We start from the raw sequence: 56,913 nt of genomic DNA, 5'->3' as shown, positions 1-56,913 counted from the left end.
TGGTGGCTACTACGGGAATCGAACCTGTGACCCCAGCATTATGAGTGCTGTGCTCTAACCAGCTGAGCTAAGTAGCCATCTTTTTTCGCGTAACCTTCTGCGGCGTTGCGGGGCGCATTATGCGGAGTTGGCCTAAAAGCGTCAACAAGTTTTTTCCCGTTTTTTGTCACAATCGTGTTGTTTGACTGCCTTGTGACCAGGATGACGATAAAATCAACGAATTCTGAAGCTAACAGACGCAACCGCTAATTAAAAACGGGCCGCAGGGGCCCGTTTGTGTTGAATAACAACAAACAATTAGTAAGCGGACTGGTGTACGCCGACGGCACGGCCTGAAGGATCGTCCATGTTTTTGAAGGCTTCGTCCCATTCTATTGCCTTAGCGGATGAACAGGCCACGGATGGACCGCCAGGGACGCATTCTGCCGCGCTTGGCAGAGGGAACAGCTCTTCAAAGATTTCGCGATACAGATAGCCTTCTTTTGAGGTCGGCGTGTTGTAAGCGAAACGGAAGTGCGCGGTTTGCAGCTGCTGGTCGCTGATCTGAGCGGCAGCCACTTCTTTCAGGGTGTCGATCCAGCTATAGCCTACCCCATCAGAGAACTGCTCTTTCTGACGCCATGCAACACTCGCCGGCAGGTAAGACTCAAAACACTCGCGCAGGATGTGTTTTTCCATTTTCCCGTTGCTGCCACACATTTTGTCCTGCGGGTTGATGCGCATTGCCACGTCCAGGAATTTCTTATCCAGGAACGGCACTCGCGCTTCCACACCCCAGGCCGACATCGCTTTGTTGGCACGCGCACAGTCGAACATATGCAGAGCATGAAGTTTGCGTACGTTCTCTTCATGGAATTCGCGGGCGTTTGGTGCCTTATGGAAGTAAAGATAACCGCCAAAGACTTCATCTGCGCCTTCACCGGACAACACCATTTTGATCCCCATTGCCTTGATTTTACGCGACATCAGGTACATTGGCGTCGAGGCGCGGATGGTGGTCACATCATAGGTTTCAATGTGGTAAATCACATCACGGATGGCATCCAGGCCTTCCTGCACGGTGAAATGGATCTCGTGGTGGACGGTGCCCAGGTGTTCTGCCACGGCTTTCGCGGCAGTCAGGTCAGGAGACCCTTCCAGGCCGACGGCGAAGGAGTGCAGCTGTGGCCACCAGGCCTCGCTCTTATCCTGGTCTTCTACGCGCTTGGCCGCAAAACGTTTGGTCACCGCAGAGATAATGGAAGAGTCCAGACCGCCGGACAGCAATACACCGTAAGGGACGTCTGACATCAGGTGACTTTTTACCGACTCTTCCAGTGCGTTTTTCAACGCAGCTGCGTCAGTGGTGTTGTGTTCGACAGCTTCATAGTCAAACCAGTCTCGCTGCCAGTAGCGACGGATCTCACCGTCGGTGCTGGACAGATAGCTGCCTGGTGGGAACTCTTTCATGCTGCGGCAGACTGGTACCAGCGCTTTCATTTCAGAAGCCACATACAGGTTACCGTGCTCGTCGTTACCCATATAAAGCGGGATGATCCCGATGTGGTCACGGCCGATCAGGTAGGTGTTTTTCACGCTGTCATAAAGGATAAAGGCGAACATGCCCTGCAGGTCATCAAGGAAGTCGATCCCTTTTTCCTGATACAGCGCGAGGATCACTTCACAGTCAGACTCGGTCTGGAACGCATAGCGATCGCTCAGTTCAGCGCGCAGAGCCTGATGGTTATAGATTTCACCGTTTACCGCAAGGACGTGTGTATGGTCTGCATTGTACAGCGGCTGTGCGCCATTGTTGACGTCGACAATCGACAGACGCTCATGAACAAGGATCGCATTGTCATTCGCATAAACACCTGACCAGTCCGGGCCACGGTGACGCATCAGACGTGAAAGCTCCAGGGCTTTCTTGCGCAGTTCAGCAGGATCGCTTTTCAGATCGAGTACACCAAAGATAGAACACATATACAGCTCCCTAACGACTTACCTTGCGGTGATGATATTGGTTTAAAGCGACAGTTATCGCGTCATGACTATGAAAATGCGCTAAGCCGTCAGGTGATGCAAGTATTTTAGTCATTAGGTGAAAAATAGGCCGTTGACTCTGCTTTATTCTTAGCGAATATTCATTTTTTCAGTGTTTTTATTGATGAATGTGCAATGAATGGCAAAAAGCGGATAAAAAACGGCCAGCAGGAGGAGCCATTGCCCGGCAGGCCGGGCAGGGGGGAAACTAGATAATGTCGATATCGGCAACCGAAGGGTAAATCCAGGTGGGGCGGAACGGCATGGCATCAACGTCACTGAGCGTGGAGACACCTGACAGCACCAGAATGGTTTCCAGCCCGGCCTGGAAACCGGCCAGAATATCCGTGCGCAGGTTGTCACCCACGATCACCGTCTCTTCTGAGTGTGCCTGCATTTTGTTCAGCGCGGCACGCATGATCCACGGGCTGGGTTTCCCGACGTAAAACGGCTGGCGACCCGATATTTTTTCGATCCCGGCGCACAACGCACCGCAGGCCGGTGAAAAACCGTGGCCGTGACTGTCCGGGTTAGTGGCAATAAAACGTGCGCCGTTCGCAACGAACCAGGCGGCCTTATGCATCATGTCCCAGTTAAACGAGCGGGTCTCACCCACGATCACAAAATCGGGGTTGATGTCCGTGATAGTGAAGCCAGCTTTGTATAGCTCATGGATCAGTGCCCCTTCGCCGACGACATAGGCTTTCTTTCCTTCCTGTCGTTTCAGAAAATCGGCGGTGGCCATCGCTGAGGTATAGAAGACGCTGTCCGGCAGTTCAATGCCGGCGGAGGCAAAGCGGTTTGACAGATCCATGGCGGTTTGCGAAGGATAGTTAGTCAGCACCACCAGAGGCATATTATTGCCGACGATACGCTGTAAAAACTCGCGAGCGCCGGGTACGGCCGTATTGTCGTGCATCAGCACGCCATCGATATCGCAGATAACGTTCTTTATCGTCATGCGTTCAGATTCCATCATTTAATTAACTTCCAGCAGTCGTTGCAGCAAAATTCCATTGAGCATCGCCCGTTTTGCCAGGGCGAAAGCGCCAATCGCCGAACGGTGATCGATCGCCGAGCGCACCACCGGCAAATTTTTACGGAATGCCTTCAGCGCCTGCGTATTGATGCAGCCCTCAATGGCGGGGAGTAGCACTTTATCGGCTTCCATAATTTCACCCGCGATGACAATTTTTTGCGGATTGAACAGGTTAATGGCGATGGCGATGGCTTTACCAAGATGGCGTCCTACGTGCTCGATCACTTCCGTCGCCAGTGCATCACCCCGGTTAGCGGCAAGACAAATAGGCTGAATCTGACATTCGTCCAACGTCAGACTGCTTGGATAGCCCTGGGTCAGAAGGTGTCGCACACGGTTTTCAATCGCGCTGTTGGCGGCAATGGTTTCCAGACAGCCAAAGTTGCCGCAGTGGCAGCGTTCGCCCAGTGGATCCACCTGGATATGTCCCAGCTCCCCAACGTTACCGTTACTGCCGAGAAAGATATGCCCGTTGGCAATAATACCGGCACCCGTACCGCGGTGAACACGCACCAGAATGGAGTCTGCGCAGTCACGTGATGCGCCAAAATAGTGCTCTGCCAGTGCCAGGCTACGAATATCGTGGCCAACAAAACTGGTGACATTGAACCGTTTTTCCAGGCTGGCCACCAGCGGCCAGTGGCTGACATTAATATGTGGCATATAACGGATGATGCCGTTAGTCGGGTCGACCAGTCCGGGCAGGATCACGGAAATAGCGATTAGCTCACGTAGCTTACGCTGATGAAGTTCAGTGAAGTCGGCAATGGCCTTGAACAGTGCATTTTCCAGGGTTTCCTGCGTACGCTCAGGCAGGGAATAGTGCTCCTCAGCCAGCGATTTCCCGCTCAGATCGAACAGCGTGACGGTAGCATCGTGACGGCCAAGCCTGACACCTATCGTGTTAAATCCCCGGGTTTCGGTGATGATGGAGATCGCACGACGGCCTCCGGTAGAGGCCTGCTGATCGACTTCTTTGATCAGACCACGGTCAATAAGCTGACGCGTGATCTTGGTGACGCTGGCGGGGGCGAGCTGACTGTGCTCGGCAATCTGGATTCGAGAAATAGGGCCCTGCTGATCGATCAGCCGGTAGACGGCCGCACTATTAAGTTGTTTAACAAGATCAACATTTCCGATTTGTGCCTGGCCGCCGGTGGTCATTAAATATCTACTCGCTTAAGACCTCGTTACCATTAACGATGGTCCGGGTGATTTTGTAATCGCGGGTGAACACGGTCAGATTGGCCACTTTACCGGCCTCAATTGTCCCTAAACGTGCCTCTACCCCCATTGCGCGGGCTGGGTAAAGCGTGGCCATACGAATCGCTTCATCAAGGGCGATGCCCACATGTTCGACGCTGTTAGCTACAGCTTCAATCATAGTCAGAGCCGATCCGCTGAGCGTGCCATTCTCGTCAACACACAGTCCGTTGCGATAGTATATTGTTTTGCCAGCAAAAATGAACTGATCAATAGCTGCGCCCGCCGGGGCCGTGGCATCGGTGACCAGGATCAGCTTGTCACCTTTGATCCGTTTAGCGTTGCGAATGTTTGCGTAATGGACGTGCAGACCATCGGCAATAATGCCGCACCAGACGTCTGAAGCATCAAACAGCGCACCGATCAGACCCGGTTCGCGGCCGCTGGTGGTCGGCATGGCATTATAAAGATGTGTGGCAAAGGAAACCCCGGCATCAATCCCGGCAAGGGCTTCGTCATATGTGCCGTGTGAGTGACCTGCAGAAATCACAATACCGGCATCACGCAACTGACGGATCACTGCAGCATCGACTTTTTCCGGTGCCAGCGTAATTTTGCCAATCACATCGGCGTTGGCACACAGGAAATCGACCAGCGCCTGGTCAGGTGCCCGGATAAGCGCGGGATTGTGCGTGCCTTTTTTCAGCGGATTGAGCCACGGTCCTTCAAGATGCAGGCCGAGCGCCTGATTGCTGTTCTGAGCCAGCCAGGCACGCATCACCTCGACGGCACGCTTCATCAGTTCATCGGTGCTGGTGATTAGCGTTGGCAAAAAACTGGTGCATCCCGATTTTTCGTTAGCTTTTTGCATAATTTGCAGCGTTTCTACGCTGATAGCGGCAATATCATCATTAAACTGCACGCCACCACAGCCGTTGAGCTGCAGATCAATAAAGCCAGGGGAAATAATCGCGCCATCTACCTGACGGGTTTCAATGCCTGCGGGCAGATCCTCCAGCGGGCAGACGCGTTCAATCAGGCCATTGGCGATCACAACCGCATGGCGATCGAGGATTTTGTGGCCTGTGTAAATGCGGCCCTGGGTTAATGCGTACATAACTGTTCTCCTGACTTTCCTGATATTGCCTGTCCTGCCGTCGGGGATTTCCTTTCGGCAGGCACCAATCTGTCATGACGACGCCCGTCAGGGACGATCACAGATCTTTAATATTTCCAGCTTCCATCTCGCGGAAATACTTCACGGTTTTCATTTTCAGCTCCATGGTGGCCGGTTCGTCACACACGACCACGGCTTTCGAATGGAGTTGCAGACAGCTGATGGTCCACATATGGTTCACGTTGCCCTCAACGGCGGCCTGAAGCGCCTGCGCTTTGAGATGACCGGTAACCAGAATCATAACTTCTTCTGCATCCAGCAGCGTGCCCACGCCCACGGTCAGCGCATACTTTGGCACCTGATCAACGTCACCGCCAAAGAAGCGTGAGTTAGCGATACGGGTCTCGTGCGTGAGGGTTTTGATACGGGTACGCGAAGCCAGTGATGATGCCGGCTCGTTAAACGCGATATGGCCGTCATTGCCTACGCCGCCCATAAACAAATGAATTTTGCCGTAAGCACGGATCTTCTCTTCATACTGGCGACATTCTGCGTCAATATCTGGAGCATTACCATTGAGGAGATTGATATTTTCAGTTGGAATATCAACGTGATCGAAAAAGTTACGGTACATAAAGCTGTGATAGCTTTCCGGGTGCTCTTTCGGCAGGCCGACATATTCGTCCATATTGAACGTTACCACGTGTTTGAAGCTAACCTGGCCTGCTTTATGCATCTCAATCAGGTGCTTGTAGGCTTCCAGCGGCGTGCCGCCGGTAGGCAGACCTAGCACGAAAGGACGGTCAGCCGTCGGTTTGAACGCATTAATGCGGTTAACGATATGGCGTGCTGCCCATTTTCCGACCTGGGCTGGCATTGCCAGAGGAATCAGTCTCATCTTGCACCTCGTAGTAGCAGAGTGGGAATAGAGTAAAACGGTGCTCTGTCTGAACGTTGACTAAGCGTAACCCGATTAGCACAGCCTGACAGTGGGTTTTGTCCGTTTTGATTTTTCGGATCATAAAATAAGTTTGTGCCGTTAGCCAGTCGCATGCTAACAATAATGCGTTTTTAAGTGATTTTTATCACATAAATGCGGGTTTAATTTGCGAAGCGAATTAATTTTTTTTTACACTTCGCTTCGTGGTGTGTAGTGTCGAACAGACAAAAAAAAGCCGTGAAAAAAAACAGACGGTTTTTGCCGCCCTAACCGGGCTCACAGGGGGAAATGGTGAATATTCTAGGATTCTTTCAAAGATTAGGGCGGTCGTTACAGCTGCCTATCGCAGTGCTGCCTGTTGCCGCACTGATGCTGCGCTTCGGCCAGCCTGATTTACTTAATATGCCGTTTATTGCGCAGGCGGGCGGGGCTATCTTTGACAACCTCGCACTCATCTTCGCTATCGGTGTGGCCTCAACCTGGTCGAAAGACAACGCCGGTGCGGCAGCCCTTGCCGGTGCAGTGGGGTATTTTATCCTGACTAAGGCGATGGTCACCATTAACCCGACGGTTAATATGGGTGTGCTGGCGGGGATCATTACCGGTCTGGTTGCCGGTATGGCTTACAACCGCTGGTCTGACATTAAGCTGCCAGACTTCCTGAGTTTCTTTGGTGGCAAACGCTTTGTTCCTATTGCGACCGGTTTCTTCTGTCTGGTGCTGGCGGCAGTGTTTGGTTACGTCTGGCCACCTGTACAGGCCGGTATCCATGCTGGCGGAGAGTGGATCGTTTCTGAAGGAGCCTTCGGGGCCGGGATCTTCGGTTTTGTTAACCGTCTTCTGATCCCAACCGGCCTGCATCAGGTGCTGAATACCATTGCCTGGTTCCAGATTGGTGAGTTCACCAACGCGGCTGGTGCGGTCTTCCACGGTGATATCAACCGTTTCTATGCGGGTGATGGCACGGCGGGGATGTTTATGTCGGGCTTCTTCCCGATCATGATGTTCGGCCTGCCTGGTGCCGCGTTGGCAATGTACCTGGCAGCACCGAAGGCGCGTCGTCCGATGGTGGGCGGGATGCTGCTGTCGGTTGCGGTTACCGCATTCCTGACTGGCGTGACTGAGCCGCTGGAATTCCTGTTCATGTTCCTGGCACCGATGCTGTATCTGATCCACGCCATCCTGACCGGGATCAGCCTGTTTGTTGCTACCTCTCTGGGCATCCATGCCGGCTTCTCCTTCTCTGCGGGTGCCATCGACTATGCCTTAATGTACAAACTGCCTGCTGCCAGCCATAACGTCTGGTTACTGCTGGTGATGGGTCTGGTGGCCTTTGTGGTTTACTTCGTGCTGTTCAGCGCGGTTATCCGCATGCTGAACCTGAAAACACCGGGCCGTGAAGATGATGGCGACCTGCTGCTCAAGGATGAAGCCAACAGCAATACCGAAGAGGGACTGGCCGATCTTTCCCGCCAGTACATTGGTGCGATTGGTGGGTCAGATAACCTGAAGGGGATTGATGCCTGTATTACCCGTCTGCGCCTGTCGGTAAAAGATGCCTCGCTGGTCAATGATGCCCAGTGCAAACGTCTTGGTGCGTCCGGCGTGGTGAAACTGAATAAGCAAACCATTCAGGTCATTGTGGGGGCGAAAGCCGAATCCATCGCTGAAGAGATGAAAAAACAGATCGCCAAAGGTCCGGTTGCGGCAGCGGCAGCAGTGAGTGCCGCAGCGGTTGTACCGGTTGCTGCGCCAAAGGCAGTTCCTGATGAGGCCAAAGGGGTCATAGATACGCTGGTGGCACCGGTCAGCGGCACGGTAGTCGCCATTGAGCAGGTGCCGGATGAAGCCTTCGCCAGTAAAGCTGTCGGTGACGGTCTGGCGATTAAGCCCACTGGCAGTACAGTGGTGGCACCGGCTTCCGGTACGCTGGTTAAGATCTTTAACACCAACCATGCCTTCTGCCTTGAAACTGAAAAGGGTATCGAAATCGTTGTTCATATGGGACTCGATACGGTGGCGCTGGAAGGTAAAGGGTTCACGCGTCTTGTCGAAGAGGGCGCGACGGTAGCAGCCGGTCAACCGGTGCTGGAGATGGACCTGGCGTTCCTTAACGCCAATGCCCGATCGATGATCAGCCCTGTCGTGGTCAGCAACATCGAAGATTTCGCCGGGATCACCCTGCTGGCCGGTGAAACGGTGGTGGCGGGCGAAACGCGGATATACGAAATTAAAGGCTAACAGCGGCAAAGAGTGCGACTGTGGCAGGGCGGGAAGCGATTCCCGCCCTTTTTTTATGTGATTCCAGCAACAAACGGTTGTTTCCCCTGTCAGCTTTGTGGATCATACTCCGTTATTTCATAGCTAAATTATACTCGTCATTCTTCCGGTAGCCGCCCGGCGACAGCCTGAATGATTGAGAGCCAATGCCCAGCATTAATTGAGGAAATTGAGATGAGTGAGGCTGAAGCCCGCCCAACTAACTTTATTCGTCAGATTATCGACGAAGATTTGGCGAACGGTAAGCACAGTTCAGTGCACACCCGCTTCCCGCCTGAGCCGAATGGCTATCTGCATATTGGCCATGCGAAATCAATCTGCCTGAACTTTGGCATCGCCCAGGACTATCAGGGGCAGTGCAACCTGCGTTTTGATGACACTAACCCGGTGAAAGAAGATCTGGAGTTTGTTGAATCAATCAAGCGTGATGTGCAATGGCTGGGTTTCGAGTGGAGCGGCGACGTTCGCTACTCATCTGACTATTTCGAGCAACTGTACAATTATGCTGTTGAACTGATTACTAAAGGGCTGGCTTACGTTGATGAACTGTCACCCGAGCAAATCCGTGAATACCGTGGCAGTCTGACCTCAGCGGGTAAAAACAGCCCCTTCCGCGATCGCAGCGTGGAAGAGAACCTTGAGCTTTTTGCTAAAATGCGCGCGGGCGGTTTTGCCGAGGGCACCGCGTGTCTGCGTGCCAAAATCGATATGGCCTCCAACTTTATCGTTCTGCGTGACCCAGTGATCTACCGCATTAAATTTGCTGAACATCACCAGACCGGCAATAAGTGGTGCATTTACCCGATGTATGACTTCACCCACTGCATTTCCGATGCGCTGGAAGGCATTACTCACTCATTATGCACGCTGGAATTCCAGGATAACCGTCGCCTGTACGACTGGGTGCTGGATAACATCACCATTCCGGTGCATCCGCGTCAGTATGAATTCTCTCGACTGAATCTTGAATACGCCATTATGTCCAAGCGTAAGCTGAGCCAGCTGGTGACTGAAAACGTGGTGGAAGGCTGGGATGATCCGCGCATGCTGACCGTATCGGGTCTGCGCCGCCGTGGCTACACTGCGGAATCCATCCGCGAATTCTGCCGCCGCATTGGGGTGACCAAGCAGGACAATATTGTTGAAATGGCTGCGCTGGAGTCCTGTATCCGTGACGATCTCAATGAGAACGCCCCGCGTGCTATGGCGGTGATGGATCCGGTAAAAGTGGTGATTGAAAATCTGCCTGCACATCATGATGAAGTGATCACCATGCCGAATCATCCGAGCAAACCAGAAATGGGTACCCGCGAAGTCCCGTTCAGCCGTGAGATTTACATCGATCGTGCTGACTTCCGTGAGGAAGCAAACAAGCAGTACAAGCGTCTGGTGCTGGGTAAAGAAGTGCGTCTGCGTAATGCCTACGTGATCAAAGCTGAGCGCGTGGCGAAGGACGAGGAAGGCAACATTACCTGCCTGTTCTGTACCTGTGATGTGGACACCCTGAGCAAAGATCCGGCCGACGGACGTAAAGTGAAGGGCGTGATCCACTGGGTGTCAGCGGTCCATGCCGTTCCGGCAGAGTTCCGCTTGTACGATCGTCTGTTCAGCGTACCGAATCCTGGGGCAGCAGAGGACTTCCTGGCCAGCATCAACCCGGAGTCTCTGGTGATCCGTCAGGGCTTCGTGGAACCCGGGATGCAGCAGGCGGAAGCGTCAGCCCCGTATCAGTTTGAGCGTGAAGGCTACTTCTGCGCCGACAGCGTCTACTCCAGTGCCAGCAATCTGGTGTTCAACCGCACCGTTGGCCTGCGTGACACCTGGGCGAAAGTCGGCGAGTAAGCCGCTACTCCGAAGAAAAGGGCGTTGATTCGCCCTTTTTTTTGATCTTTATAATTCCGCAGACAAATAATCAATAAGCAGACGCGTTTTACGCGGCAGTGCGGCACCGGCGGCAAAAACGGCGCTGACCGGCTGTACCGGGAGCTGCCAGTCGCTAAACAGGACCTGTAATAATCCACCCGCCACATCCTCTGACACCAGCCATTCAGGCAGTACCGCTACGCCCAGCCCTTCCAGCGCCATCTGACGCATAATCTGAGCAGAATTGGTGCTGTAGCTTGCCTCACTTTTAATCTCGTCGTGTTCTTTACCCTGACTGAAACGCCAGCGGCCGGGATGGGACAAATTGCTGTTATGTATCCAGGGTAACGCGGCTACCTCAGCGAGCTGTCGCAGCGGATGTCGGGCGACAAGGTGGGGAGAGGCCACCAACAGTATCCGGTACTCGCCCAACTTTCGGCTCCTGAGTGAAGAGTCCCGCAGCGTGCCAAGACGGATAGCGACATCCAGCTTGTGACTGACCAGGTCGTCCAGCGATGCACCGACGTTATAGCTGAGGGTCAGACCGGGGTGTTGTCGACAGAAGCGGGCAATGTAAGGCATCAGACAGTGCTGACCATATTCCCAGGTTGAGGTAAGACGCAACTCGCCGGAGAGAGGCTGGCTGTCATCCGTGACGCGGCTGACCGCCTGCTCAATATGGGCAAATATCGTTCTGAACTCGTCATAAAGCTGGCTTCCGCTTTCCGTCAGCGCCAGATTGCGCGTGTTGCGCGCCAGCAGGGTGACGCCGAGAACCTGTTCCAGTGTTTTGATATGCAGGCTGACCATCGCCTTACTCAGGCCGAGATTATCAGCCGCCCGGGTAAAGCTGCCGCCGTCGACGACGGCAAAGAAAGTGTGGATCTTATCGAGATGTGTGTACACGAGATTGTTCACTTTTATCAAACAATGTTTTCAATTTATGCCAGTCGATTCAGCTAGTCAATCACCGCTATGCTGCGCCCGGAGGTATGACTATGTGCTATCGTTACCGTGTTGCCGTCATCTTTTTGCTCGGCTTTTTTATTGATTGTATTAATATTTTTATGTCAGCTATTGCTCTGCCGGAGATAGCCGGGCAGCTGGCGATTGCCAGCGGGTCCCTCAGCTGGGTGGCGAACAGTTATATCCTGGGTCTGACGGTGATTATCCCGGTCAGTGGCTGGCTGGCAGGCCGCTTTGGTGCCCGCCCGGTACTGGTGATATCCATGCTGCTGTTCAGCCTGGCGGCATGGGGCTGTGGTAGCTCCGAATCGTTTGCCTCACTGGTGCTGTGGCGTTTTTTACAGGGTATGGCCGGGGGGCTGCTGATACCGGTAGGACAGGCGTTGACGTTCAACCTGTTCAGGGGCAGGGAGCGGGCAGGCATTTCTACGTTGATTATGTGCGTGGCGCTGATTGCTCCCGCACTTTCCCCGCTGTTCGGGGGAATGATTGTCGACACACTCTCGTGGCGCTGGATTTTCTGGTGCAACATTCCGTTTAGTCTGGCTGCCGCTGTGCTGGCGGCACTGTGGATAAAACCTGAAACGCTGAGGGCTACCCGGCCTGATATCCGCGGCATCCTGCTGGTCTGTCTGGCGCTGGCCGCCGTGCTGCTCGGCCTGTCGCGTCTGGGGGAAGCGGGTTCCGCGATCGCGGCCTCGCTCTGGCTGCTGGCGGGGCTGGTACTGGCATTCGCTTATCTGAAACATTACCAACGCCAGCCGCAGGCCGTGATCGACCTGAGTCTGCTGCGCAATCCCCGGCTTCAGCTTGCCGTGATGGTGTATTACGCAGTACCGGGCCTGTTTACCGGGGTGAACCTGCTGAATATATTTTATCTGCAACAGTGCCTGCACTTTTCTGCCGAACGCAGCGGGGCCTTTATGCTGCTTTATGGCGGCGGGGCACTGGTGGCGATGTTGCTGTGCGGGCGTCTCTATCATCGTCTGGGAGCCACCATTCTGTTCAGCACGGGCTTAGTGCTTCATGCTGCCGGGATCGCCCTGCTGGCGCTGGTACAGCGACCGGAACAGTTGCTGTTGTTAAGCCTGGCCTACCTGCTGATGGGCATGGGCGGCGGAATAAGCGCCAACACGGCACAAACCAGCGCCCTCAGTGACTTTGACGATCGGCAGATGACCCGCGCCAGCGTGATATGGAATATTAACCGTCAGCTGTCATTCAGCCTGGGGGCGGCCCTGCTCACTGTATTATTTAGTTTACTCAATCACTTTTACTCTGCCGCGCAGTCATATCATCAGGTGTTTATCGCCGCTGCCGTTACCGGTCTGCTGCCCCTGTGGATGATTTACCGCATCAACTGTCAGAAGGATACTCTGTGTCGACATTAAACGAAAAAGCGCGTGAAAGCGTACTGGTATTACATGAGCTGATTGCCGCCGTATTTAACGGTGATGAAAGCCAGTTAACGCCGCTACTTTCACATTTTGACCCCGATTTTGTAATGGTCACGCCCACCGGAAAAAGTCTGGCTATGCCCGAGGTGGCTACACTGTTTGCCCGGCTGGTCGGCGGGCGTCAGGGGCTGAAAATTACCATTGAGCAGTGCCAGACAGTGGCCCTGTTTGGTCAGGAGGTGGCGATTCAGTATCACGAACGGCAGCAGCAGGGAGAAAATCAGACTCACCGAATTTCACTGGCGGTGATTAACTGCGCTACTACGCCACCGCGCTGGCGATATTTACAGGAAACGATGGTGACTTACTGATTACTGTACTAGTTCACGGGTGTGAAAGTGTGTAGACTATGCGGCATTACTGCCGTTTAGCCAGTGGATTATCCCGGCAAAGGGCATGTTTTTTACTGCTTTCGCTAAGGGATTGTTATGGCTCTACCGGCTTCTGCTGTTCGCTTACCGTCGACACTGTGGGGAACACTGATTATCAGCGGCACCATCATCGGTGCCGGCATGTTTTCTCTTCCCGTGGTGATGTCCGGGGCCTGGTTTCTCTGGTCCTCGGCTCTGCTGATCGCCACATGGTTTTGTATGCTGCTTTCCGGGCTGCTGTACCTTGAGGCCAGTCTTCATTATCCCGCCGGGGCCAGTTTCGATACGGTCACCCGTGACCTGCTGGGGCGTGGCTGGAATCTGATTAATGGCCTGTCGGTGGTCTTTGTGCTGGGTATCCTGACCTACGCCTATATTTCTGCCAGCGGCGCGATCATTCAGCGCAGCCTGGGGCAGTTAGATATCGACATGTCGGCCCGGGTGGCTGGTCTGCTGTTTACACTGCTGGTGGCGCTGTTTATCTGGCTTGGAACAGCGGTGGTCAGCCGCATGACGCTGATTTTTCTTGGCGCTAAGGTCATCACATTTCTGATGATTTTCGGCGGGCTGCTGTGGCATATCCAGCCGGTCAATCTGCTCGACAGTCAGGGCACGGACAGAGAGTATCTGCGCTATCTGTGGGCCGTCGTGCCTTTCTGTCTGGCTTCTTTCGGCTACCACGGGAATATTGCCGGGCTCATCAGCTATTACCATAAAAATGCGGGACGCGTCAGTCGCTGTCTGATCTTTGGCACGTTACTGGCCCTGGCGATCTATTTTATCTGGATCATTGGCACCATGGGCAATATTCCGCGTAGCGAATTCAAAGCGATTGCGGCGCAGGGGGGAAATATCGATGTGCTGGTGGGGGCGCTATCGGGCGTACTGCACAACCGCTATCTGAACCTGATGTTGGATATCTTCTCTAACTTTGCAGTTGCCTGCTCGTTTCTTGGCGTTAGTCTGGGCTTTTTTGATTACCTGGCCGATCTGTTCAAACTGGATAATTCTGCAACCGGACGACTGAAAACTACCCTCCTGACGTTCAGCCTGCCGTTAACGGCCGCGCTTATCTGGCCCAACGGTTTTCTGCTGGCCATTGGCTACGCGGGTCTGGCTGCGACCGTCTGGGCGGTAGTGACACCGGCCCTGCTGGCCAGACAATCCCGGCGGCGTTTTGCCACAGCAGGTTGGCGGGTCAGGGGAGGGCATGCTCCGATTGTACTGGTGCTGCTGTTTGGCTCGCTCAATGCGCTGGTTTGTCTGCTCTCCTATGGTGGATGGTTGCCACTCTATACTGGCTAAATCATATAATATGAAAATACCATTAGTAGAAATACGAAAGTGGTATTTTTATTTCCCGTGAGTTTGTGGTGGCGATCATGTTTTCATCATCCTGTCTTATTTTTAATTGATAATTCGCGACGCGAAAAATAATATGAATGCACAAGTGGCGTAGAGCGAAGATTAATTCATTCCTTTAAGGAGGTCGCTTTTCGTCTGAAAAGAATAGGGATTATTCTATGCCTCATATTACCTCTGTGCAGAACAGACTATGCGTGACGCTATCGCTAAGCCTGTTCTTACCCGCTTTTTTTTATCCAATGCCATTAATGGCCCACGGATTTATTGCTGATTCTTCACTGAAAGGCAGTGTTTATTACTGGCAGCGACAGCGCGACCGTAAAGACCTGACGCCGGGCAGCGATAAATACGGGCATTATCAACAGAATTTACATCACTCAACGTTTAACGGCAGCCTCGATTTTTCGTCAGGATACGCGGCTGAAGTGATTGGGTTTGATCTGGCCGTGTTTGGTGCTCTCGATATGGCAAACAGTGGCCCTGCTGCACCCAATGAAATCGGCTTCAGTGATGCAAAAACCCGCTGGGATGAGCACTGGAGTGGCGATCGAAACGGAACCAGCCTTTATAAAGCCGCAGTAAAAGTTAATTATGATGATATCTGGCTAAAAGCGGGATATTTACAGCCCACCGGACAAACTCTGATGGCACCGCACTGGAGTTTTTTACCCGGAACTTATCTTGGCGCTGAAAGTGGCATTCGCAAGGAATGGGGAGATGCAGGGGCGTTATCATTTTCATATATGTGGAGTAATCGTTATAAAGCGCCCTGGTATGAACATATGTATAACTTCCGTAAGGCAGATGGCATAACGGGAATATCTTATCTGCATTCAGTCGGCATGAAATATGAATTGACGGATAAAGCCGTTATTGAAGGTGCCTTTGGCCAGGCGGCCGGTTATATGGATCAATATTTTTTCAAAGGTTCCTATGCTTTTCCGCTGCAGGGAAACGACCTGCGCACCAGCTGGCAATTTTATGGGGCCAGGGACAAAGAAAAAGGGGGGGCTGGTAACGTCAATGATGTTTATGACGGACTGGCCTGGCTTCAGGCGCTGACGCTGGGATATACCGCGGGGCCCGTTGATTTACGTCTGGAGGGGACCTGGGTAAAAGCTGCGGGCAACCAGGGGTATTTTTTACAGCGCATGACGCCGGGCTACGCCTCTTCCAACGGTCGTCTTGACGTCTGGTGGGATGCCCGCTCTGACTGGAATGCCAATGGTGAAAAAGCCCTGTTTGCCGGCGTGATGTACGATCTTGCCCGCTGGGAGTTACCTGGATGGGGCATTGGAACATCCTATGCCTTTGGCTGGGGGGCGAAGCCCGCCAGCCACCCGGCGAACGACCCACACAGGCGTCTGAAAGAGTCCGCGTGGAACCTTGATTTGCTTTATACGATTCAGAGCGGCGTGGCGGAAGGGACGCTCTTTAAGCTGCACTTCACCCGCTATGACAATCACAGTTCGATCCCCAGCTACGGCGGCGGCTATAACAATATATTCCAGGATGAAAAGGACGTTAAGTTTATTGTTATCGCGCCTTTTACCCTGTTTTGATTGTGCAGATCTGTAAGGAGCAGATGATGAAACAAGGAATCACACTGTGCTTCGCGCTGCTGCTCGGCGGCTGCGGGCTGGTAAAGGATAGCACGGAGTCATCCGGGCGGCAGGCCTGGAAATCCTGTATTCAGCAGTCCAACGGAGAGGGACAAAAGGTGAAGGCCTGCCAGCCGCTGCTCGACACGCTGCAGCAGCAGCAGCAGCACCGTGTATTTGCCCGTCGGGAAACAGTGCGTGTGCTCGACTATCAACGCTGTCTGGATGCGGAAAAAATGGGGGGCGGTGAGGGCGTCAGTGACCGTTGTGGTCAGCTGTGGCAGGAAATTAAGCACGCGAATCAATAGCCGACAAGGAAGGAGATAACGATGAATCCGAGAAAAATCAGCCTGTTAGCAATGGCTTTGATGGCCGTTTTAGGCAGCAGCGCCGTCCCCGCCAGCCAGAAGCTGGTGAATCAGATCAGTCAGTTTGGTGTGCGTTATCAGGTGACCGATAACCATGCGGCACTCCACGGCGTGGACTGTGCCGCGCTCGGCGCCGACTGGGCGGCCTGCAACCGTGCGACCATTACCTTAACGAATCACGGACCGGCCATCACCCGTAAAGACTGGGCAATCTACATGAGCAATGTCCATAAAACCCTGGCCGTTGAAAGCGACCAGTTTCGTATGGTCCATATTGTCGGAGATCTGACCCGACTGGAGCCGACTGAAAAGTTTGCGGGGATTGCCGCCGGGGCTTCTGTCACTATCCCTGTCGTCAACGAGTACTGGCAGCTGTTTATGACCGATGTCATGCCGCGCTGGTATGTGACCTCCGGGGATGCCAAACCAAAAATTATTGAGGCGACAGATACCGAAGACCTTTCCCGCTTTGTTGCCCCCTTTGGCGATAGGTGGAAGCGCACGCCTGACGACAGGAATATCCTGATGCAGGCCGACAGCCGTTACGAGAAAAACAGCGATATCAAACGCCTGGCCACCGACGAGTTGCGTGGTCAAATCGTTCCCACTCCGCTGACCGTTAAAGTGACAGATGCAGACGCGGATCTCAGCCGCGGCGTCAGCCTCGACCTGGCCTCGCTGCCAGCAGACCGGGCAGAGGCAATAAAACAGCGCTTCTCTTCACTCGGTGTGACTCTGAATGCGGCGGGCTACCCGATAGCGACCCGTATTGATCCTGCTGCAGTGAAAGATATCCCTGCCATCCCGGGTGCCTATCGGCTGACCATCGCCAAAGAGGGTGCCGCGGTGACAGGCTATGATGATCAGGGCGTTTTCTATGGTCTGCAGTCAATCCTGTCACTGCTGCCGGCGGACGGCAGCAACCGCATCGCCACGTTGCAGGCTGATGATGCACCACGTTTTGCCTACCGTGGCGTCTTCCTTGATGTGGGACGCAATTTTCACAGTAAAACAGCGATCCTGAAGATGCTGGAGCAGATGTCAGCCTGGAAAATGAATGTCTTCCACTTTCATCTGACAGACGACGAAGGCTGGCGGATAGAAATCCCGGGGCTGCCGGAACTGACGGCGGTAGGCAGCCAGCGCTGTCACGATCTTCAGGAGCAGCACTGCCTGCTACCGCAGCTGGGTTCCGGACCGTTCAATGACAACAACGGCAGTGGCTACTTCAGCCGCCAGGACTATATTGATATCGTCAAATTCGCGCAGGCGCGCGGCATTCAGGTGCTGCCGGAGGTGGATATGCCTGCGCATGCGCGGGCCGCCGTGATTGCCATGGAAGCGCGCTATCAGCACCTGATGAAAGCAGGGCAACAGGAACGGGCATCAGAGTACCGGCTGGTCGATCCTGGCGATAATTCCAATACCACTTCCGTTCAGCTTTATGATCGCACCAGCTATTTGAACCCCTGCCTGGATTCCTCTTTACGCTTTGCCGATAAGGTCATCGCTGAAATCCAGCAGATGCACCGTGATGCCGGACAACCACTGCGCAGCTGGCATTTTGGCGGCGATGAGGCGAAAAATATTCGTCTTGGCGTCGGCTATACGGATATCAGGCACCCCGAAGCGGGCAAAGGACAGCTTGATTTAAGCCGTGAGGATCAGCCGTGGGCGAAATCGCAGGCCTGCCAGACGATGGTTGCTTCGGGCAAGGTCAGCGATTTGGGACATCTGCCCAGCTACTTTGCACTGAAAGTCAGCGAGTTGGTCAAGGCACACGGTATCAACAGAATGCAGGCCTGGCAGGATGGTTTGAAAGACGCACAGAATGCGCGAGCGTTTGCCACACCGGAAGTGGCGGTGAATTTCTGGGATACGCTTTACTGGGGCGGGTTCGACACCATCAATGACTGGGCAAATAAGGGCTATCAGGTGATTGTTTCTAACCCTGATTACCTCTATATGGATTTTCCCTATGAGGTGAATCCTCTGGAGCGCGGCTACTACTGGGGGACCCGGTTTAATGACGAGCGCAAAATGTTCAGCTTTGCGCCGGACAATTTGCCGCAGAATGCGGAAACCTCCGTTGACCGCGACGGTCAGTTCTTCACTGCCATGTCCAACAAACCCTGGCCGGGGGCGGCGGGCATGTCGGCACAGCTGTGGAGTGAGACGGTACGTACCGATGAGGATATGGAATATATGATCTATCCCCGTCTGTTCTCCGCCGCTGAGCGGGCATGGCACCGCGCGGCCTGGGAACAGGATTATCAGGCGGGTAAAACGTATCAGGGAGGGAAAACGCACTGGGTTGACCAGCAGGCGTTGCGTCAGGACTGGCAGCGATTCGCCAATATTCTCGGCCAGCGTGAGCTGGCAAAACTGGACAGATACGACGTGGGTTACCGATTACCGGTGCCAGGGGCACGTATTGTCGGGGGGAAACTGCTGGCGAATACGGCTTTTCCTGGCGTAACGATCGAGTTCAGCCGTGATGAAGGTCAGCAGTGGCAGCGTTACGACAGCCAGACCCCGCCTGAAGTCAGTGGCGGCATCATGATCCGTGCTGTCAGCGCGGACGGAAAGCGTGTCAGCCGTCAGGACACACTGTAACGCAGGCATAAAAAAACCGATGGCATAGCCATCGGTTTTTGCATTCAGTTGATCAGATTACTTGTCGTGCAGAGTCTCGTCTTCACGGCAGTCACCCAGCGAACAGTGGCCATAAAGATACAGGCTGTGGTTGCTCAGTTTAATGCCGTGACGCGTAGCGATTTCACGCTGACGCTCCTCAATATATTCGTCTCTAAACTCAATGACTTTACCGCAGTCCAGGCAGATCAGGTGATCGTGATGGTGCTGCTGGGTCAGTTCGAAAACGGATTTACCGCCTTCAAAGTTGTGGCGGGTAACGATCCCCGCGTCATCGAACTGGTTCAGTACACGGTAAACCGTGGCCAGACCAATTTCTTCGCCCATATCAATCAGGCGTTTGTACAAGTCTTCCGCACTGACGTGATGGCCCTCTGGTTCCTGAAGCACTTCCAGAATTTTCAGTCGGGGAAGCGTGACTTTCAGGCCGGCCTTCTTTAATGCGGTGTTATTGTCAGTCATGCGGATATTGTCCTGTTACTTTGCGAGTCACTTAGTGGCTGAAAAGCCCTGAACATCGGTCGGCGCTAAAAATGAGTGCGTTTCAGTATAGAACTGATAATCCGAAATGAAAACCAAAAGGGAAGCCTGAAACCGCAAGGGATGTAAGGATAAATGTCGTTACATCCAGGGAAGCGCGCGCCCGAATTATGCTGGGTTAACATCTCGATCTGCCTCATCTCATCGCCCAGGGGCGACTCACGTCCTCAATAATGGGGCTTGCGCTGAGAAAGCGGGTAACCGATGGGGTTATTGTACAGTTTTGCAGGTGAAAGTTACAAACATGTATCTATTACTTCTATAGGAAAAACCACTCACTTGATGTGAGATACCTCCCACATCAAGCTGTTATGGCTATGCTTCGATAATGTCTTGCAGCTGAAGTTCATCAGAAATTTGTTTTACCCACTGCTCAACACGTTCGTTGGTGAGTTCAGGCTGACGGTCTTCATCAATGGCCAGGCCAAGGAAGTGGTTGTCATCTGCCATGCCTTTAGACGCTTCGAAGTGATAGCCTTCGCTCGGCCAGTGGCCAACAATGACAGCACCGTTAGGCTCAATGATGTCACGGATAGTGCCCATCGCATCGCAGAAGTACTCGGAGTAATCTTCCTGATCGCCACAGCCAAACAGAGCAACCAGTTTACCGTTGAAGTCGATCTCTTCCAGCGTTGGGAAGAAGTCATCCCAGTCACACTGGGCTTCACCGTAGTACCAGGTTGGGATGCCCAGCAGCAGAATATCAAAGGCTTCAAGGTCTTCTTTGCTGCTTTTAGCAATATCACGAACTTCTGCAACATCTTTCCCCAGTTGCTTCTGGATCATTTTTGCAATGTTTTCGGTATTGCCTGTATCGCTACCAAAGAAAATGCCGACGAGTGCCATGAGTTTAATAACCTCTTGAATCTTAATGATATGGTGACTGCTGATTTTTTAGCAGATATCGTTAATGATAACAGACCGCCGTAAGCGGATAAATGAGTAATACTGCTGGTTTTGTCGCTGAGTGCTCAGGCCCGGATGGCATCAGAGCTGATGGCGTTGCAGCTGTGCCAGCAGCATCTCTTCAATCAGCTCGCTCCGGCTCATATTACGCTCGAAGGCCAGCTGGTTCAGGACATCCACCGCATCGCTGTTCATTTTCAGCTCAACGCGTTTCAGGCCGCGCACTTTATCACGCTTGAGCTGATTGCGTTTGTTGATACGCAGCTGCTCATCACGCGTCAGCGGGTTAGTCTTGGGTCGTCCCGGACGACGTTCATCTGCGAACAGATCGATCGTTGTGCGGTCCGTGTTCTCTTTTGCCATAGGAATCGTCGTACTGAAAGGCTGGATGACTGATGAATTGGTCCGTTATGCCGTCTGAAGGAGCAGCAACGGCAAAATTTTAGCGCGCCATCATACCCCAGCGAAAGAGGTGACGACAATCATTTATCCCCGTCATTCTTCACCCTACTGGTGCATTGATGGCATTCGTTATCTGGTTCCTACAACGCAAAAAAACGACGGATGGCGCGTAAAACGGCCTCAGGCTTCTCGGCGTGTACCCAATGCCCGGCACCGGTTATCACGTGAGCACGGGCCTGCGGGAACTGGGACAGCAGGGCATCACGATATTCATCGGCCAGATACGGTGAGCGGTCTCCGCGAATAAACAGCACCGGATGCGGCCATGCGGGCAGAGACTGCCAGCTAATAATACGGTCATAACAGGCCAGCAGCACGGGAACATTAAAGCGCCATTCGCCATCATGAAACGATTTGAGCAGGAACTGGATAACGCCCTCTTCGTTAATGGAATGCCGCATCAGCGCCGCTGCCTCGCTGCGTGAAGTGGTAGCCGCGTCTGTCACGGCGTTCAGGGCAGTAAAAATGTCATCATGGTGGCGGGTGGTGTACGCCACCGGAGCAATATCAATCACCACGATGCTCTCTACCCGGTCGGGAGCCAGTGCGGTCAGCGCCATCGCGATCTTCCCGCCCATTGAATGCCCGATCACACTAAAGCGATCGACCTGCAAGCCGTCAAGCGTATCCAGAATGTCCTGTGCCATCAGGGGATAATCCATCTCTGGCGCACGCGAAGACAAGCCGTGATTGCGTACATCGAGTTGAATCAGACGGCGATCGTCTTTTAATCCCCGGGCCAGTACGCCCAGGTTGTCCAGGCTGCCGAACAGGCCGTGGATCAGCACCAGCGGCAGTCCGTCAGTCGCAGATTGTTCAGATTGCAGGCGGAAATTCAAATTCATAGCGAAAGTTCTTACAGTTGGCACGAGGGCTTAGGGTATCATGGATCCCACAATTTCTGCCGCTGGTGCGAATGACGGAGATGATCTTTTTGCGGCATATTCCTACTTTTGCCCTGAAAAGGGCATGGCGCTACACCCCGGCAGGATTTAACTTTATAATCCTGATGTTAGAACTGGCCAGGTTAAACACCGCGACGGTGACGAGATCGTGCGTCCCTGAGGAACCGGGTTCTGATACAAGCACTAACCGTACTGGATAAAGATGAAAACGATCGAAGTCGACGAAGAGCTATACCGCTATATTGCCAGCCACACTCAGCATATTGGTGAAAGTGCATCAGATATTTTGCGCCGGATGCTGAAATTCACCGCCGGTCAGACGACGTCAGCGGTGTCCGCCTCTGCGATAGCGAAAGACCCCGTTGCGGGTGGCATTAAAACAGAGTCCCGGCCGCAGGATCGCGTTCGTGCGGTGCGTGAGTTGTTGCTTTCGGACGAGTATGCCGAGCAGAAGCGGGCGGTAAATCGTTTCATGCTGATCCTGTCAACTTTATACAGTCTGGATGCCAAAGCGTTTGGTGCAGCGACTGAGTCGCTGCAGGGGCGTACCCGCGTTTACTTTGCGGGTAACCAGCAAACCTTGGTCGAGAATGGCACCCATACGAAGCCGCAGCACGTTCCGGGCACGCCGTACTGGGTGATAACCAACACAAATACTGACCGTAAGCGCAGCATGGTGGAACATATCATGCTGTCGATGCAGTTCCCGGTGGAACTGACAGAGAAAGTTTGCGGTACCCTCTAACTGAAGCGTCAGGGAGAAGCGCCAATGGCCAATCACCCCCGTGCCGGACAACCAGCCCGGCAGAGCGATTTGATTAACGTTGCACAATTAACATCTCAGTATTATGTCCTGCAGCCTGAATTGGGTAACGCAGAACATGCGGTGAAATTTGGCACTTCCGGCCATCGCGGTAGCGCGGGCCGTCACAGCTTCAATGAGACCCACATTCTGGCTATCGCGCAGGCGATCGCCGAAGAGCGTAAAAAGAACGGTATCACCGGTCCCTGCTACGTAGGTAAAGATACCCACGCGTTGTCTGAGCCGGCCATCATCTCGGTACTGGAAGTGCTGGCCGCCAACGGTGTGGATGTGATCGTACAGCAGGATAACGGCTACACGCCAACGCCTGCTATTTCCCATGCGATCCTCGAACACAATAAAACCGGTGGTGCGCAGGCGGATGGTATTGTGATCACCCCTTCACACAATCCACCGGAAGATGGCGGCATTAAATACAACCCGCCAAACGGAGGGCCTGCCGACACCAACGTCACGAAGGTGGTGGAAGATCGCGCTAATGCGCTGATTAAAGAAGGCCTGAAAGAGGTGAAACGCATCTCGCTGGATCAGGCCTGGGCCAGCGGTCACCTGACGGAACAGGATCTGATCCAACCTTACATCGAAGGTCTGGCGCTGATCGTGGACATCCCGGCAATCCAGAAAGCAGGCCTGAAAATTGGTGTTGATCCGCTGGGCGGCTCTGGTATTGCCTACTGGCAGCGTATTGCGGAATTCTACAAGCTGGATCTGACCATCGTTAACGATGCCGTTGACCAGACTTTCCGCTTTATGCACCTCGACCACGACGGTGTGATCCGTATGGACTGTTCGTCTGAGTCGGCGATGGCGGGCCTGCTGGCCCTGCGTGACAGGTTCGATCTGGCTTTTGCCAACGATCCTGATTACGACCGTCACGGTATCGTTACGCCTGCGGGCCTGATGAACCCAAACCACTATCTGGCGGTTGCTATACAGTACCTGTTCCAGCATCGTCCACAGTGGGGCAAGGACGTTGCCGTGGGTAAAACTCTGGTGTCCAGCGCGATGATTGACCGTGTGGTTGACGATTTGGGCCGTAAACTGGTGGAAGTGCCGGTGGGCTTTAAGTGGTTTGTCGACGGTCTGTTTGATGGCAGCTTTGGTTTCGGTGGCGAAGAGAGCGCAGGGGCATCCTTCCTGCGCTTCGACGGCACGCCGTGGTCGACCGATAAAGACGGCATCATCATGTGCCTGCTGGCAGCCGAAATTACAGCGGTTACCGGTAAGAATCCGCAGCAGCACTATGATGAACTGGCGCAGCGTTTTGGTGCCCCAAGCTACAACCGCATCCAGGCACCGGCCACGTCGGCTCAGAAAGCCGCGCTGTCTAAGTTGTCTCCGGAAATGGTCAGTGCTGATACCCTGGCGGGCGATCCTATCACCGCGCGTCTGACGGCAGCTCCGGGGAACGGGGCCTCCATTGGTGGTCTGAAAGTGATGACCAAAAATGGCTGGTTTGCAGCCCGTCCTTCCGGTACGGAAGACGCTTACAAAATCTACTGCGAAAGCTTCCTCGGTGCTGAACACCGCGAGAAGATTGAGAAAGAAGCCGTTGAGATTGTCAGCGCCGTGCTGAAAAACGCCTGATTGCTCAGGTAGTGTATAAAAAGGGCTCCCAGGTGAGCCCTTTTTTTATGGCATAAAACGGTAGCCCACGCCGGTTTCGGTCAGCAAATGCTGCGGGCGGGCGGGGTCAGACTCCAGCTTCTGTCGCAAATGCCCCATATAAATGCGCAGATAATGGCTGTGCTCTACCGCATTCGGCCCCCAGACCTGGGTCAGCAACTGGCGCTGGGTCATCACTTTTCCCGGATGGTTGATCAGGCTGACCAGCAGGCGAAATTCAATCGGGGTCAGGTGCAGATCCGCGCCTTCACGCATCACCCGGCGGGCGGCGATGTCCACCCTGATGTTGCCAAAGTTCACTTCTGCCGCAGGGCCATCATTTCCCTGCTGTGGTCGGTGACGCATCGCCACGCGAACCCTGGCCAGCAGCTCACCCACGCCGAATGGTTTACTGAGAAAGTCATCCGCACCGGCGTCAAGGGCGCTGATTTTATCCTGCTCATCACTGCGCGCCGACAGCACGATCACCGGCATACTGCTCCACTGTCGTACTTCACGAATAAAGCGGGTGCCATCGCCGTCCGGCAGGCCGAGATCAAGTATCACCAGCTCCGGTTTGCGCGTGGCGGCTTCAATTAAACCACGGCTCAGGGTGTCGGCATCGACAACGCGAAAGCCTTCTCCCTCCAGTGCCACGCGCAGAAAGCGGCGGATCTCTTTTTCATCTTCAACAATCAGGATGGTGGACACAAAACCTCAGCAGCTAACCAGAGTGGGGACAATCGTTATTATAACAGCTGCTAATTTAGCAAAAAGTCAGCAGGGCGTCCGTGATTAGCGGGAATTCTCTCATGTTGTTAATAAAAGGATCGGTTCCCTGTGAAAATTTAACCAAACTGTAACCTTCTTTCATTTTTCGTACGGAGGGTGGTTTTTTTTTCGTCAAAAGTGGTCTGATCAGTAGTAAAATTACATCGCAGGGAGTATTATTTTGTTCAGATTACACACAGCCACTTTTATTCATTTCAGGAGGACGTATGAGTCTTTATCATAACTATTCATCTACTCGGATTTTCATGCGTCGTACTGCGGTGCTGTTAATCGGCATCGCTGCGCTGCCCGTTATGCTGTTCCGTAACGATCGGGCCCGTTTCTACAGCTATCTGCACCGGGTCTGGGCAAAAACCAGCGATCAGCCCGTCTGGCTGGCACGGGCTGAAGCAGCTGGCTGTGATTTTTACTGATCGTATTGAGGGCTACGCCTCAAAAGCTGTTTAATCCCGCCGTCAGGCGGGATTTTTTTTGCCTGTTGCCCGGTGTTTACGCTACACTTAAATCTGTACAAGATATTTGAGGTTGTATAATTATGGGCGATAAAATTCCGGTTGGTATCAGTGCCTGTCTGCTAGGTGAAAAAGTCCGTTTTGACGGCGGCCATAAGCGCAATGAGTTTGCGGCTGAACAACTGGCGCCCTTTCTGCGTTATGAAGCAGCCTGCCCTGAAATGGGTATTGGCCTGCCTACGCCACGGCCAGCTTTACGCCTGACGGAAGGACCGGGGGAGAACGATGTTTCCCTCTGTTTCAGTAACGGTCTCGAGGCACCGGTGACCGAAAAGATGGCTGCCTGGTCTCAGGAAAAAGTCAGCCGCCTGCATCATCTCTGTGGTTATATCGTCTGCGCTAAATCGCCAAGCTGCGGTATGGAGCGGGTGCGTATTTATCAGCCCGACAATAATAACAATCGTAAAGCCGGTACTGGCGTGTTTACCCGTGAGCTGATGGAACAGATGCCGTGGCTGCCGGTAGAAGAAGACGGACGCCTGCACGATCCGCTACTGCGTGAAAACTTCGTCGCGCGCGTTTATGCCCTGCATGAATTTAACCAGCTGTGGGCCAGTGGGCTGACCCGTGCCAAACTTATGGCCTTCCATACGCGTTACAAGCTGCTGCTGCTGGCGCACTCTCAGCTTGACTACCGTGAAATCGGCCCCTTTGTGGCGAAGATGGATCAGTGGGACTCACTGGAAGCGTTTGCCCTGGAATACCGTCAGCGGCTGATGGACCTGATGAAGCACGTCGCCTCCCGCAGCAACCATACCAATGTCCTGATGCACGTTCAGGGCTATTTCCGTCGTGAGCTGACATCCCCGCAGCGTCAGGAGCTGGCCGGGTTGATCGACCATTACCGCCAGGGCATTCAGCCTTTACTGGCCCCCATCACCTTACTGAAGCACTACATGGCGGAATTCCCGCATCCGTGGCTGGCCGGGCAGCGCTATTTCTCGCCTTACCCGGAAGCGCTGCGCCTGCGGTACGGACACTAATCTCAGGGAGCACTATGACAACTCATCTGGTCTGGCTACGCAATGATCTGCGTATTCACGACAACCACGCGCTCCATGCCGCCTGCCGCTCAGAGAATGCGCGCGTCATTGCCCTGTTTATCGCTACGCCCGCTCAGTGGGCGTCGCACAATATGGCCCCGAAGCAGGCGGAGTATATCTGGCAAAGCCTGCTGGATGTGCAGGCTTCGCTGGCGCAAAAAGGCATCCCATTATACCGGGTGGAGTGCGATGATTTCAGTGCCTCGGTGTCCCTGCTGCAGGCTTTTTGCCAGGAACATCAGGTCGACCGCCTGTTTTACAACTATCAGTACGAAGTGAACGAACGCCAGCGCGACGCTGAGGTGGAACGCACCCTGTTTAACGACGACATTGTGGTTCAGGGGTTTGACGACAGCCTGCTGCTGCCACCGGGCAGCGTGCTGACCGGCAGCCGCGAGATGTACAAAGTGTTTACCCCGTTCAGCAAGGCGTTTGTGAAACGCCTGAAGGAGGGGCTGCCGGAGTGCCTGCCTGCGCCAGGCGTCAGAAGCAGCGGGGCAATTGAGGTCGAAGAGAGCAGCCAGCAGCGATTTGATTATCCCAGTGAGGCATTCGATTCCGGCCTGTTCCCGGTGGGAGAGAAAGCGGCGATTGCCCGCCTGCGTGAGTTCTGCCAGCTGCCGGTCACACTTTATTCTGAGCAGCGCGATCTGCCCGCGCTGGACGGTACCAGTCGTCTGTCGGTCTGCCTGGCGACCGGAGTGCTGTCTCCGCGTCAGTGTCTGCACCGTCTGCTGAGGCAGCATCCCCGGGGGCTGGAGGATACGCAGGTTTTCGTCTGGCTGAATGAGTTGATCTGGCGCGAATTCTACCGTCATCTGCTGGTGGCTTATCCGGCGCTATGCCGTCATCAACCCTTTACCCAATGGACGAAAGACGTGAAATGGCGTAACGATCCGCAGGGGTTCCAGGCATGGCAGCAGGGTAAAACGGGCTATCCGATAGTTGATGCCGCCATGCGACAGCTGAACACGCTGGGCTGGATGCATAACCGCTTGCGCATGATCACCGCCAGTTTTCTGGTGAAGGATCTGCTGATCGACTGGCGTGAGGGTGAGCGTTACTTTATGTCACAGCTGCTGGACGGCGATCTGGCCGCGAATAACGGCGGCTGGCAGTGGGCCGCGTCTACCGGTACGGATGCCGCTCCCTATTTCCGCATTTTTAACCCCACCACTCAGGGGGAACGCTTTGACAAAAGCGGGGCGTTTATTCGTCACTGGCTGCCTGAGCTGCGCGATGTGCCGGAAAAATACATTCATCAGCCGCACGACTGGGCAAAGAAAAATCATCAAAGTCTCGATTATCCTGCGCCGATCGTGGAACATAAACAGGCACGCCTGCAAACCCTGGCTGCCTTTGAGGCAGCACGAAAAAAGACGGACTGATTATGCTGAATACTGAACTCGAACAGCGGGTTAACCAGCTGCTGAACACGGCGGACTTTAAAGACTATGCGCCTAACGGCCTGCAGGTTGAAGGCCGTAGCGAGATTAAAAAAGTGATTACCGGTGTGACCGCCTGCCAGGCACTGCTCGATGAAGCCGTGCGTTTACAGGCGGATGCCGTACTGGTTCACCACGGCTATTTCTGGAAAAGCGAAGCCCCGGCGATTAAAGGGATGAAACGCCAGCGTCTGAAAACGCTGCTGGCCAATGATATCAACCTGTTTGGCTGGCACCTTCCGTTGGACGGGCACCCGGAGATCGGTAACAACGCCCAGCTGGCGAAGCTGTTCGGCATTGAGGTGAAAGGCGAGATTGCGCTGCTGCTGCCGTGGGGCGAACTGGCAGAGCCTGTTAGCGGTGAAGCCTTTGCTCAACGGATCGGCACGGCGCTGGGGCGTGAGCCGCTGCACTGTGGCGACAATGCCCCCGCCCTGATCCGACGCGTGGCCTGGTGCAGCGGTGGCGGCCAGGGGTATATCGATCAGGCTGCTGCATTTGGCGTTGATGCTTTTATCAGTGGCGAGGCGTCCGAGCAGACCATTCACAGCGCACGCGAGCAGGGCCTGCATTTCTTCGCCGCAGGCCATCACGCCACCGAGCGTGACGGGATCAGAGCGCTGGGCGAATGGCTGGCCCGTGAGCATGGCCTGGACGTGACCTTTATCGATATCAATAACCCCGTCTGACTCCCTCCAGCCTGTCAGCGCACGGTGAAATCCGTGCGCTGAAGGTTGACTCCGTTATAACAATTCCGCATAACTGTCTGTCATATTTGCAATTAACCCGACTTGTATCCTGCTGGCAGTGATATTTCTGCCGCGGATAGAGAGGTTATTGCCCCTTTTCGGCTTTGAGGAGACGCCTTTTGCAACGAGCACGTTGTTACCTGTTAGGCGATCGGGCTGTGGTACTGGAGCTTGAACCGCCGGTATCACTCGCCAGCCAGCAACGCATCTGGGGACTGACCCAACGATTACAGGATCGCCCTGAAGTGATTGAGGTGGTGCCGGGGATGAATAATATCACCGTGATGCTGCGCGACCCACAGCAGACCGCACTGGATGCGATTGAATGGCTGCAGCAGTGGTGGGAAACCAGTGAGTCTCTGTCGCTGGAATCACGACGGATAGATATTCCGGTTGTGTATGGCGGCCAGGCCGGTCCCGACCTCGACGAGGTAGCGCATCACAGCGGACTGAGCCCGTCCCAGGTGGTGGCCTGCCATGCGTCGGTGGATTACGTAGTCTATTTTATCGGTTTTCAGCCGGGTTTCCCTTATCTCGGCGGACTGGATGAGCGATTGCATACACCGCGCCGTGCTGAACCCCGCGTGCAGGTCCCAGCAGGATCGGTGGGTATTGGCGGCAGCCAGACTGGCGTTTATCCGCTGGCCGCGCCGGGCGGCTGGCAGCTGATAGGCCATACACCGACCGCGTTGTTTACCCCGGATACGCATCCCCCGGTGCTGTTGCGCCCAGGCGATCGCGTGCGCTTTGTGCCGCAGAAGGAGGGGATATGTTAACCATTATTCGTGCCGGGATGAGCACCAGCATTCAGGACGGTGGCCGGGTGGGCTGGCGGAAATACGGCATCAGCCTCAGTGGTGTGCTGGATCATCCTGCGATGCAGACCGCCAATATGCTGGTGGGCAACGCCCCTGACAGCGCGGTATTGGAGATCACCCTGGGGCAGTTTTGTGCGGAATTCAGGCGCGATGGCTGGCTGGCCCTGACGGGAGCAGGCTGTCACGCTGAACTGGATGGAAAACCCGTCTGGACGGGGTGGCGGACAGCGGTGAAAGCGGGGCAGTGCCTGACGTTAGGCCTGCCACAGCGTGGCATGCGCAGCTACCTGGCGGTTGATGGCGGATATGTTATTGACGACCGACTGGGTTCTGACAGTACCGATCTTAAAGCCGGGTTTGGGGGTTTTGCCGGACGCAGTCTGGCTGACGGCGATCAGCTGACGCTGGGGCAACCGTCCCGGCAGTTCCTGCAGCCAGCGGGTGTCCGTCAGCTGCTGTGGGGAAATCGCGTGCGTGCGCTGCCTGGGCCGGAATACCACGAGTTCAGTGAAGAGAGCCAGGAAGCCTTCTGGCGTACCGCCTGGCGGCTGAATCCGCAGAGTAACCGCATGGGCTATCGTTTGCAGGGGCGAAAGCTGCTGCGTGAGACCTCCCGCGATCTGCTGTCACACGGCTTGCTGCCCGGTGTGGTGCAGGTTCCACCAAATGGTCAGCCTATTGTGCTGATGGCGGATGCACAAACGACCGGGGGTTATCCTCGTATCGCCTGCGTGATCGAAGCCGATCTCTATCATCTGGCTCAGCTGCGCCTTGGTGAGCCGGTTCACTTTGTTCACTGTACGCTGGAAGAGGCGTTGCTGGCTAAGCGAGAGCAGCAGCGTTCACTGGATCATATGGCTTGGGGGTTAGCGAATGAAAGTTGATCTTAATGCCGATCTTGGTGAAGGTGCAGGCAGCGATCTGGCGCTATTACAGCTGGTTTCATCGGCGAACATCGCCTGTGGTTTCCACGCCGGGGATGCGCAGACCATGTTGCAGTCCGTACGCTGGGCGCTGGAGTATGGTGTGGCAATTGGGGCGCATCCCAGCTTCCCGGACCGTGAAAACTTTGGCCGTACGGCGATGCAGCTGCCGCCGGAAACGGTGTATGCGCAGGTGGTTTATCAGGTCGGTGCGCTAAAAGTGCTGACCGAAAGCGAAGGCGGCAGGCTGGCTCACGTCAAACCACACGGCATGTTGTATAACCAGGCTGCGGTTGATGCTCCGCTGGCGCACGCCATTGCCCAAGCCGTTAAAGCGGTCGATCCGGCGCTGGTGTTGGTCGGACTGGCGAACAGCGAACTGATCCGTGCCGGTGAACATTATGGACTGATCACCCGTCAGGAGGTCTTTGCCGATCGGGGTTATCAGCCTGATGGTTCACTGATACCGCGTGGTCAGCCCGGTGCGCTGGTGGACAGCGATCGGCAGGCGATTAGCCAGACGCTGACAATGATCCAGCAGGGCCAGGTGCAGAGCCTGAGCGGTGAATGGGTGAAGGTCCGGGCCGATACGGTATGCCTGCACGGCGATGGTGCCCATGCCCTTGATTTTGCCCGTCAGCTGCGCGAGGCATTCAGCCAGCGGCATATCGCTGTTACCTGCCGCTAACGCGGCTCTCTGTGATGACGCCCCGACACGATGTTGGGGCGTTTTTTTCTGTTTTAAGGAGTCTTTATGGACGCTGTCGTTAATCTCTGGCCCCTCGCGGGGATCGCCGCCATCGTGGTCGGGTTTTTACTCCGGTTTAACCCGGTCATTGTGGTGGTCGTTGCCGGGTTAATCACCGGGCTGACGGCCCAGATGCCCGTGGCGGATATTCTGGAGAAGCTCGGCTCCGGGTTTCTCAACACGCGTAATCTGCCGTTTATCCTGCTACTGCCTCTGGCCATCATTGGCCTGCTGGAGCGCAACGGATTGAAAGAGCGCGCTCAGGCATGGATCGCCCGCATTCGCAGTGCGACTGCTGGCCGACTGATGATCGTCTATCTGCTGGCGCGTGAGATCACCGCCGCGCTGGGGCTGACGAGCCTGGGCGGACATCCGCAGATGGTTCGCCCGCTACTGGCACCTATGGCCGAAGGTGCGGCGGAAAGTCGTTATGGCGAACTGCCTCCGGCAGTGCGCTATCGTCTGCGTGCTATGGCGGCCGCGACCGATAACGTCGGGCTGTTTTTTGGCGAAGATATTTTCGTCGCCTTTGGCGCAATTATCTTTATGCATAACTTTATGCAGGAATCAGCAGGCATCCACACCGAACCGCTGCATATTGCTCTCTGGGGTATTCCCACCGCGCTGTGCGCATTTTTAATTCATGCCGTGCGGCTGCACCGTCTGGATAAAACACTGGCGAATGAACTGAGCAGGCTCAATGCCAGTGCGCTGCAACAGAAGGGAGGGCGCTAATGTTTGAGCAAAATTATCTGTACTGGCTGGCGGGAACCATTCTGTCAGGGGTGGCGCTGCTGTCGTGGCGTGACAAAAGCAACCCGCGTCGCCTGACGACTGGCCTGTTCTGGGCATTGTATGGCCTGGTGTTCTTTATTGGTGAATGGACGACCGAACTGGTGAGCGCACGTACGCTGCACATTGGTATCGGCGTGGGCGTGGTAGTGATGGCGTTAATTGCCGGTTTTGGTGGCGTGAAGCTGGGAAGTTACTCGCAGCGAACCCCGGAGCAGCGCACAGAAAGAGCGGAACGTCTGGGAAATCGTCTGTTTATGCCCGCCCTGGTTATTCCGGTAGTGACAGTGATTGGCGTGTTGATTTTCAACAATATTCCAACGCTCCGCCAGGCGATGTTCGGGGCGGGCAATCATGCCACGCTGATCACGCTGTTTTCTATGACGGTGGGCTGTCTGCTGGCCTGGCTGCTGGCGCTGAAGATCACGCGCGAATCTCCGGCGCAGTCCCTGCAGGAGGCACGCCGCCTGCTTGACTCGATTGGCTGGGCATTTATTTTGCCGCAGATCCTGGCGACGCTGGGTCTGCTGTTTACCAGTGCGGGCGTGGGGACGGCGATTTCGCACCTGACTGAAACGTATCTGGCAGTGGACAATCGCTTCATTGCCGTGGTGCTCTACGCCGGCGGTATGGCGCTGCTGACCATGGTAATGGGCAATGCGTTTGCGGCCTTCCCGATTGTGACGGCCGGGATCGGCATCCCTATTCTGGTCTTACAGCACCACGGTAATCCGGCGGTGATGGCGGCGATCGGCATGTTCTGCGGTTACTGCGGCACGCTGATGACGCCGATGGCGGCAAATTTCAACATCGTGCCTGCCAGACTGCTGGAACTGCCGGACCGCAATGCGGTGATCAAAGCGCAGATCCCGACCGGTGTGCTACTGTTGATTGCCAATATATTCCTTTTGTATTTCCTGATGTTTTTGTGAGGGAACGATGAAAACAGTACTGATCACGGGCTTCGAGCCCTTTGATGGTGAACGTATCAATCCTTCCTGGGAGGCGGTGAGTCAGCTGCACGATCGCCTTATCGGCAATGCGAGAGTGATTGCCCTGCAGTTGCCCTGCGTTTTCGGTGCCTCGCTTGAGGTGCTGTATACCGCGATAGAGAAGGTTAAGCCTGACTTCGTTATCGCCGTAGGTCAGGCCGGAGGCCGCAGTGAAATCAGCGTTGAACGCGTGGCGATCAACGTCGATGATGCACGTATTCCCGACAATGCGGGAAAGCAGCCGATCGATGAACCGGTCGTGGAGCAGGGGGCCGCCGCGTATTTTTCAACGCTGCCCATTAAAGCCATGGTGGCCGGTATCCGTGAGGCCGGCATCCCGGCTGCGGTATCGCAGACTGCCGGGACGTTCGTCTGTAATCATGTGATGTATGGTCTGCTGCATCATCTGCGCCGTCGCAAAACGCGCGGCGGATTTATTCATATTCCCTGGCTGCCTGAACAGGCCATTCATCATCCCGGGGCTGCGAGTATGTCCCTGGCGATGGTTACGCTGGCTCTGGAGATGGCCATAAGTATCGCTCTGGCGGTAGAAGAGGATCTCCGGCTTGAAGGCGGTGCCACGCACTGATTGAAAGGGAAATAGCATGCCAGAAGGTCCTGAGATCCGCCGTGCGGCAGATCGGCTGGAAGAGGCCATAAAGGGTAAGGTACTGACCGACGTGTGGTTTGCCTTTCCGGCGCTGCAAACCTACCAGCAGGCGCTGGTGGGGGAGCGGGTGATCGCCATTGAGACCCGGGGTAAAGCGCTGTTAACCCACTTTTCTAATGGTCTGACATTGTACAGCCATAACCAGCTGTACGGCGTCTGGCGGGTGGTAAAAACCGGCACTGAACCGGCCAGTAAGCGGCAGCTGCGCGTCCGGCTGACAGCGGAAGATAAAACGCTGCTGCTGTTCAGCGCCTCCGAGATCGAACTGCTCAATGCCGAAGGTGTGGCAAGCCATCCTTTTCTGCAAAAGATCGGACCGGATGTGCTGGATATGTCACTGACCGAAGCCGAAGTGCGCGAACGTCTGCTGTCACCGCGCTTCCGGCGTCGCCAGTTTAGCGGGCTGCTGTTGGATCAGACGTTTCTGGCCGGACTGGGCAACTATCTGCGCGTGGAAATCCTCTGGCTGGCACAGCTCGCCCCCCAACATAAAGCGGAAGGGTTAACCGGTGAGCAAATCGATGTGCTGGCGGCGGCACTGCTGGCGCTACCACGTCTCTCCTACCAGACGCGCGGGAAGGGGGATGAGAACCATCACCATGGCGCCCTGTTCAGCTTTAAAGTGTTCCATCGCGCAGGGCAGGCGTGTGAACGCTGCGGAAATAAGATTGAACGAACACTTCTGTCATCCCGGCCCTTTTACTGGTGCCCCGGTTGCCAGAAATGAAAAAATTAAGGGCCGATCAACAAGCGATCGGCCCTTACGTTAATGTTCTCTGTCACTACGGGACGGCCTTCAGCAGCCCCCCCGCTCACTGTTACTTAATTTTAGAGCTGAAATCACGCTGGTCATAACCCGTGTACAACTGGCGAGGACGCGCAATTTTTACGCCGTCATCATGCATTTCTTTCCAGTGTGCAATCCAGCCAACGGTACGTGCCATCGCAAAGATCACGGTAAACATGGACGATGGAATACCCATCGCTTTCAATATGATACCGGAATAGAAGTCAACGTTCGGATAGAGTTTACGCTCAATGAAGTACGGGTCGTTCAGCGCAATATGCTCCAGCTCCATGGCCACTTCCAGCAGGTCATCTTTCATGCCCAGCTCTTTCAGTACTTCGTGGCAGGTTTCACGCATCACCGTGGCACGGGGATCGTAGTTCTTGTAAACGCGGTGGCCAAAGCCCATCAGACGGAATGAATCGTTTTTGTCTTTCGCGCGGCGCAGGAACTCAGGAATGTGTTCGACGGTGCTGATCTCTTCCAGCATCCGCAGACAGGCTTCGTTTGCACCACCGTGGGCAGGCCCCCACAGAGAAGCGATACCGGCAGCAATACAGGCGAACGGGTTAGCGCCAGAGGAGCCAGCGGTACGGACGGTTGAGGTCGAGGCGTTCTGCTCATGATCAGCATGCAGGATCAGGATACGGTCCATCGCACGTTCCAGCACCGGGTTCACCACATACTCTTCGCAAGGGGTGGAGAACATCATATGCAGGAAGTTACCGGCATAGGAAAGATCGTTGCGCGGGTATGCAAACGGCTGGCCGATAGAGTATTTGTAGCACATGGCCGCCATCGTCGGCATTTTAGACAGCAGACGGAAAGCCGCGATTTCACGGTGACGTTCAATGTTGACGTCCATCGCATCATGGTAAAATGCGGCCAGCGCACCGGTCACACCGCACATAACGGCCATCGGATGCGAATCACGGCGGAAGCCACGGAACAGATGATGGATCTGCTCGTGCAGCATGGTATGACGTGTCACCGTGGTTTTGAATTCTTCAAACTCTTTTGCTGTTGGTGCTTCACCGTTCAACAAAATGTAACAAACTTCCAGATAGTTTGAGTGCAATGCCAACTGGTCAATCGGGAAACCCCGGTGCAGCAGAATGCCTTCATCACCATCGATATAGGTAATTTTCGATTCGCAGGACGCAGTAGAAGTAAAGCCAGGGTCAAAGGTGAAATACCCTTTAGAACCCAGATTACGGACGTCAATCTCTTCCTGACCCAATGTACCTTTCAGTACATCAAGCTCGATTGGATCTTCGCCATCCAGGGTTAGCGTTGCTTTTTTATCAGCCATTTACAGTCTCCTTAGCGCCTTATTTAGGGATCTTTATCACCGGGAAATATCTTCCCCAGCCTTGTGCCTGGCGCAGAAGGTCATCAACTCTGTGGCATCTTTTTACGTGCAGGGTACAGAGTGACGGGCGCGTGCTGGCCGGGATGACATCATCCTGATGCGAACATGGTTGTGTAAAGATCCGGTCTGGTGATGACTTGTGTTAGCGTCAAAACCTGATGCTTTATGGGTAATCCCAACCAATGTTACATAACTTGTGCTTAGGGGAAAGTGTATCCCCATAACTTTTGTGCATCATAGAACTTTTATCCGTCCGTTTGTAACAAGAATGTTGAACTTTTGTCAAATCAGATAATTAAAAATGTATGAAATATGAAAATCGTGAGGATGATCACTGTTCCGCCGAAATGTGACCAAAGAGTTTGTAGGGGAATTGTAATGAGTTTGTGAACCCCCTATACTGCGGCCAGGTCTCCGGAAATACCCTGCAGTAGGAGCCACCCAGCGTTTCATACGCGTCGTTTTTGACACTGGACGTTGTAGTTTTGGTGCCTGGCGCGAATGCTTGCCTTATTAACGCTGTCTGACCCGCCTTCAGGACCGGAGGAAGCAAAATAAGAAAGGCTGTGTGGGCAAAATCGTGAAAAAACAAAGACCTGTCAATTTGGATCTCAGTACGATCCGGTTTCCCTTAACCGCAATTGCGTCCATTCTCCACCGCGTATCCGGCGTGATCACCTTCGTGTCGATCGGGATTCTGCTCTGGTTACTGGGTCTGTCGCTCTCCTCTCCCGAAGGCTTCCTTCAGGCTGCCGCTGTCATGGATAGCTTTATCGCCAAATTTATCATGTGGGGCATCTTAACCGCACTGGCGTACCATATCGCTGGCGGTATTCGCCATATGATGATGGACTTTGGCTTCCTCGGCGAAACCTTAGAAGCGGGTAAGTTTTCAGCGCAAATTGCGTTCGGTATCACTGTCGTGCTCTCAATTCTGGCTGGAGTCCTCGTATGGTAAGCAACGCTTCTGCACTGGGTCGCAACGGCATCCATGACTGGCTGTTGCTGCGTGCTGCCGCTATGGTGATGACCCTCTATGTGATCTATCTCCTCGGCTTTATCGTGATGTCAGGGACCCTGACCTATGACATCTGGCGCGGATTCTTCTCATCTTCCTTTACGAAAGTATTCACCCTTCTGACGCTGTTCTCCATTCTGGTGCACGGCTGGATTGGGATGTGGCAGGTACTGACAGACTACATTAAACCGCTGGCGCTGCGCATGATGCTGCAGCTGGTGATCGTGGTCGCACTGTTAGTGTATGCAATTTATGGAACTGTCGTAGTGTGGGGTGTGTAATGAGTTTGCCAGTCAGAGAATTTGACGCCGTGGTCATCGGCGCTGGCGGCGCGGGTATGCGCGCCGCCCTACAGATTTCCCAATCGGGCCAGACCTGTGCCCTGTTGTCTAAAGTTTTCCCAACCCGTTCCCATACCGTGTCTGCGCAGGGCGGTATCACTGTCGCACTGGGCAATACCCACGACGATAACTGGGAATGGCACATGTATGACACGGTGAAAGGTTCCGACTATATCGGTGACCAGGACGCCATTGAGTATATGTGTAAAACCGGTCCGGAAGCGGTGACCGAATTAGAGCATATGGGGCTGCCATTCTCCCGTCTGGAAGATGGTCGCATCTATCAGCGTCCGTTCGGTGGCCAGTCGAAAAACTTCGGCGGCGAGCAGGCGGCACGAACGGCGGCCGCGGCTGACCGTACCGGGCACGCGCTGCTGCATACGCTCTATCAGCAGAACCTGAAGAACAAAACCACGATCTTCTCCGAATGGTATGCACTGGACCTGGTAAAAAATGCCGATGGTGCCATCGTCGGCTGTACCGCGCTGAACATTGAAGATGGTGAAGTGGTCTACTTTAAAGCGCGAGCCACGGTGCTGGCGACGGGTGGAGCCGGCCGTATTTATCAGTCGACCACCAACGCCCATATTTGCACCGGTGACGGTGTGGGTATGGCGCTGCGTGCGGGTGTTCCGGTGCAGGATATGGAAATGTGGCAGTTCCACCCAACCGGAATTGCCGGTGCGGGTGTGCTGGTCACTGAAGGGTGTCGTGGCGAAGGCGGATATCTGCTGAACAAGCACGGTGAACGCTTCATGGAGCGTTACGCGCCCAATGCTAAAGATCTGGCTGGCCGCGATGTTGTCGCCCGTTCAATGATGATTGAGATCCGTGAAGGTCGTGGCTGCGAAGGCCCGTGGGGTCCGCATATCAAACTGAAACTGGATCACCTGGGTAAAGACGTGCTGGAGTCCCGCCTGCCGGGTATTCTTGAGCTGTCACGTACCTTTGCCCACGTTGACCCGGTGAAAGAGCCGATTCCGGTAATCCCAACCTGCCACTATATGATGGGGGGGATCCCAACGCGGGTGACCGGTCAGGCGTTGACCGTTAACGAGCAGGGGCAGGATACTGTGGTGCCTGGCCTGTTTGCCGTCGGTGAAATTGCCTGCGTATCTGTTCACGGTTCCAACCGCCTGGGCGGTAACTCGCTGCTTGACCTGGTAGTATTTGGTCGTGCGGCGGGCCTGCATTTGCAGGAGTCGATTAACGAGCAGGGAGCGCTGCGTGACGCCACCGAAGAAGAGATCGAGGCTTCGCTGGCGCGTCTGAACCGCTGGAACAATAATGTGACGGGTGAAGATCCGGCTGAATTGCGTAAAGCCCTGCAGACCTGCATGCAGCATAACTTCTCGGTATTCCGCGAAGGTGATGCTATGGCGAAAGGTCTGGCCGAGCTGAAAGTGTTGCGTGAACGTCTGAAAAACGCCCGTCTCGACGATCGTTCACCGGACTTCAATACGCAGCGTATTGAGTGCCTCGAACTGGACAACCTGATGGAAACGGCGTACGCCACTGCCGTTGCCGCTAACTTCCGTACCGAGAGCCGTGGAGCTCACAGCCGTTTCGACTATCCTGAACGTGACGATGCAAACTGGTTATGTCACAGCGTGTATCTGCCGCAGAGTGAAAGCATGACGCGCCGTGAGGTGAACATGCAGCCGAAACTGCGTGCGGCCTTCCCGCCGAAAGCACGTACTTACTAGTTTGCGGAGATAAACATGAGACTCGAATTTTCCATCTATCGTTACAACCCGGAAGTCGATGATGCTCCGCGTATGCAGGAATACACGCTGGAGTCGGAAGACGGCCGTGACATGATGCTGCTGGACGCGCTGATGCGTCTGAAAGAGAAAGACCCGACGTTAGCGTTTCGCCGCTCCTGCCGTGAGGGCGTATGTGGCTCTGACGGCCTGAACATGAACGGAAAGAACGGTCTTGCCTGTATTACTCCGGTCTCTGCGCTGGGGAACGGTAAACAGAAAATTGTCATCCGCCCGCTGCCCGGTTTACCGGTGATCCGCGATTTGGTGGTGGACATGGGCCAGTTCTATGCTCAGTATGAGAAGATCAAGCCTTACCTCTTGAATAATGGGCAAAAACCGCCAGCCAGAGAGCACCTTCAGGAACCGGAACAGCGTGAAAAACTGGATGGTCTGTACGAGTGTATCCTCTGTGCCTGCTGCTCCACCTCATGCCCGTCATTCTGGTGGAATCCGGACAAGTTTATCGGTCCGGCAGGCCTGCTTGCGGCTTACCGCTTCCTGATTGACAGCCGCGATACGGAAACCGACGCGCGCCTCGACGATCTGAATGACGCTTTCAGCGTATTCCGCTGTCACAGCATCATGAACTGTGTGAGCGTATGTCCGAAAGGGCTGAACCCAACGCGCGCTATCGGCCACATTAAGTCGATGCTGCTGCAGCGGGGCGCATAATACCGATGTCCGGGAGCCTGAGGGTTCCCGGCGTTTTTACCAGGTCATCTTTGTAAGGTGTTTTCGGCAGAGCGATGTTGCCGGAAACCCTTTGCAAAGGTTCCCTTACGGGCCGGTCGCTCGTAACGAAGAACCGTACCACGGTAAGCCGTTAACGCGGCGCGGGACTTGCAAAGGTTCCATTAAACAACCACGGCGAAAAAAAAAGCACAAATATGCTTAAGGGATCACAATGCAGAACAGCGCGATGAAACCCTGGCTGGACTCCTCCTGGCTGGCCGGCGCGAACCAGTCCTACATAGAACAGCTCTATGAGGACTTCTTAACCGATCCTGACTCTGTTGATGTGGCCTGGAAATCTCTTTTCCAAGAGCTTCCTGGCACTGGGGTTAGACCTGAGCAATTCCACTCCACCACACGCGAGTACTTCCGCCGCCTGGCGAAAGACGCATCGCGCTATACCGCCTCCGTTAGCGATCCTGAAACCAATGCCAAACAGGTCAAGGTACTGCAGCTGATCAACGCCTTCCGTTTTCGCGGGCATCAGCAGGCAAACCTCGATCCGTTAGGCTTGTGGAAGCAGGAAGCGGTGCCCGATCTCGACCCGGCCTATCATGGCCTGAGCGAAGCCGATTTCCAGGAAAGTTTCAATGTGGGTTCCTTTGCGATTGGCAAAGATACCCTGAAGCTGGCGGATCTGTTTGCCGCTCTGCAGCAAACCTACTGCGGTTCGATCGGTGCGGAATATATGCACATCACCAATACCGAAGAAAAACGCTGGATCCAACAGCGTCTGGAATCGGCGGTGGGGCAGGCTTCTTACTCTGTTGAAGAGAAAAAGGGTTTCCTCAAGCAATTGACCGCAGCAGAAGGTCTGGAGCGCTACCTTGGGGCAAAATTCCCCGGGGCAAAACGTTTCTCACTGGAAGGTGGTGATGCGCTGGTGCCGATGCTGAACGAGATGATCCGTCATGCCGGTAAGAGCGGTACGCGCGAAGTGGTGCTGGGAATGGCACACCGTGGCCGTCTTAACGTGCTGATCAACGTGCTGGGGAAAAAACCGCAGGACCTGTTTGACGAGTTCGCTGGTAAGCATAAAGAACACCTCGGCACCGGCGATGTGAAGTACCACATGGGCTTCTCATCGGATGTGGAAACGGAAGGCGGCATGGTTCACCTGGCGCTGGCGTTTAACCCATCACATCTTGAAATTGTCAGCCCGGTAGTAATGGGGTCAGTGCGTGCCCGTCTTGACCGTCTGGATGAACCTGCCAGTAACAAAGTCTTGCCGATCACCATCCATGGTGATGCTGCGGTTATTGGCCAGGGCGTGGTGCAGGAAACCCTGAACATGTCTCAGGCGCGTGGTTATGAAGTGGGCGGTACCGTGCGTATCGTGATCAATAACCAGATCGGCTTTACCACCTCGAACCCTAAAGATGCGCGTTCAACACAGTACTGTACTGACATTGGCAAAATGGTGCTGGCCCCGATCTTCCACGTTAATGCGGACGATCCGGAAGCGGTTGCCTTTGTGACCCGCCTGGCGTTGGATTTCCGTAACACCTTTAAACGCGACGTGTTTATTGACCTGGTCTGTTATCGCCGTCACGGCCATAACGAAGCGGATGAGCCAAGCGCTACGCAGCCTGTGATGTACCAGAAAATCAAGAAACACCCAACGCCGCGTAAACTGTATGCTGACAAGCTGGAAGCCGAACAGGTCGCCAGCCTGGAAGATGCCACGGAAATGGTCAACCTTTACCGTGATGCGCTGGATGCCGGTGAATGTGTGGTGCCGGAGTGGCGTCCAATGAGCCTGCACTCATTCACCTGGTCACCGTATCTGAACCACGACTGGGATGAAGGTTATCCGGAATCTATCGAACTGAAGCGCTTGCAGGAACTGGCAAAACGCATCAGCACGGTACCGGAATCTGTCGAAATGCAGTCTCGTGTGGCGAAGATTTACAACGATCGCGCTGAAATGGCTGCCGGTAATAAACCGTTTGACTGGGGCGCTGCAGAGAATCTGGCTTACGCCACGCTGGTGGATGAGGGCATCCCATGCCGTCTTTCCGGTGAGGATATGGGGCGCGGCACCTTCTTCCATCGCCATGCCGTTATCCATAACCAGGCGAACGGTTCAACCTATACCCCACTGCAGCACGTGCACAATGGTCAGGGCACCTTCAAGGTCTGGGACTCCGTCCTGTCGGAAGAAGCGGTACTGGCATTTGAATACGGCTATGCCACGGCAGAACCGCGTACCCTGACCATCTGGGAAGCGCAGTTTGGTGACTTTGCTAACGGCGCGCAGGTAGTGATTGACCAGTTCATTAGCTCCGGCGAGCAGAAATGGGGCCGTATGTGCGGCCTGGTAATGCTGCTGCCGCACGGCTACGAAGGTCAGGGCCCTGAGCACTCATCAGCACGTCTGGAGCGTTATCTGCAACTCTGCGCCGAGCAGAACATGCAGGTCTGCGTCCCTTCGACGCCGGCACAGGTCTACCACATGCTGCGTCGTCAGGCGCTGCGCGGTATGCGTCGTCCGCTGGTGGTGATGTCACCGAAGTCACTGTTACGTCATCCACAGGCCGTATCTTCATTAGAAGAGCTGGCAAGCGGGGCGTTCCAGCCTGCGATTGGAGAGATCGACGATCTCGATCCGCAAGGGGTCAAACGCGTCGTGCTCTGTTCCGGTAAGGTCTACTACGATCTGCTGGATAAACGTCGTAAAAATGAACAAACCGACGTTGCTATCGTGCGCATTGAGCAGCTGTATCCGTTCCCGCATAAAGCGGTGCAGGATGTGCTGCAGCAGTATTCTCACGTGCATGATTTTGTCTGGTGTCAGGAAGAACCCCTGAACCAGGGTGCATGGTATTGCAGCCAGCACCACTTCCGCGAAGTCGTGCCGTTTGGGGCTTCATTACGTTATGCCGGCCGTCCTGCATCCGCATCCCCGGCAGTTGGCTATATGTCCGTTCACCAGCAGCAGCAGCAAGATCTGGTTAATGACGCGCTGAACGTTGAATAATTAAGGAAAAAGAATGAGTAGCGTAGATATCGTTGTTCCTGACCTGCCTGAGTCCGTGGCTGATGCCACCGTAGCAACCTGGCACAAAAAACCTGGCGACAGCGTCAAGCGTGACGAAGTGCTGGTGGAAATTGAAACCGATAAAGTGATCCTGGAAGTCCCGGCTTCCACGGATGGTGTACTGGAAGCGATCCTGGAAGAAGAGGGCGCAACCGTCGTTTCCCGTCAGGCGCTGGGTCGTCTGAAAGAGGGTAACAGCGGCGGCAAAGAAACCTCTGCTAAAGCTGAAGCCAATGAGTCTACTCCGGCACAGCGCCAGAGCGCCTCCCTGGAAGAAGAAAGTAATGATGCCCTGAGCCCGGCGATCCGTCGTCTGATTGCGGAGCATAACCTCGACGCGGCAGCCATTAAAGGCACCGGTGTTGGCGGCCGTCTGACCCGTGAAGATGTTGAAAAACATCTGGCCAAAGCACCGGCGAAAGCGGCAGAGACCAAAGCGGCCCCTGCGGCTGCAGCGGCCCCATCGCTGGGTAACCGTAGTGAGAAGCGTGTGCCGATGACGCGCCTGCGTAAGCGTGTGGCTGAACGTCTGCTGGAAGCCAAAAACAGCACGGCAATGCTGACGACCTTTAACGAGGTCAACATGCAGCCAATCATGGCACTGCGTAAGCAGTACGGTGATGCCTTCGAGAAACGTCACGGTGTGCGTCTGGGCTTTATGTCCTTCTACATCAAAGCGGTAGTAGAAGCGCTGAAACGCTACCCGGAAGTCAACGCATCGATTGATGGCGAAGAAGTGGTTTACCACAACTACTTCGACGTCAGTATCGCGGTTTCCACGCCACGCGGCCTGGTGACTCCGGTATTGAAAGATGTGGATGCCCTGAGCATGGCTGATATCGAGAAGAAGATTAAAGAGCTGGCGGTGAAAGGACGTGACGGCAAGCTGACCGTTGACGAACTGACCGGTGGTAACTTCACGATCACCAACGGTGGTGTGTTTGGTTCTCTGATGTCTACCCCGATCATCAACCCACCGCAGAGCGCGATCCTGGGGATGCATGCGATCAAAGATCGTCCGATGGCGGTTAATGGACAGGTCGTTATCCAGCCAATGATGTATCTGGCCCTCTCTTACGATCACCGTCTGATTGACGGTCGCGAATCTGTAGGCTATCTGGTGGCGATCAAAGAGCTGCTGGAAGATCCGGCGCGTCTGCTGCTGGATGTCTAACGCCCTGAGCACGGCGGTCACGCCGTGCTCAACCCTATGAGTAGCCGCCTCTGGCAGCTAAATCTTTTCAGACCTGAATGGATAGAACATCATGAACTTACACGAATATCAGGCAAAACAGTTGTTTGCACGGTATGGTTTACCGGCACCAACCGGTTATGCCTGCACCACGCCACGCGAAGCAGAAGAAGCCGCCTCTAAGATTGGTGCCGGCCCGTGGGTAGTGAAATGTCAGGTTCATGCCGGTGGCCGCGGTAAAGCGGGCGGCGTGAAAGTGGTTAACAGCAAAGAAGAGATCCGTGCTTTTGCTGAGAACTGGCTGGGCAAGCGTCTGGTGACCTATCAGACTGACGCACATGGCCAGCCGGTTAACCAGATTCTGGTCGAGTCTGCTACCGATATTGACCAGGAACTCTACCTGGGCGCGGTGGTTGACCGTGGCACCCGTCGTGTCGTCTTTATGGCGTCAACCGAAGGCGGCGTGGAAATTGAAAAAGTGGCGGAAGAAACCCCGCACCTGATCCACAAAATGGCGCTGGATCCCCTGACCGGGCCGCAGCCTTACCAGGGCCGTGAGCTGGCGTTTAAACTGGGTCTGACCGGTAAGCAGGTTGGCCAGTTCACCAAGATCTTTATGGGGCTGGCGACGCTGTTCCTGGAGCGCGACCTGGCACTGGTTGAGATTAACCCGCTGGTGATCACCAAGCAGGGCGACCTGGTCTGCCTGGACGGTAAACTGACGGCAGATGGCAACGCCCTGTTCCGCCAGCCTGAGTTGCGCGAAATGCGCGATCCAAGCCAGGAAGACTCCCGTGAAGCTCATGCTGCACAGTGGGAACTGAACTACGTGGCGCTGGAAGGGAACATCGGCTGCATGGTCAATGGGGCCGGTCTGGCGATGGGCACCATGGACATCGTGAAACTGAGCGGTGGCCAGCCGGCTAACTTCCTTGATGTTGGTGGCGGTGCCACGAAAGAGCGTGTTACCGAAGCCTTTAAAATCATTCTGTCTGACGACGCGGTGAAAGCGGTATTCGTTAACATCTTTGGCGGTATCGTACGTTGCGATCTGATTGCCGACGGCATCATCGGTGCAGTAGAAGAAGTGGGCGTTAACGTACCGGTGGTCGTGCGTCTGGAAGGAAACAATGCCGAGTTGGGTGCCAAAAAACTGGCAGACAGCGGCCTGAATATTATTGCAGCAACCAGCCTGAGCGATGCGGCGCACCGTGTTGTTGCCGCAGCGGAGGGGAAATAATGTCTATTCTGATTGATAAAAACACCAAAGTTATCTGCCAGGGCTTCACCGGTGGTCAGGGTACCTTCCACTCCGAGCAGGCTTTAGCCTACGGCACGCAGCTGGTTGGCGGCGTCACCCCAGGCAAAGGCGGAACGGAACATCTGGGCCTGCCCGTATTCAACACCGTACGCGAAGCGGTAGAAGCCACCGGAGCGACAGCTTCGGTGATCTATGTACCAGCTCCGTTCTGTAAAGACGGCATCCTGGAAGCGATTGAAGCCGGTATCAAACTGATCATCACCATCACTGAAGGTATTCCGACGCTGGATATGCTGACAGTGAAAGTGAAGCTGGATGAAGCTGGCGTACGCATGATTGGTCCAAACTGTCCGGGTGTGATTACGCCGGGCGCCTGTAAGATCGGCATCATGCCTGGCCACATTCACCAGCCGGGCCGTATCGGTATCGTTTCACGTTCCGGTACGCTGACTTATGAAGCGGTTAAGCAGACCACGGATATCGGTTACGGCCAGTCTACCTGCGTCGGCATTGGCGGTGACCCGATCCCGGGTTCAAACTTTATCGACATCTTGAAGCTGTTCCAGGATGACCCGCAGACCGAAGCCATTGTGATGATCGGTGAAATCGGCGGTAGCGCAGAAGAAGAAGCGGCTGCGTTTATCAAAGAGTATGTGACCAAGCCGGTAGTGGGTTACATTGCGGGCGTGACTGCGCCTAAAGGCAAACGTATGGGCCACGCCGGTGCGATTATCGCTGGCGGCAAAGGTACTGCAGATGAGAAATTTGCTGCGCTGGAAGCGGCAGGTGTGAAAACTGTTCGCAGCCTGGCTGACATCGGTGAAGCCGTGAAAGCGGTACTGCCTCAGTAAGTAACGTAGCCAGTCGCTGTACGGAATGAGCAATAAAGGCCACCTTCGGGTGGCTTTTTTTTGCCGATGGCCCACTCAAAACTGATGAAGAAAATTTGCGTTAAATTATTATTAAATATCGCAGGTGTTATTTAACGTTAATTTATTTATTGATTGATTATATGTTTTAACTTTCATTGTAATAACACATACAAATATTTAACAAAAGAGAATTGCTACCACAAAGGATGAGATCTAAATATTAATTTAGATCAAGAAAAGACGACTTATTTGTTGGGTATATTACTGGAGTGTTTGTGCACTTTTGGTTTAAATTGCGCTACATCAAATTCAGGTTGTCCCCCCTGTTTTACTGAAAATTGATACTCCCTGCTAAAAATAATACGACCGTCACAAAACCCCTTTAAACCTGTGTGTATAAAGGCGTATTATAAGCGTCGGGATGTCGTTCTGGATCTTCCATGGCGGTTACTGGCCCCTCAGATGACCGGGCTGAGGTGCTTTTCTGTCTCTCAGGGACCATTTTTCGGGATTAAGTTTTTATTATTTATTGGGATGTCTCCAGGTAATTCTGAGTCGTTAACTCGGATAATTTTCTGTCGGAACCCACTTGCGGAGCAAGGAGTCAAAATGTTTGATATTGTCGAACTGTCGCGATTACAGTTTGCTTTGACTGCTATGTACCATTTCCTGTTTGTGCCATTAACGCTGGGTATGGCGTTTTTACTGGCTATTATGGAAACGGTCTACGTACTGTCAGGTAAACAAATCTATAAAGATATGACCAAGTTTTGGGGCAAGTTATTTGGTATTAACTTTGCTCTGGGCGTGGCAACCGGGCTGACTATGGAGTTTCAGTTCGGCACAAACTGGTCTTACTACTCGCACTATGTGGGTGATATCTTCGGTGCCCCGCTGGCCATTGAAGGATTAATGGCATTCTTCCTGGAGTCAACGTTCGTCGGTCTGTTCTTCTTTGGCTGGGATCGTCTTGGCAAAGTGCAGCACATGGCCGTGACCTGGCTGGTGGCGCTCGGTTCCAACCTCTCCGCACTGTGGATTCTGGTCGCCAACGGCTGGATGCAAAACCCGGTCGCCTCCGAGTTTAATTTTGAAACCATGCGCATGGAGATGGTCAGCTTCTCCGAGCTGGTTCTGAACCCGGTAGCCCAGGTGAAGTTCGTGCATACCGTTGCGGCAGGTTATACCTGTGGCGCGATGTTCATTCTGGGTATCAGCGCTTACTATCTGCTGCGCGGACGTGACGTCGCCTTTGCTAAGCGTTCCTTCGCGATTGCAGCCAGCTTTGGTATGGCAGCGATCCTGTCGGTGATTGTGCTGGGTGATGAATCCGGTTACGAAATTGGTGACGTGCAGAAAACGAAACTGGCCGCAATCGAAGCCGAGTGGGAAACACAGCCGGCACCGGCCGCCTTTACTCTGTTCGGTATCCCGGACCAGGAAGCACAGAAGAACCATTATGCTATCCAGATCCCCTGGGCGCTTGGCCTGATCGCCACCCGTTCCGTTGACAAGCAGGTTACCGGTCTGAAAGAGCTGATGGAGCAGCATGAAGTGCGCATCCGTAACGGGATGAAAGCATACGAGCTGCTGCAGGAGCTGCGCACCGGTAATACTGACCCGGCTGTGCGCACTGCGTTTAATGCGACTAAACAGGACCTCGGTTATGGCTTACTGTTGAAACGCTATACCCCGAACGTAGCCGACGCCAGTGAAGCGCAGATCCAGCAGGCAACGAAAGACTCGATTCCAAGCGTGGCTCCGCTCTATTTCTCCTTCCGTATTATGGTCGCCTGTGGCGTGCTGATGTTGCTGATTATTGGTCTGTCATTCTGGACGGTGATACGTAACCGCATCGGTAAGTGGCCACTGCTGTTGAAATGTGCGCTGTATGGTATCCCGCTACCGTGGATTGCGATTGAATCAGGCTGGTTTGTGGCCGAGTACGGCCGTCAACCCTGGGCCATCGGTGAAGTGCTGCCTACCGCAGTGGCCAACTCATCCCTGACCGTCGGCGATCTGCTGTTCTCAATGGGGCTGATTTGTGGCCTGTACACGCTGTTCCTGGTGGCTGAAATGTACCTGATGTTCAAGTTCGCCCGCCTGGGGCCCAGCAGCCTGAAGACCGGACGCTATCACTATGAGCAATCTAGCATCGCCACGCAGCCGGTACGATAAAACAGGAGCCCACAAATGTTAACTTATGAACTAATGCGCTTTATCTGGTGGCTGTTGATTGGCGTTCTGTGTATCGGATTTGCCATCACTGATGGCTTTGATATGGGGGTCGGGATGCTGTCACGCATCCTGGGTCGCAGTGATACCGAACGTCGGGTCATGATCAACAGCATCGCACCGCACTGGGATGGCAACCAGGTCTGGCTGATTACCGCCGGTGGTGCGTTGTTTGCTGCCTGGCCAACCGTCTACGCCGCCGCCTTCTCGGGTTTCTACGTGGCGATGATTCTGGTACTGGCCTCCCTGTTCTTCCGTCCGGTCGGCTTTGACTACCGTTCGAAAATTGAAGATCCACGCTGGCGTGGCATGTGGGACTGGGCGATTTTTATCGGTAGCTTTGTGCCACCGCTGGTCATTGGGGTGGCGTTTGGCAATCTGCTCCAGGGCGTTCCGTTCCATATGGATACCGACCTGCGCCTGTTTTATACCGGTAATTTCTTCCAGCTGCTGAATCCGTTTGGTCTGCTGGCAGGTATCGTCAGCCTGATGATGTTCCTCACGCAGGGAGCAACCTACCTGCAGATGCGTACCGTAGGTGAACTGCATCTGCGCGCCCGCATTGCCGCGCAGATCTGTGCGCTGGTGATGATGGTTGGCTTTGTGCTTGCCGGTGTCTGGGTGATTTACGGCATTGATGGCTACGTCATCACGTCGGTACTGGATCATAACGGCCCGTCGAACCCACTGGTGAAAGAAGTCAGCCAGCAGGCTGGTGCCTGGATGGTGAACTTCCAACAGAACCCGATCCTCTGGGCTATCCCTGCACTGGGTGTGGTTCTGCCTTTGCTGACCATCCTGTGCTCACGGCTGGAAAAAGGCGCGTGGGCGTTTATCTTCTCGTCGCTTACGGTGGCCTGCGTGATCCTGACCGCCGGTGTTGCCATGTTCCCATTTGTCATGCCATCAAGCACGGTACCTGACGTGAGCCTGACGATGTGGGATGCCACCTCGACGCTATTGACGCTGAAAGTGATGACGGTGGCCGCGATTATTTTCGTGCCCATTATCCTGGCTTACACAACCTGGTGTTACTACAAAATGTTCGGTCGCGTGACCAAAGAACAGATTGAAAGTAACAGCAATTCTCTTTACTAAAGAAGGAGCGACATCATGTGGTATTTTGCCTGGATTCTCGGCACGCTGCTGGCCTGTGCCTTCGGTATCATTACCGCGCTGGCCTTAGAGCAAGCGGAAGCGTCGGCCGCGAGTAAAGAGAAACTGTAATGGGGGAGGGCATCGCGCGTCTCTATCAACTGATGGATAAGAACGCGTTGCGGGTTCTTTCCCTGGTGGCCGCGCTGGTGCTGGCCGGGTGTATGTTCTGGAACCCGTCACGCTTTGCGGCCAACAGCAGTGAGCTGGCTATCTGGCAGGGTTTGCTGCTGATGTGGGCGGTCTGTGCTGGCGTGATCCACGGTGTCGGGTTCCGCCCGCGCCGTTTACGCTGGTGCGGCTTTTTCTCACCGCTCCCGGCGATACTGATCCTGCTGAGTGGGATCGGTTTTTTCTTCCTGTCATAATGCAGCAGGCCAGATTGTTCTGGCCCGCTGTTTTTCCCTTATTCCCTTCCACACTGATATTGTCCTTTAACCTTTTTTTAGCTACGTTTACGTCAATCACTGTCTAACAAATGTGCTGAAATTAGTGAAGTTGTTACTGTGCAATAATTATTTTCATCAGCCTGTGGCAACCCATTCCCAATGTGTTAGGTCTTGCGTATAGTAGCAACGTTTTCCTGTACCAACGTTAGCATTACCGGGATGTAGAGTGAGTACAACGCTGTTTCGATGGCCGGTGCGTGTCTATTACGAAGATACCGATGCCGGTGGTGTGGTTTATCACGCCAGCTATGTCGCTTTTTATGAACGGGCACGAACTGAAATGCTGCGTCAGCGCCATTTCAACCAACAGGTTCTGCTGGAACAGCAGGTCGCCTTTGTGGTGCGCCGTATCACGGTTGATTACCTTGCAGCTGCACGCCTCGACGATATGCTCGAAGTGCAATGCGAGGTTATTGGCATGACCAGAACGACCATGACATTCGCACAACGCATCGTTAATGCAGAAGGCCGTGTGCTCAATGAAGCAGAGGTCCTGATCGCCTGCATCAATCCACATCTAATGAAGCCGATAGCGCTTCCCAAGTCTATTGTCGCGGAGTTCAAGCAGTGACTGACATGAACATTCTTGATTTGTTCCTGAAGGCGAGCCTTCTGGTCAAACTTATCATGTTGATTTTGATCGGATTTTCTATCGCCTCGTGGGCTGTGATCATTCAGCGTACCCGCATTCTGAATGCGGCCACGCGTGATGCCGACGCCTTTGAAGATAAGTTCTGGTCCGGTATCGAACTGTCTCGTCTCTATCAGGAAAGCCAGGCCCGTCGCGATGAACTGGGCGGTTCTGAGCAGATTTTCTATGCGGGATTCAAAGAGTTTGCCCGCCTGCATCGTGCGAACAACCACGCCCCGGAAGCGGTGGTGGAGGGCGCGACGCGTGCGATGCGCATTTCCATGAACCGTGAGCTGGAAGCGCTGGAAAACCATATTCCCTTCCTTGGCACCGTAGGATCCATCAGTCCTTATATCGGTCTGTTTGGTACGGTGTGGGGGATCATGCATGCCTTTATCGCGCTGGGTGCGGTGAAGCAGGCCACCTTGCAGATGGTGGCACCTGGTATTGCTGAAGCACTGATTGCCACCGCAATCGGTCTGTTCGCGGCAATTCCTGCGGTTATGGCCTATAACCGCCTGACCCAGCGTGTGAACAAGCTGGAGCAGAACTACGACAACTTCATGGAAGAGTTCACGGCTATCCTGCATCGTCAGGCGTTCTCAAGCGACGTAAGCAAGTAAGTCGGAGGTTAGCATGGCCAGAAGGCGTGGTCGCGGTCGCCGCGACGTGAAGTCCGAGATCAATATTGTTCCATTACTGGACGTGCTGCTGGTGCTGCTGCTGATTTTCATGGCAACGGCGCCAATCATCACTCAGAGCGTGGAAGTTGATCTCCCGGACGCTACAGATTCTAAAACCGTCTCCAGCGATGATAATCCACCTGTGATTGTTGAAGTGGCCGGTGTCGGGCAGTACAGCCTGGTGGTCGATCACGATCGGATGGAGCAGCTGCCAGCGGAACAGGTGGTGGCCGAAGCGCAGCGTCGCATTACGGCTAACCCGAAAACGGTGTTCCTGATTGGCGGAGCCAAAGAGGTTCCTTACGAGGAAATCATCAAGGCGCTGAACTTGCTGCATCAGGCAGGCGTGAAGTCTGTCGGATTAATGACGCAGCCGATTTAATTCATTCGAACCGTTTTTGGGAACCGAGAGTGTCGAAGGCAACCGAGCAAGACGAAAAGTTAAAACGTGCGATAACAATATCAGTCATTTTCCACATTATTCTGGTGGCGGTGCTGATATGGAGCTCGTTTGACGAAAACATCGACGCCAGCGGCGGCGGTGGCGGTAGCGATATAGATGCAGTCATGGTCGATCCTGGCGCGGTCGTGGAGCAGTACAATCGTCAGCAAAATCAGCAGAGCGACAGTAAACGCGCCGAGCAGCAGCGTCAGAAGCAGGCTAAACAGCAGGCGGAAGAACTGCAGCAGAAGCAGGCTGCTGAACAGCAACGACTGAAACAGATTGAAAAAGAGCGTCTGCAGGCGCAGGAAGAGGCCAAACAGCAGGCTGCGGAACAGGCCAGCGAGCAGAAACAGGCTGCGGATGCGGCGAAGCAGGCGCAGCAGGAGCAGAAGCAGGCGGAAGCCGCAGCAGCAAAAGCAAAAGCCGATGCAAAAGCGCAGGCTGATGCTCAGGCGAAGTCCGCCGCTGACGCCCAGAAGAAAGCAGCAGAAGAGGCGAAAAAAGCCGCTGCTGACGCAAAAAAAGAAGCTGAGGCAGAAGCGAAACAGGCCGCAGCCGAAGCCGCAAAAGTGAAAGCGGCGGCAGAGGCGAAAGCAAAAGCCAGTGCTGATGCGAAAGCGGCTCAGGAAGCCAAAGCGCAGGCGGCGGCTGAAGCGAAAGAAAAAGCGGCAGAAGAAGCCAAAGAGAAAGCCGCAGCCGCAGCGAAAGAAAAAGCGGAAGCCGCAGCGAAAGCCAAAGCCGAGGCAGCGGCAAAAGCGAAAGCCGATGCCGCAGCGAAGAAGAAAGCTGCCGCAGAAGCCGCAAAAGAGTCAGGTGACGTTGGCGATCTGTTGGGCGATCTGACCTCCGGTAAAAACGCGCCGAAATCCGGTAATGCTGCCGGTGGCGGCGGTGCCGCAGGGCAGGGAACGCAGAAAAAGTCGGGCGCATCCGGTGCGGCAATTGACAGCTATCTTGGCCAGGTAAAAGGCGCGATACAGAGTAAACTGTATAGCGCGGATACGTACGCCGGACAGACCTGCGATATCCGTATTAAACTGGCACCGGACGGGTTGCTGATTTCAGCGACAACGGCGGGTGGCGATGCTGCGCTTTGTCAGGCTGCATTAAGTGCTGCACGCACGGCGAAAATCCCGAAACCGCCAAGCCAGGACGTCTGGCAGGCGGTGAAAGAAGCGACAGTCGGGTTTAAACTGTAAGAATTCGATAATAAGCGGCATGTTGAACTATGTTATTCATGCCGTACTCTTAGGTTTCTTGATACAAGGCTAATTATCGTGGGTGCTATGCCCGGATAAGGGAGAAAGAATGAAGCAGGCATTTCGTGTAGCGCTGAGTTTTTTAATGCTGTTTGTCGCGGTAGCGCATGCAGAAGTTCGCATTGAAATCACTCAGGGTGTGAATACGGCTCGTCCAATCGGCGTTGTGCCGTTTAAGTGGGATGGCCCGGGTGCAGCGCCGGAAGACATCGGTGGCATCGTTGCTGCCGACTTGCGCAACAGCGGTAAATTTAACCCAATCGATCGTTCACGTTTACCCCAGCAGCCGACCTCTGCTGCAGAAGTGCAGCCTGCTGCATGGACCGCGCTGGGTATTGATGCCGTTGTTGTAGGCCAGGTACAACCAGGCGCTGACGGTAGCTATATGGTTTCTTACCAGCTCGTCGACACCTCCGGTAATCCGGGCGCGGTGCTGGCGCAGAATCAGTTTAAAGTGACCAAGCAGTGGCTGCGTTATGCGGCGCATACGGCCAGTGACGAAAGCTTTGAAAAACTGACCGGGATTAAAGGCGCATTCCGCACCCGCATTGCTTACGTCGTCCAGACCAACGGTGGCCAGTTCCCGTATGAGCTTCGCGTGTCGGATTATGATGGCTACAACCAGTTCGTGGTCCACCGCTCACCACAGCCACTGATGTCACCGGCCTGGTCTCCAGACGGCAGCAAAGTGGCTTACGTTACGTTTGAAAGCGGTAAGTCTGCTCTGGTTATCCAGACGCTGGCTAACGGTGCGATCCGTCAGGTCGCTTCTTTCCCACGTCACAACGGTGCGCCAGCCTTCTCTCCGGACGGTAGCAAACTGGCGTTTGCGTTATCGAAAACCGGTAGCCTGAACCTGTACGTGATGAACCTGGCGTCTGGCCAGATTAATCAGGTCACCGACGGCCGTTATAACAGCACTGAACCGACCTGGTTCCCGGACAGCCAGAGCCTGGCTTATACCTCCGACCAGGCCGGTCGTCCACAAATCTACAAAATCAGCGCCAGCGGTGGCACAGCCCAGCGTATTACCTGGGAAGGTTCTCAGAACCAGGACGCCGACGTGAGCTCTGATGGCAAATCAATGGTGATGATCAGCACCAACGGTGGCGCTCAACACGTCGCCCGACAAGATCTGGTAACGGGAGCCGTTCAACAATTAACGGACACGTTCCTGGATGAGACGCCAAGTCTCGCACCTAACGGCACAATGGTAATCTACAGCTCTACTCAGGGTATGGGTTCCGTATTGCAGTTGGTTTCGACGGATGGGCGTTTCAAAGCGCGTCTTCCGGCAACCGATGGACAGGTCAAATTTCCTGCCTGGTCGCCGTATCTGTGATGCATGTGTAAATATGTATGGCAAACTATAATAGGAATTAAATAATGCAACTGAACAAAGTGCTGAAAGGCTTAATGCTGGCACTGCCAGTAATCGCAGTGGCGGCATGTAGCTCTCACAAGAACAACAACAATGACCAGACCAACGGTATGGGCATGGGTGACGGTTCTAACAGCGGCATGAACAGCGGTAACATGTCTTCTGATGAGCAGGCACGTCTGCAGATGCAAGAACTGCAGAAAAACAACATCGTCTACTTCGGTCTGGACAAGTATGACATCGCGTCTGACTTCGCTCAGATGCTGGATGCTCACGCTAACTTCCTGCGTAGCAACCCATCATACAAAGTGACTGTTGAAGGTCATGCGGATGAGCGCGGTACACCTGAGTACAACATCGCCCTGGGCGAACGTCGTGCTTCAGCAGTGAAAATGTACCTGCAGGGTAAAGGCGTTTCTGCTGACCAGATCTCTATCGTTTCTTACGGTAAAGAAAAACCTGCCGTACTGGGTCACGACGAATCAGCGTATGCTAAAAACCGTCGTGCAGTACTGGTTTACTAAGAGAATCACATGATTAGTAGCTTCAGAACTCACCTGTTGAGTCTGTCGTTACTGGTTGGCGTAGCGGCCCCCTGGGCCGCTAATGCCCAGGCAACAATCAGTAACGTTGGCTCCGGCTCGGTCGAAGACCGTGTCACTACGCTTGAGCGTATTTCTAATGCTCAGGCGCAACTCCTCCAGCAACTTCAGCAGCAACTTTCCGAAACGCAAAATGATATTGACTCACTTCGTGGTCAAATTCAGGAAAATAGCTATCAGCTGAATCAGGTCGTGGAACGTCAGAAAGGACTTTATCAGCAGATTGATGCGCTGAGCAGCGGTGGTGCAAACGCCGGTGCCGCGGCAGCGTCAGGTGCCGGTGCGGCAGCCGCCGGGACCTCCTCTGATGGCAGTAATGCAGCGGCGGCACCTGCTGCTGCCGCTGCACCTACCCAGAGTGGCGATGCGAATACTGACTATAATGCCGCCGTGGCGCTGGTACTGGAGAAGAAACAGTACGATCAGGCTATCGCAGCGTTTCAGGCTTTTGTGAAGAAATACCCGGATTCCACTTTCCAGCCTAATGCGAATTACTGGCTTGGTCAGTTGAATTACAACAAAGGCAAAAAAGACGATGCGGCTTACTATTTCGCCACGGTTGTCAAAAATTACCCGAAATCTCCCAAGAGTGCTGATGCGCTGTTGAAGGTTGGGGTGATCATGCAGGAAAAAGGTGACAAGGCGAAAGCCAAAGCGGTCTATCAGCAGGTGGTAAAACTGTACCCAAACAGTGACGCCGCGAAACAGGCACAGAAGCGTTCAGCAGCACTGTAACTGACGACTTTTGCTCTCTTTTAGCCTGAATTCTGGTCTTACCGCGTGAAACCTAAGCAGTTGAACAACTTATCCTGAAATAGTGGTTGCGCTGGAAATTCAAATCAGTAATATATGCCGCCGTTGCCGGGGGATATGTTAAGAGACGCCAGCAGCACAAAAGTGGGTCGTTAGCTCAGTTGGTAGAGCAGTTGACTTTTAATCAATTGGTCGCAGGTTCGAGCCCTGCACGACCCACCACTATTACGTTTTGCTTTGAAGTTTCGATATGGGTGATTAGCTCAGTTGGTAGAGCATCTCCTTTACACGGAGGGGGTCGGCGGTTCGAGCCCGTCATCACCCACCATATCGGGTCGTTAGCTCAGTTGGTAGAGCAGTTGACTTTTAATCAATTGGTCGCAGGTTCGAATCCTGCACGACCCACCACTTCAAAGTAGTAAGCGGTGCAAACCGTGAAGGATGAGAACCGTAAAAGGTTCGAGTCGAGCGAAAGCGAGACAACGTTGCTTTAGCAACGGCCCGAAGGGCGAAGTCATCCTGCACGACCCACCACTTCAAAGTAGTAAGCGGTGCAAACCGTGAAGGATGAGAACCGTAAAAGGTTCGAGTCGAGCGAAAGCGAGACAACGTTGCTTTAGCAACGGCCCGAAGGGCGAAGTCATCCTGCACGACCCACCACTTCAAGTCAGTCAGTGAAAAAAGTCCAGATTTACCGTATTGCGGGTCGTTAGCTCAGTTGGTAGAGCAGTTGACTTTTAATCAATTGGTCGCAGGTTCGAGCCCTGCACGACCCACCACTAATACGTTTTGCTTTAAAGTTTCGATATGGGTGATTAGCTCAGTTGGTAGAGCATCTCCTTTACACGGAGGGGGTCGGCGGTTCGAGCCCGTCATCACCCACCATATCGGGTCGTTAGCTCAGTTGGTAGAGCAGTTGACTTTTAATCAATTGGTCGCAGGTTCGAATCCTGCACGACCCACCAAT

Annotated in this window: 52 protein-coding genes, 7 tRNA genes and 2 other RNA genes; 48 read left to right on the top strand and 13 right to left on the bottom strand. The window is 54.3% G+C overall.

The annotated features are described in order from the left end of the window. The 6 genes from ACZ3HG_RS13110 to nagB form a co-directional block, all read right to left on the bottom strand. Nucleotides 1-77: transfer RNA gene (locus ACZ3HG_RS13110), tRNA-Met, on the bottom strand. A gap of 220 nt (nucleotides 78-297) precedes the next feature. Then, a complete protein-coding gene (gene asnB / locus ACZ3HG_RS13105) occupies nucleotides 298-1,962 on the bottom strand; it encodes an asparagine synthase B (RefSeq protein ID WP_191933488.1) in 1,665 nt (554 codons plus the stop codon). Nucleotides 1,963-2,230: 268 nt separating this feature from the next. Continuing rightward, the gene (locus ACZ3HG_RS13100; protein ID WP_062748489.1) at nucleotides 2,231-2,983 is read right to left on the bottom strand and encodes an HAD-IIA family hydrolase; all 753 of its coding nucleotides are present in this window, start codon (nucleotides 2,981-2,983) and stop codon (nucleotides 2,231-2,233) included. An 18-nt stretch (nucleotides 2,984-3,001) separates the two neighbouring features. Continuing rightward, nucleotides 3,002-4,225, bottom strand: coding sequence for a DNA-binding transcriptional regulator NagC (nagC, locus tag ACZ3HG_RS13095; protein WP_191933487.1), 1,224 nt, complete (start codon nucleotides 4,223-4,225; stop codon nucleotides 3,002-3,004). Between the two features lie 7 nt (nucleotides 4,226-4,232). Then, nucleotides 4,233-5,381, bottom strand: coding sequence for an N-acetylglucosamine-6-phosphate deacetylase (gene nagA, locus ACZ3HG_RS13090; RefSeq protein ID WP_191936386.1), 1,149 nt, complete (start codon nucleotides 5,379-5,381; stop codon nucleotides 4,233-4,235). Nucleotides 5,382-5,478: 97 nt separating this feature from the next. Then, nucleotides 5,479-6,279: a glucosamine-6-phosphate deaminase gene (gene nagB / locus ACZ3HG_RS13085; protein WP_062748395.1), complete on the bottom strand. Its 801-nt coding sequence runs from the start codon at nucleotides 6,277-6,279 to the stop codon at nucleotides 5,479-5,481. A 333-nt stretch (nucleotides 6,280-6,612) separates the two neighbouring features. On the opposite strand from nagB, the gene nagE reads away from it, so the two are divergent. Then, complete coding sequence (gene nagE / locus ACZ3HG_RS13080; protein ID WP_465333225.1) at nucleotides 6,613-8,562, top strand: PTS N-acetyl glucosamine transporter subunit IIABC; 1,950 nt, start codon at nucleotides 6,613-6,615, stop codon at nucleotides 8,560-8,562. A gap of 213 nt (nucleotides 8,563-8,775) precedes the next feature. Next, the gene (glnS, locus tag ACZ3HG_RS13075) at nucleotides 8,776-10,443 is read left to right on the top strand and encodes a glutamine--tRNA ligase (protein WP_465332998.1); all 1,668 of its coding nucleotides are present in this window, start codon (nucleotides 8,776-8,778) and stop codon (nucleotides 10,441-10,443) included. Between the two features lie 48 nt (nucleotides 10,444-10,491). On the opposite strand, the gene ACZ3HG_RS13070 is transcribed toward glnS, so the two are convergent. Further along, complete coding sequence (locus tag ACZ3HG_RS13070) at nucleotides 10,492-11,370, bottom strand: LysR family transcriptional regulator (protein WP_465332997.1); 879 nt, start codon at nucleotides 11,368-11,370, stop codon at nucleotides 10,492-10,494. Between the two features lie 92 nt (nucleotides 11,371-11,462). On the opposite strand from ACZ3HG_RS13070, the gene ACZ3HG_RS13065 reads away from it, so the two are divergent. The 6 genes from ACZ3HG_RS13065 (at nucleotide 11,463) to ACZ3HG_RS13040 (ending at nucleotide 19,208) form a co-directional block, all read left to right on the top strand. Continuing rightward, nucleotides 11,463-12,821, top strand: a complete 1,359-nt coding sequence (locus ACZ3HG_RS13065; protein WP_191933482.1) for an MFS transporter — start codon at nucleotides 11,463-11,465, stop codon at nucleotides 12,819-12,821. Beyond that, nucleotides 12,809-13,198, top strand: coding sequence for a hypothetical protein (locus ACZ3HG_RS13060; protein ID WP_191936388.1), 390 nt, complete (start codon nucleotides 12,809-12,811; stop codon nucleotides 13,196-13,198). Before ACZ3HG_RS13065 ends, ACZ3HG_RS13060 begins: the two co-directional genes overlap by 13 nt. 117 nt (nucleotides 13,199-13,315) lie before the next feature. After that, complete coding sequence (gene mtr, locus ACZ3HG_RS13055; protein ID WP_465332996.1) at nucleotides 13,316-14,563, top strand: tryptophan permease; 1,248 nt, start codon at nucleotides 13,316-13,318, stop codon at nucleotides 14,561-14,563. A 218-nt stretch (nucleotides 14,564-14,781) separates the two neighbouring features. Further along, entirely contained in the window at nucleotides 14,782-16,185 is a 1,404-nt protein-coding gene (gene chiP, locus ACZ3HG_RS13050) for a chitoporin ChiP (protein ID WP_191933479.1), read from the top strand. A gap of 26 nt (nucleotides 16,186-16,211) precedes the next feature. Further along, on the top strand, nucleotides 16,212-16,532 hold the full coding sequence (gene chiQ / locus ACZ3HG_RS13045) for a ChiQ/YbfN family lipoprotein (protein WP_465332995.1): 321 nt from the start codon (nucleotides 16,212-16,214) through the stop codon (nucleotides 16,530-16,532). 21 nt (nucleotides 16,533-16,553) lie between these two features. Beyond that, nucleotides 16,554-19,208 (top strand): family 20 glycosylhydrolase, encoded by a 2,655-nt coding sequence (locus tag ACZ3HG_RS13040; RefSeq protein ID WP_465332994.1) that lies wholly within the window; start codon nucleotides 16,554-16,556, stop codon nucleotides 19,206-19,208. Nucleotides 19,209-19,265: 57 nt separating this feature from the next. Here the strand turns inward: ACZ3HG_RS13040 and fur are convergent, their stop codons facing one another. The 4 genes from fur to ybfF form a co-directional block, all read right to left on the bottom strand. Beyond that, entirely contained in the window at nucleotides 19,266-19,709 is a 444-nt protein-coding gene (fur, locus tag ACZ3HG_RS13035) for a ferric iron uptake transcriptional regulator (protein WP_062748415.1), read from the bottom strand. 393 nt (nucleotides 19,710-20,102) lie between these two features. Further along, a complete protein-coding gene (gene fldA / locus ACZ3HG_RS13030) occupies nucleotides 20,103-20,633 on the bottom strand; it encodes a flavodoxin FldA (protein ID WP_191933476.1) in 531 nt (176 codons plus the stop codon). A gap of 141 nt (nucleotides 20,634-20,774) precedes the next feature. Beyond that, on the bottom strand, nucleotides 20,775-21,056 hold the full coding sequence (gene ybfE / locus ACZ3HG_RS13025) for a LexA regulated protein (protein WP_191933475.1): 282 nt from the start codon (nucleotides 21,054-21,056) through the stop codon (nucleotides 20,775-20,777). A 179-nt stretch (nucleotides 21,057-21,235) separates the two neighbouring features. Continuing rightward, entirely contained in the window at nucleotides 21,236-22,000 is a 765-nt protein-coding gene (gene ybfF, locus ACZ3HG_RS13020; protein ID WP_465332993.1) for an esterase, read from the bottom strand. Nucleotides 22,001-22,262: 262 nt separating this feature from the next. On the opposite strand from ybfF, the gene seqA reads away from it, so the two are divergent. After that, nucleotides 22,263-22,805: a replication initiation negative regulator SeqA gene (gene seqA / locus ACZ3HG_RS13015; RefSeq protein ID WP_191933473.1), complete on the top strand. Its 543-nt coding sequence runs from the start codon at nucleotides 22,263-22,265 to the stop codon at nucleotides 22,803-22,805. A 24-nt stretch (nucleotides 22,806-22,829) separates the two neighbouring features. Beyond that, on the top strand, nucleotides 22,830-24,470 hold the full coding sequence (gene pgm / locus ACZ3HG_RS13010) for a phosphoglucomutase (alpha-D-glucose-1,6-bisphosphate-dependent) (RefSeq protein ID WP_465332992.1): 1,641 nt from the start codon (nucleotides 22,830-22,832) through the stop codon (nucleotides 24,468-24,470). 45 nt (nucleotides 24,471-24,515) lie between these two features. Here pgm and kdpE read toward each other — a convergent pair whose 3' ends face one another. Further along, entirely contained in the window at nucleotides 24,516-25,199 is a 684-nt protein-coding gene (gene kdpE, locus ACZ3HG_RS13005) for a two-component system response regulator KdpE (RefSeq protein ID WP_191933471.1), read from the bottom strand. 287 nt (nucleotides 25,200-25,486) lie between these two features. On the opposite strand from kdpE, the gene ACZ3HG_RS13000 reads away from it, so the two are divergent. The 11 genes from ACZ3HG_RS13000 to nei all read left to right on the top strand — a co-directional run bounded on the left by ACZ3HG_RS13000 (nucleotide 25,487) and on the right by nei (nucleotide 34,699). After that, nucleotides 25,487-25,693: a YbfA family protein gene (locus ACZ3HG_RS13000; RefSeq protein ID WP_191933470.1), complete on the top strand. Its 207-nt coding sequence runs from the start codon at nucleotides 25,487-25,489 to the stop codon at nucleotides 25,691-25,693. Between the two features lie 122 nt (nucleotides 25,694-25,815). Beyond that, on the top strand, nucleotides 25,816-26,775 hold the full coding sequence (locus ACZ3HG_RS12995; RefSeq protein ID WP_465332991.1) for a DUF523 and DUF1722 domain-containing protein: 960 nt from the start codon (nucleotides 25,816-25,818) through the stop codon (nucleotides 26,773-26,775). Between the two features lie 14 nt (nucleotides 26,776-26,789). After that, nucleotides 26,790-28,223 carry a deoxyribodipyrimidine photo-lyase gene (phrB, locus tag ACZ3HG_RS12990; protein ID WP_191936391.1) on the top strand — a complete coding sequence of 478 codons (1,434 nt, stop codon included), beginning with the start codon at nucleotides 26,790-26,792 and terminating at the stop codon, nucleotides 28,221-28,223. 2 nt (nucleotides 28,224-28,225) lie between these two features. Beyond that, entirely contained in the window at nucleotides 28,226-28,969 is a 744-nt protein-coding gene (locus ACZ3HG_RS12985; RefSeq protein WP_191933467.1) for a type 2 GTP cyclohydrolase I, read from the top strand. A gap of 179 nt (nucleotides 28,970-29,148) precedes the next feature. Then, the gene (gene pxpB, locus ACZ3HG_RS12980; protein ID WP_191933466.1) at nucleotides 29,149-29,805 is read left to right on the top strand and encodes a 5-oxoprolinase subunit PxpB; all 657 of its coding nucleotides are present in this window, start codon (nucleotides 29,149-29,151) and stop codon (nucleotides 29,803-29,805) included. Then, nucleotides 29,799-30,731, top strand: a complete 933-nt coding sequence (gene pxpC / locus ACZ3HG_RS12975) for a 5-oxoprolinase subunit PxpC (RefSeq protein ID WP_465332990.1) — start codon at nucleotides 29,799-29,801, stop codon at nucleotides 30,729-30,731. Before pxpB ends, pxpC begins: the two co-directional genes overlap by 7 nt. After that, nucleotides 30,721-31,458 carry a 5-oxoprolinase subunit PxpA gene (pxpA, locus tag ACZ3HG_RS12970; protein WP_191933464.1) on the top strand — a complete coding sequence of 246 codons (738 nt, stop codon included), beginning with the start codon at nucleotides 30,721-30,723 and terminating at the stop codon, nucleotides 31,456-31,458. Before pxpC ends, pxpA begins: the two co-directional genes overlap by 11 nt. A gap of 66 nt (nucleotides 31,459-31,524) precedes the next feature. Further along, a complete protein-coding gene (locus tag ACZ3HG_RS12965) occupies nucleotides 31,525-32,253 on the top strand; it encodes a DUF969 domain-containing protein (protein ID WP_191933463.1) in 729 nt (242 codons plus the stop codon). Continuing rightward, the gene (locus ACZ3HG_RS12960; RefSeq protein ID WP_191933462.1) at nucleotides 32,253-33,242 is read left to right on the top strand and encodes a DUF979 domain-containing protein; all 990 of its coding nucleotides are present in this window, start codon (nucleotides 32,253-32,255) and stop codon (nucleotides 33,240-33,242) included. The genes ACZ3HG_RS12965 and ACZ3HG_RS12960 overlap by 1 nt, the downstream gene beginning before the upstream one ends. Before the next feature lie 7 nt (nucleotides 33,243-33,249). Further along, complete coding sequence (gene pcp, locus ACZ3HG_RS12955) at nucleotides 33,250-33,891, top strand: pyroglutamyl-peptidase I (protein WP_191933461.1); 642 nt, start codon at nucleotides 33,250-33,252, stop codon at nucleotides 33,889-33,891. A 16-nt stretch (nucleotides 33,892-33,907) separates the two neighbouring features. Further along, nucleotides 33,908-34,699: an endonuclease VIII gene (gene nei, locus ACZ3HG_RS12950; RefSeq protein WP_465332989.1), complete on the top strand. Its 792-nt coding sequence runs from the start codon at nucleotides 33,908-33,910 to the stop codon at nucleotides 34,697-34,699. A 91-nt stretch (nucleotides 34,700-34,790) separates the two neighbouring features. Here the strand turns inward: nei and ACZ3HG_RS12945 are convergent, their stop codons facing one another. Continuing rightward, nucleotides 34,791-36,071 carry a citrate synthase gene (locus ACZ3HG_RS12945; protein ID WP_191933459.1) on the bottom strand — a complete coding sequence of 427 codons (1,281 nt, stop codon included), beginning with the start codon at nucleotides 36,069-36,071 and terminating at the stop codon, nucleotides 34,791-34,793. Between the two features lie 628 nt (nucleotides 36,072-36,699). On the opposite strand from ACZ3HG_RS12945, the gene sdhC reads away from it, so the two are divergent. From sdhC to ACZ3HG_RS12810, 27 genes are all read left to right on the top strand, one after another. Next, complete coding sequence (gene sdhC, locus ACZ3HG_RS12940; protein ID WP_191933458.1) at nucleotides 36,700-37,089, top strand: succinate dehydrogenase cytochrome b556 subunit; 390 nt, start codon at nucleotides 36,700-36,702, stop codon at nucleotides 37,087-37,089. Continuing rightward, nucleotides 37,083-37,430 carry a succinate dehydrogenase membrane anchor subunit gene (sdhD, locus tag ACZ3HG_RS12935; protein ID WP_062748452.1) on the top strand — a complete coding sequence of 116 codons (348 nt, stop codon included), beginning with the start codon at nucleotides 37,083-37,085 and terminating at the stop codon, nucleotides 37,428-37,430. Before sdhC ends, sdhD begins: the two co-directional genes overlap by 7 nt. Beyond that, the gene (gene sdhA, locus ACZ3HG_RS12930) at nucleotides 37,430-39,196 is read left to right on the top strand and encodes a succinate dehydrogenase flavoprotein subunit (protein ID WP_191933457.1); all 1,767 of its coding nucleotides are present in this window, start codon (nucleotides 37,430-37,432) and stop codon (nucleotides 39,194-39,196) included. Before sdhD ends, sdhA begins: the two co-directional genes overlap by 1 nt. Nucleotides 39,197-39,211: 15 nt before the next feature. After that, nucleotides 39,212-39,928, top strand: coding sequence for a succinate dehydrogenase iron-sulfur subunit (locus ACZ3HG_RS12925; protein WP_191933456.1), 717 nt, complete (start codon nucleotides 39,212-39,214; stop codon nucleotides 39,926-39,928). Between the two features lie 232 nt (nucleotides 39,929-40,160). Beyond that, a complete protein-coding gene (gene sucA / locus ACZ3HG_RS12920; protein ID WP_191933455.1) occupies nucleotides 40,161-42,968 on the top strand; it encodes a 2-oxoglutarate dehydrogenase E1 component in 2,808 nt (935 codons plus the stop codon). 13 nt (nucleotides 42,969-42,981) lie between these two features. Then, entirely contained in the window at nucleotides 42,982-44,202 is a 1,221-nt protein-coding gene (odhB, locus tag ACZ3HG_RS12915; protein WP_191933454.1) for a 2-oxoglutarate dehydrogenase complex dihydrolipoyllysine-residue succinyltransferase, read from the top strand. A gap of 91 nt (nucleotides 44,203-44,293) precedes the next feature. Continuing rightward, entirely contained in the window at nucleotides 44,294-45,460 is a 1,167-nt protein-coding gene (sucC, locus tag ACZ3HG_RS12910; protein WP_062748462.1) for an ADP-forming succinate--CoA ligase subunit beta, read from the top strand. Then, nucleotides 45,460-46,332, top strand: a complete 873-nt coding sequence (sucD, locus tag ACZ3HG_RS12905) for a succinate--CoA ligase subunit alpha (protein WP_062748464.1) — start codon at nucleotides 45,460-45,462, stop codon at nucleotides 46,330-46,332. Before sucC ends, sucD begins: the two co-directional genes overlap by 1 nt. A 630-nt stretch (nucleotides 46,333-46,962) precedes the next feature. After that, entirely contained in the window at nucleotides 46,963-48,531 is a 1,569-nt protein-coding gene (cydA, locus tag ACZ3HG_RS12900) for a cytochrome ubiquinol oxidase subunit I (RefSeq protein WP_191933453.1), read from the top strand. 15 nt (nucleotides 48,532-48,546) lie between these two features. Then, nucleotides 48,547-49,686 (top strand): cytochrome d ubiquinol oxidase subunit II, encoded by a 1,140-nt coding sequence (gene cydB / locus ACZ3HG_RS12895; RefSeq protein WP_191933452.1) that lies wholly within the window; start codon nucleotides 48,547-48,549, stop codon nucleotides 49,684-49,686. Nucleotides 49,687-49,701: 15 nt separating this feature from the next. Continuing rightward, nucleotides 49,702-49,815: a cytochrome bd-I oxidase subunit CydX gene (gene cydX, locus ACZ3HG_RS12890; RefSeq protein WP_062748470.1), complete on the top strand. Its 114-nt coding sequence runs from the start codon at nucleotides 49,702-49,704 to the stop codon at nucleotides 49,813-49,815. Then, nucleotides 49,815-50,111, top strand: coding sequence for a cyd operon protein YbgE (ybgE, locus tag ACZ3HG_RS12885; RefSeq protein ID WP_465332988.1), 297 nt, complete (start codon nucleotides 49,815-49,817; stop codon nucleotides 50,109-50,111). The genes cydX and ybgE overlap by 1 nt, the downstream gene beginning before the upstream one ends. A 247-nt stretch (nucleotides 50,112-50,358) precedes the next feature. Next, a complete protein-coding gene (gene ybgC / locus ACZ3HG_RS12880) occupies nucleotides 50,359-50,763 on the top strand; it encodes a tol-pal system-associated acyl-CoA thioesterase (RefSeq protein WP_405260043.1) in 405 nt (134 codons plus the stop codon). Nucleotides 50,764-50,768: 5 nt separating this feature from the next. Continuing rightward, entirely contained in the window at nucleotides 50,769-51,446 is a 678-nt protein-coding gene (gene tolQ / locus ACZ3HG_RS12875) for a Tol-Pal system protein TolQ (protein WP_171148735.1), read from the top strand. A 13-nt stretch (nucleotides 51,447-51,459) separates the two neighbouring features. Further along, on the top strand, nucleotides 51,460-51,888 hold the full coding sequence (tolR, locus tag ACZ3HG_RS12870) for a colicin uptake protein TolR (RefSeq protein WP_062748479.1): 429 nt from the start codon (nucleotides 51,460-51,462) through the stop codon (nucleotides 51,886-51,888). Nucleotides 51,889-51,917: 29 nt separating this feature from the next. After that, complete coding sequence (tolA, locus tag ACZ3HG_RS12865) at nucleotides 51,918-53,150, top strand: cell envelope integrity protein TolA (protein ID WP_465332987.1); 1,233 nt, start codon at nucleotides 51,918-51,920, stop codon at nucleotides 53,148-53,150. Between the two features lie 109 nt (nucleotides 53,151-53,259). Beyond that, entirely contained in the window at nucleotides 53,260-54,552 is a 1,293-nt protein-coding gene (gene tolB, locus ACZ3HG_RS12860) for a Tol-Pal system beta propeller repeat protein TolB (RefSeq protein WP_191933448.1), read from the top strand. Nucleotides 54,553-54,596: 44 nt separating this feature from the next. Continuing rightward, nucleotides 54,597-55,115, top strand: coding sequence for a peptidoglycan-associated lipoprotein Pal (gene pal / locus ACZ3HG_RS12855; protein ID WP_062748485.1), 519 nt, complete (start codon nucleotides 54,597-54,599; stop codon nucleotides 55,113-55,115). A 9-nt stretch (nucleotides 55,116-55,124) separates the two neighbouring features. Then, complete coding sequence (gene cpoB, locus ACZ3HG_RS12850) at nucleotides 55,125-55,928, top strand: cell division protein CpoB (protein WP_191933447.1); 804 nt, start codon at nucleotides 55,125-55,127, stop codon at nucleotides 55,926-55,928. 164 nt (nucleotides 55,929-56,092) lie between these two features. Beyond that, nucleotides 56,093-56,168: transfer RNA gene (locus ACZ3HG_RS12845), tRNA-Lys, on the top strand. Between the two features lie 30 nt (nucleotides 56,169-56,198). Beyond that, nucleotides 56,199-56,274: transfer RNA gene (locus tag ACZ3HG_RS12840), tRNA-Val, on the top strand. Between the two features lie 4 nt (nucleotides 56,275-56,278). Beyond that, nucleotides 56,279-56,354, top strand: a tRNA-Lys gene (locus ACZ3HG_RS12835). A 12-nt stretch (nucleotides 56,355-56,366) separates the two neighbouring features. Then, nucleotides 56,367-56,480: non-coding RNA, RtT sRNA (locus ACZ3HG_RS12830), on the top strand. A 12-nt stretch (nucleotides 56,481-56,492) separates the two neighbouring features. Further along, nucleotides 56,493-56,606: non-coding RNA, RtT sRNA (locus ACZ3HG_RS12825), on the top strand. A 43-nt stretch (nucleotides 56,607-56,649) separates the two neighbouring features. Beyond that, nucleotides 56,650-56,725: transfer RNA gene (locus ACZ3HG_RS12820), tRNA-Lys, on the top strand. Between the two features lie 30 nt (nucleotides 56,726-56,755). Further along, nucleotides 56,756-56,831, top strand: a tRNA-Val gene (locus ACZ3HG_RS12815). Between the two features lie 4 nt (nucleotides 56,832-56,835). Continuing rightward, a tRNA-Lys gene (locus ACZ3HG_RS12810) sits at nucleotides 56,836-56,911 on the top strand. The last annotated feature ends 2 nt before the right edge of the window (nucleotides 56,912-56,913 follow it).

It is taken from the genome of Erwinia sp. PME.40.26/001, from assembly GCF_055556675.1.
The sequence above is the reverse complement of the archived record's forward strand: the minus strand, read 5'-3'. Positions and strand labels throughout refer to the sequence as shown.

Coding starts and splice junctions, on each gene's coding strand:
- tolR (WP_062748479.1), top strand. CDS start 51,460: ATGGCCAGAAGGCGTGGTCGCGGTCGCCGCGACGTGAAGTCCGAGATC.
- ACZ3HG_RS13100 (WP_062748489.1), bottom strand. CDS start 2,983: ATGACGATAAAGAACGTTATCTGCGATATCGATGGCGTGCTGATGCAC.
- sdhA (WP_191933457.1), top strand. CDS start 37,430: ATGAGTTTGCCAGTCAGAGAATTTGACGCCGTGGTCATCGGCGCTGGC.
- pgm (WP_465332992.1), top strand. CDS start 22,830: ATGGCCAATCACCCCCGTGCCGGACAACCAGCCCGGCAGAGCGATTTG.
- pcp (WP_191933461.1), top strand. CDS start 33,250: ATGAAAACAGTACTGATCACGGGCTTCGAGCCCTTTGATGGTGAACGT.
- fur (WP_062748415.1), bottom strand. CDS start 19,709: ATGACTGACAATAACACCGCATTAAAGAAGGCCGGCCTGAAAGTCACG.
- nagB (WP_062748395.1), bottom strand. CDS start 6,279: ATGAGACTGATTCCTCTGGCAATGCCAGCCCAGGTCGGAAAATGGGCA.
- sdhD (WP_062748452.1), top strand. CDS start 37,083: ATGGTAAGCAACGCTTCTGCACTGGGTCGCAACGGCATCCATGACTGG.
- sucD (WP_062748464.1), top strand. CDS start 45,460: ATGTCTATTCTGATTGATAAAAACACCAAAGTTATCTGCCAGGGCTTC.
- glnS (WP_465332998.1), top strand. CDS start 8,776: ATGAGTGAGGCTGAAGCCCGCCCAACTAACTTTATTCGTCAGATTATC.
- pxpA (WP_191933464.1), top strand. CDS start 30,721: ATGAAAGTTGATCTTAATGCCGATCTTGGTGAAGGTGCAGGCAGCGAT.
- ACZ3HG_RS12995 (WP_465332991.1), top strand. CDS start 25,816: ATGGGCGATAAAATTCCGGTTGGTATCAGTGCCTGTCTGCTAGGTGAA.
- odhB (WP_191933454.1), top strand. CDS start 42,982: ATGAGTAGCGTAGATATCGTTGTTCCTGACCTGCCTGAGTCCGTGGCT.
- cydA (WP_191933453.1), top strand. CDS start 46,963: ATGTTTGATATTGTCGAACTGTCGCGATTACAGTTTGCTTTGACTGCT.
- mtr (WP_465332996.1), top strand. CDS start 13,316: ATGGCTCTACCGGCTTCTGCTGTTCGCTTACCGTCGACACTGTGGGGA.
- ACZ3HG_RS12945 (WP_191933459.1), bottom strand. CDS start 36,071: ATGGCTGATAAAAAAGCAACGCTAACCCTGGATGGCGAAGATCCAATC.
- pal (WP_062748485.1), top strand. CDS start 54,597: ATGCAACTGAACAAAGTGCTGAAAGGCTTAATGCTGGCACTGCCAGTA.
- ACZ3HG_RS12965 (WP_191933463.1), top strand. CDS start 31,525: ATGGACGCTGTCGTTAATCTCTGGCCCCTCGCGGGGATCGCCGCCATC.
- ybgE (WP_465332988.1), top strand. CDS start 49,815: ATGGGGGAGGGCATCGCGCGTCTCTATCAACTGATGGATAAGAACGCG.
- tolB (WP_191933448.1), top strand. CDS start 53,260: ATGAAGCAGGCATTTCGTGTAGCGCTGAGTTTTTTAATGCTGTTTGTC.
- ACZ3HG_RS13040 (WP_465332994.1), top strand. CDS start 16,554: ATGAATCCGAGAAAAATCAGCCTGTTAGCAATGGCTTTGATGGCCGTT.
- ACZ3HG_RS13065 (WP_191933482.1), top strand. CDS start 11,463: ATGTGCTATCGTTACCGTGTTGCCGTCATCTTTTTGCTCGGCTTTTTT.
- seqA (WP_191933473.1), top strand. CDS start 22,263: ATGAAAACGATCGAAGTCGACGAAGAGCTATACCGCTATATTGCCAGC.
- tolQ (WP_171148735.1), top strand. CDS start 50,769: ATGAACATTCTTGATTTGTTCCTGAAGGCGAGCCTTCTGGTCAAACTT.
- ybfF (WP_465332993.1), bottom strand. CDS start 22,000: ATGAATTTGAATTTCCGCCTGCAATCTGAACAATCTGCGACTGACGGA.
- chiP (WP_191933479.1), top strand. CDS start 14,782: ATGCCTCATATTACCTCTGTGCAGAACAGACTATGCGTGACGCTATCG.
- fldA (WP_191933476.1), bottom strand. CDS start 20,633: ATGGCACTCGTCGGCATTTTCTTTGGTAGCGATACAGGCAATACCGAA.
- cydB (WP_191933452.1), top strand. CDS start 48,547: ATGTTAACTTATGAACTAATGCGCTTTATCTGGTGGCTGTTGATTGGC.
- ACZ3HG_RS13000 (WP_191933470.1), top strand. CDS start 25,487: ATGAGTCTTTATCATAACTATTCATCTACTCGGATTTTCATGCGTCGT.
- asnB (WP_191933488.1), bottom strand. CDS start 1,962: ATGTGTTCTATCTTTGGTGTACTCGATCTGAAAAGCGATCCTGCTGAA.
- sucA (WP_191933455.1), top strand. CDS start 40,161: ATGCAGAACAGCGCGATGAAACCCTGGCTGGACTCCTCCTGGCTGGCC.
- ACZ3HG_RS12960 (WP_191933462.1), top strand. CDS start 32,253: ATGTTTGAGCAAAATTATCTGTACTGGCTGGCGGGAACCATTCTGTCA.
- sucC (WP_062748462.1), top strand. CDS start 44,294: ATGAACTTACACGAATATCAGGCAAAACAGTTGTTTGCACGGTATGGT.
- chiQ (WP_465332995.1), top strand. CDS start 16,212: ATGAAACAAGGAATCACACTGTGCTTCGCGCTGCTGCTCGGCGGCTGC.
- ACZ3HG_RS12925 (WP_191933456.1), top strand. CDS start 39,212: ATGAGACTCGAATTTTCCATCTATCGTTACAACCCGGAAGTCGATGAT.
- nei (WP_465332989.1), top strand. CDS start 33,908: ATGCCAGAAGGTCCTGAGATCCGCCGTGCGGCAGATCGGCTGGAAGAG.
- nagC (WP_191933487.1), bottom strand. CDS start 4,225: ATGACCACCGGCGGCCAGGCACAAATCGGAAATGTTGATCTTGTTAAA.
- nagA (WP_191936386.1), bottom strand. CDS start 5,381: ATGTACGCATTAACCCAGGGCCGCATTTACACAGGCCACAAAATCCTC.
- cpoB (WP_191933447.1), top strand. CDS start 55,125: ATGATTAGTAGCTTCAGAACTCACCTGTTGAGTCTGTCGTTACTGGTT.
- cydX (WP_062748470.1), top strand. CDS start 49,702: ATGTGGTATTTTGCCTGGATTCTCGGCACGCTGCTGGCCTGTGCCTTC.
- phrB (WP_191936391.1), top strand. CDS start 26,790: ATGACAACTCATCTGGTCTGGCTACGCAATGATCTGCGTATTCACGAC.
- ACZ3HG_RS12985 (WP_191933467.1), top strand. CDS start 28,226: ATGCTGAATACTGAACTCGAACAGCGGGTTAACCAGCTGCTGAACACG.
- pxpC (WP_465332990.1), top strand. CDS start 29,799: ATGTTAACCATTATTCGTGCCGGGATGAGCACCAGCATTCAGGACGGT.
- ybfE (WP_191933475.1), bottom strand. CDS start 21,056: ATGGCAAAAGAGAACACGGACCGCACAACGATCGATCTGTTCGCAGAT.